The sequence below is a fragment of the Sphaerisporangium perillae genome (assembly GCF_023276435.1).
Taxonomy (GTDB): domain Bacteria; phylum Actinomycetota; class Actinomycetes; order Streptosporangiales; family Streptosporangiaceae; genus Sphaerisporangium; species Sphaerisporangium perillae.
On the sequence record NZ_JALLPO010000018.1, the window covers coordinates 115344 to 172396 of the forward strand.

The 57053-nt window shown below is 71.2% G+C and carries 53 protein-coding genes (1 of these 53 only partly in view); 19 read left to right on the plus strand and 34 right to left on the minus strand.

The window, feature by feature from the left end:
• Positions 1–4: 4 nt before the first annotated feature.
• A complete protein-coding gene (locus tag MYF83_RS19115) occupies positions 5–1066 on the minus strand; it encodes a glycosyltransferase family 2 protein (RefSeq protein WP_504974231.1) in 1062 nt (353 codons plus the stop codon).
• Between the two features lie 88 nt (positions 1067–1154).
• On the opposite strand from MYF83_RS19115, the gene MYF83_RS19120 reads away from it, so the two are divergent.
• The gene (locus MYF83_RS19120; protein WP_248961825.1) at positions 1155–2618 is read left to right on the plus strand and encodes an LCP family protein; all 1464 of its coding nucleotides are present in this window, start codon (positions 1155–1157) and stop codon (positions 2616–2618) included.
• A gap of 70 nt (positions 2619–2688) precedes the next feature.
• On the opposite strand, the gene MYF83_RS19125 is transcribed toward MYF83_RS19120, so the two are convergent.
• Both MYF83_RS19125 and MYF83_RS19130 read right to left on the minus strand, forming a co-directional pair.
• A complete protein-coding gene (locus MYF83_RS19125; RefSeq protein ID WP_248961826.1) occupies positions 2689–3351 on the minus strand; it encodes a hypothetical protein in 663 nt (220 codons plus the stop codon).
• A 221-nt stretch (positions 3352–3572) separates the two neighbouring features.
• A complete protein-coding gene (locus MYF83_RS19130) occupies positions 3573–4403 on the minus strand; it encodes a phosphoribosylaminoimidazolesuccinocarboxamide synthase (protein WP_248961827.1) in 831 nt (276 codons plus the stop codon).
• A gap of 878 nt (positions 4404–5281) precedes the next feature.
• On the opposite strand from MYF83_RS19130, the gene MYF83_RS19135 reads away from it, so the two are divergent.
• On the plus strand, positions 5282–6487 hold the full coding sequence (locus MYF83_RS19135) for a hypothetical protein (protein ID WP_248961828.1): 1206 nt from the start codon (positions 5282–5284) through the stop codon (positions 6485–6487).
• A 28-nt stretch (positions 6488–6515) separates the two neighbouring features.
• Here the strand turns inward: MYF83_RS19135 and MYF83_RS19140 are convergent, their stop codons facing one another.
• The gene (locus MYF83_RS19140; protein ID WP_248961829.1) at positions 6516–7325 is read right to left on the minus strand and encodes a class I SAM-dependent methyltransferase; all 810 of its coding nucleotides are present in this window, start codon (positions 7323–7325) and stop codon (positions 6516–6518) included.
• Between the two features lie 143 nt (positions 7326–7468).
• Here MYF83_RS19140 and MYF83_RS19145 point away from each other — a divergent pair, with 143 nt between their 5' ends.
• Positions 7469–8833, plus strand: a complete 1365-nt coding sequence (locus MYF83_RS19145; protein ID WP_248961830.1) for a glutamine synthetase family protein — start codon at positions 7469–7471, stop codon at positions 8831–8833.
• Between the two features lie 64 nt (positions 8834–8897).
• On the opposite strand, the gene MYF83_RS19150 is transcribed toward MYF83_RS19145, so the two are convergent.
• Both MYF83_RS19150 and MYF83_RS19155 read right to left on the minus strand, forming a co-directional pair.
• Positions 8898–9191: a TetR family transcriptional regulator C-terminal domain-containing protein gene (locus MYF83_RS19150; protein ID WP_248961831.1), complete on the minus strand. Its 294-nt coding sequence runs from the start codon at positions 9189–9191 to the stop codon at positions 8898–8900.
• Positions 9192–9228: 37 nt separating this feature from the next.
• Positions 9229–10377 carry a hypothetical protein gene (locus tag MYF83_RS19155; protein ID WP_248961832.1) on the minus strand — a complete coding sequence of 383 codons (1149 nt, stop codon included), beginning with the start codon at positions 10375–10377 and terminating at the stop codon, positions 9229–9231.
• Positions 10378–10605: 228 nt separating this feature from the next.
• On the opposite strand from MYF83_RS19155, the gene MYF83_RS19160 reads away from it, so the two are divergent.
• From MYF83_RS19160 to MYF83_RS19180, 5 genes are read left to right on the plus strand one after another with little or no spacing between them, the layout of a single operon-like run.
• Positions 10606–10998 (plus strand): GntR family transcriptional regulator, encoded by a 393-nt coding sequence (locus MYF83_RS19160; protein ID WP_248961833.1) that lies wholly within the window; start codon positions 10606–10608, stop codon positions 10996–10998.
• Entirely contained in the window at positions 10995–11885 is an 891-nt protein-coding gene (locus MYF83_RS19165; RefSeq protein ID WP_248961834.1) for an ABC transporter ATP-binding protein, read from the plus strand. Before MYF83_RS19160 ends, MYF83_RS19165 begins: the two co-directional genes overlap by 4 nt.
• Positions 11882–12934, plus strand: a complete 1053-nt coding sequence (locus MYF83_RS19170) for an ABC-2 membrane transporter-related protein (RefSeq protein WP_248961835.1) — start codon at positions 11882–11884, stop codon at positions 12932–12934. Before MYF83_RS19165 ends, MYF83_RS19170 begins: the two co-directional genes overlap by 4 nt.
• Positions 12931–14349: a S41 family peptidase gene (locus MYF83_RS19175; protein WP_248961836.1), complete on the plus strand. Its 1419-nt coding sequence runs from the start codon at positions 12931–12933 to the stop codon at positions 14347–14349. The genes MYF83_RS19170 and MYF83_RS19175 overlap by 4 nt, the downstream gene beginning before the upstream one ends.
• A gap of 12 nt (positions 14350–14361) precedes the next feature.
• Positions 14362–15531, plus strand: a complete 1170-nt coding sequence (locus MYF83_RS19180; protein WP_248961837.1) for an alpha/beta hydrolase family protein — start codon at positions 14362–14364, stop codon at positions 15529–15531.
• 161 nt (positions 15532–15692) lie between these two features.
• Here MYF83_RS19180 and MYF83_RS19185 read toward each other — a convergent pair whose 3' ends face one another.
• Complete coding sequence (locus tag MYF83_RS19185) at positions 15693–16856, minus strand: acyl-CoA dehydrogenase family protein (protein WP_248961838.1); 1164 nt, start codon at positions 16854–16856, stop codon at positions 15693–15695.
• 175 nt (positions 16857–17031) lie between these two features.
• On the opposite strand from MYF83_RS19185, the gene MYF83_RS19190 reads away from it, so the two are divergent.
• On the plus strand, positions 17032–18351 hold the full coding sequence (locus MYF83_RS19190; protein ID WP_248961839.1) for a UDP-glucose dehydrogenase family protein: 1320 nt from the start codon (positions 17032–17034) through the stop codon (positions 18349–18351).
• Positions 18352–18425: 74 nt separating this feature from the next.
• Here the strand turns inward: MYF83_RS19190 and purE are convergent, their stop codons facing one another.
• The 3 genes from purE to MYF83_RS19205 form a co-directional block, all read right to left on the minus strand.
• The gene (purE, locus tag MYF83_RS19195) at positions 18426–18947 is read right to left on the minus strand and encodes a 5-(carboxyamino)imidazole ribonucleotide mutase (RefSeq protein ID WP_248961840.1); all 522 of its coding nucleotides are present in this window, start codon (positions 18945–18947) and stop codon (positions 18426–18428) included.
• Entirely contained in the window at positions 18947–20116 is a 1170-nt protein-coding gene (locus MYF83_RS19200; RefSeq protein WP_308201471.1) for a 5-(carboxyamino)imidazole ribonucleotide synthase, read from the minus strand. The genes purE and MYF83_RS19200 overlap by 1 nt, the downstream gene beginning before the upstream one ends.
• A gap of 89 nt (positions 20117–20205) precedes the next feature.
• Complete coding sequence (locus MYF83_RS19205; protein WP_248961841.1) at positions 20206–21156, minus strand: DUF8094 domain-containing protein; 951 nt, start codon at positions 21154–21156, stop codon at positions 20206–20208.
• 190 nt (positions 21157–21346) lie between these two features.
• On the opposite strand from MYF83_RS19205, the gene MYF83_RS19210 reads away from it, so the two are divergent.
• The gene (locus MYF83_RS19210) at positions 21347–21949 is read left to right on the plus strand and encodes a GtrA family protein (RefSeq protein WP_248961842.1); all 603 of its coding nucleotides are present in this window, start codon (positions 21347–21349) and stop codon (positions 21947–21949) included.
• Between the two features lie 39 nt (positions 21950–21988).
• Here the strand turns inward: MYF83_RS19210 and MYF83_RS19215 are convergent, their stop codons facing one another.
• The 9 genes from MYF83_RS19215 to MYF83_RS19255 form a co-directional block, all read right to left on the minus strand.
• Positions 21989–23260, minus strand: coding sequence for a sensor histidine kinase (locus MYF83_RS19215; RefSeq protein ID WP_248961843.1), 1272 nt, complete (start codon positions 23258–23260; stop codon positions 21989–21991).
• An 11-nt stretch (positions 23261–23271) separates the two neighbouring features.
• A complete protein-coding gene (locus tag MYF83_RS19220) occupies positions 23272–23940 on the minus strand; it encodes a response regulator transcription factor (RefSeq protein WP_030451323.1) in 669 nt (222 codons plus the stop codon).
• A gap of 189 nt (positions 23941–24129) precedes the next feature.
• A complete protein-coding gene (bfr, locus tag MYF83_RS19225) occupies positions 24130–24621 on the minus strand; it encodes a bacterioferritin (protein ID WP_248961844.1) in 492 nt (163 codons plus the stop codon).
• A gap of 16 nt (positions 24622–24637) precedes the next feature.
• Positions 24638–24817 (minus strand): (2Fe-2S)-binding protein, encoded by a 180-nt coding sequence (locus MYF83_RS19230; RefSeq protein ID WP_248961845.1) that lies wholly within the window; start codon positions 24815–24817, stop codon positions 24638–24640.
• A 128-nt stretch (positions 24818–24945) separates the two neighbouring features.
• Positions 24946–25569 carry an MBL fold metallo-hydrolase gene (locus MYF83_RS19235; RefSeq protein WP_248961846.1) on the minus strand — a complete coding sequence of 208 codons (624 nt, stop codon included), beginning with the start codon at positions 25567–25569 and terminating at the stop codon, positions 24946–24948.
• A gap of 49 nt (positions 25570–25618) precedes the next feature.
• Entirely contained in the window at positions 25619–26704 is a 1086-nt protein-coding gene (locus MYF83_RS19240) for an S-(hydroxymethyl)mycothiol dehydrogenase (protein ID WP_248961847.1), read from the minus strand.
• A gap of 86 nt (positions 26705–26790) precedes the next feature.
• Positions 26791–27783, minus strand: a complete 993-nt coding sequence (locus MYF83_RS19245) for an adenylate/guanylate cyclase domain-containing protein (RefSeq protein ID WP_248961848.1) — start codon at positions 27781–27783, stop codon at positions 26791–26793.
• Positions 27784–27812: 29 nt separating this feature from the next.
• On the minus strand, positions 27813–28325 hold the full coding sequence (locus MYF83_RS19250; RefSeq protein ID WP_248961849.1) for a PH domain-containing protein: 513 nt from the start codon (positions 28323–28325) through the stop codon (positions 27813–27815).
• A gap of 89 nt (positions 28326–28414) precedes the next feature.
• Positions 28415–29239, minus strand: a complete 825-nt coding sequence (locus MYF83_RS19255) for a biotin--[acetyl-CoA-carboxylase] ligase (RefSeq protein WP_248961850.1) — start codon at positions 29237–29239, stop codon at positions 28415–28417.
• A gap of 222 nt (positions 29240–29461) precedes the next feature.
• Between MYF83_RS19255 and MYF83_RS19260 the strand changes: the two genes are divergently transcribed.
• Both MYF83_RS19260 and MYF83_RS19265 read left to right on the plus strand, forming a co-directional pair.
• A complete protein-coding gene (locus MYF83_RS19260) occupies positions 29462–31675 on the plus strand; it encodes an FdhF/YdeP family oxidoreductase (RefSeq protein ID WP_248961851.1) in 2214 nt (737 codons plus the stop codon).
• Entirely contained in the window at positions 31672–32649 is a 978-nt protein-coding gene (locus MYF83_RS19265; protein ID WP_248961852.1) for a formate dehydrogenase accessory sulfurtransferase FdhD, read from the plus strand. Before MYF83_RS19260 ends, MYF83_RS19265 begins: the two co-directional genes overlap by 4 nt.
• An 18-nt stretch (positions 32650–32667) precedes the next feature.
• Here the strand turns inward: MYF83_RS19265 and MYF83_RS19270 are convergent, their stop codons facing one another.
• From MYF83_RS19270 to MYF83_RS19280, 3 genes are all read right to left on the minus strand, one after another.
• On the minus strand, positions 32668–35361 hold the full coding sequence (locus tag MYF83_RS19270) for a phosphoenolpyruvate carboxylase (RefSeq protein WP_248961853.1): 2694 nt from the start codon (positions 35359–35361) through the stop codon (positions 32668–32670).
• A gap of 132 nt (positions 35362–35493) precedes the next feature.
• Positions 35494–37050, minus strand: coding sequence for a hypothetical protein (locus MYF83_RS19275; protein ID WP_248961854.1), 1557 nt, complete (start codon positions 37048–37050; stop codon positions 35494–35496).
• 91 nt (positions 37051–37141) lie between these two features.
• Positions 37142–37951, minus strand: coding sequence for an ABC transporter ATP-binding protein (locus tag MYF83_RS19280; RefSeq protein WP_248961855.1), 810 nt, complete (start codon positions 37949–37951; stop codon positions 37142–37144).
• A gap of 75 nt (positions 37952–38026) precedes the next feature.
• On the opposite strand from MYF83_RS19280, the gene MYF83_RS19285 reads away from it, so the two are divergent.
• The 5 genes from MYF83_RS19285 to MYF83_RS19305 all read left to right on the plus strand — a co-directional run bounded on the left by MYF83_RS19285 (position 38027) and on the right by MYF83_RS19305 (position 43432).
• On the plus strand, positions 38027–39625 hold the full coding sequence (locus MYF83_RS19285; protein ID WP_248961856.1) for an acyl-CoA carboxylase subunit beta: 1599 nt from the start codon (positions 38027–38029) through the stop codon (positions 39623–39625).
• Between the two features lie 9 nt (positions 39626–39634).
• A complete protein-coding gene (locus MYF83_RS19290) occupies positions 39635–39838 on the plus strand; it encodes an acyl-CoA carboxylase subunit epsilon (protein ID WP_248961857.1) in 204 nt (67 codons plus the stop codon).
• A gap of 103 nt (positions 39839–39941) precedes the next feature.
• Positions 39942–40889: an NYN domain-containing protein gene (locus MYF83_RS19295; RefSeq protein WP_248961858.1), complete on the plus strand. Its 948-nt coding sequence runs from the start codon at positions 39942–39944 to the stop codon at positions 40887–40889.
• A 267-nt stretch (positions 40890–41156) separates the two neighbouring features.
• Complete coding sequence (locus tag MYF83_RS19300; protein ID WP_248961859.1) at positions 41157–42929, plus strand: DNA-3-methyladenine glycosylase 2 family protein; 1773 nt, start codon at positions 41157–41159, stop codon at positions 42927–42929.
• Positions 42926–43432, plus strand: a complete 507-nt coding sequence (locus tag MYF83_RS19305) for a methylated-DNA--[protein]-cysteine S-methyltransferase (RefSeq protein ID WP_248961860.1) — start codon at positions 42926–42928, stop codon at positions 43430–43432. Before MYF83_RS19300 ends, MYF83_RS19305 begins: the two co-directional genes overlap by 4 nt.
• Before the next feature lie 74 nt (positions 43433–43506).
• Here MYF83_RS19305 and MYF83_RS19310 read toward each other — a convergent pair whose 3' ends face one another.
• The 12 genes from MYF83_RS19310 to cutA all read right to left on the minus strand — a co-directional run bounded on the left by MYF83_RS19310 (position 43507) and on the right by cutA (position 55132).
• Positions 43507–44442 (minus strand): hypothetical protein, encoded by a 936-nt coding sequence (locus MYF83_RS19310; RefSeq protein WP_248961861.1) that lies wholly within the window; start codon positions 44440–44442, stop codon positions 43507–43509.
• Positions 44439–45233 (minus strand): hypothetical protein, encoded by a 795-nt coding sequence (locus MYF83_RS19315; protein ID WP_248961862.1) that lies wholly within the window; start codon positions 45231–45233, stop codon positions 44439–44441. Before MYF83_RS19315 ends, MYF83_RS19310 begins: the two co-directional genes overlap by 4 nt.
• A gap of 195 nt (positions 45234–45428) precedes the next feature.
• Complete coding sequence (locus tag MYF83_RS19320; protein WP_248961863.1) at positions 45429–48545, minus strand: BTAD domain-containing putative transcriptional regulator; 3117 nt, start codon at positions 48543–48545, stop codon at positions 45429–45431.
• Positions 48546–48576: 31 nt separating this feature from the next.
• On the minus strand, positions 48577–49083 hold the full coding sequence (locus tag MYF83_RS19325) for a pilus assembly protein TadG-related protein (protein ID WP_372500194.1): 507 nt from the start codon (positions 49081–49083) through the stop codon (positions 48577–48579).
• The gene (locus tag MYF83_RS19330; protein ID WP_248961865.1) at positions 49080–49445 is read right to left on the minus strand and encodes a TadE family protein; all 366 of its coding nucleotides are present in this window, start codon (positions 49443–49445) and stop codon (positions 49080–49082) included. Before MYF83_RS19330 ends, MYF83_RS19325 begins: the two co-directional genes overlap by 4 nt.
• Positions 49446–49486: 41 nt before the next feature.
• A complete protein-coding gene (locus tag MYF83_RS19335) occupies positions 49487–49732 on the minus strand; it encodes a hypothetical protein (RefSeq protein ID WP_248961866.1) in 246 nt (81 codons plus the stop codon).
• A complete protein-coding gene (locus tag MYF83_RS19340; protein ID WP_248961867.1) occupies positions 49733–50659 on the minus strand; it encodes a type II secretion system F family protein in 927 nt (308 codons plus the stop codon).
• Positions 50652–51563, minus strand: a complete 912-nt coding sequence (locus MYF83_RS19345) for a type II secretion system F family protein (RefSeq protein ID WP_248961882.1) — start codon at positions 51561–51563, stop codon at positions 50652–50654. Before MYF83_RS19345 ends, MYF83_RS19340 begins: the two co-directional genes overlap by 8 nt.
• Positions 51563–52870, minus strand: coding sequence for a TadA family conjugal transfer-associated ATPase (locus MYF83_RS19350; RefSeq protein WP_248961868.1), 1308 nt, complete (start codon positions 52868–52870; stop codon positions 51563–51565). Before MYF83_RS19350 ends, MYF83_RS19345 begins: the two co-directional genes overlap by 1 nt.
• Positions 52871–52910: 40 nt before the next feature.
• On the minus strand, positions 52911–53705 hold the full coding sequence (locus MYF83_RS19355; RefSeq protein WP_248961869.1) for a hypothetical protein: 795 nt from the start codon (positions 53703–53705) through the stop codon (positions 52911–52913).
• A gap of 1 nt (position 53706) precedes the next feature.
• Positions 53707–54408 carry a hypothetical protein gene (locus tag MYF83_RS19360; RefSeq protein WP_248961870.1) on the minus strand — a complete coding sequence of 234 codons (702 nt, stop codon included), beginning with the start codon at positions 54406–54408 and terminating at the stop codon, positions 53707–53709.
• Positions 54409–54778: 370 nt separating this feature from the next.
• Complete coding sequence (cutA, locus tag MYF83_RS19365) at positions 54779–55132, minus strand: divalent-cation tolerance protein CutA (RefSeq protein WP_248961871.1); 354 nt, start codon at positions 55130–55132, stop codon at positions 54779–54781.
• A 405-nt stretch (positions 55133–55537) separates the two neighbouring features.
• On the opposite strand from cutA, the gene MYF83_RS19370 reads away from it, so the two are divergent.
• Positions 55538–56152: a COG4315 family predicted lipoprotein gene (locus MYF83_RS19370; RefSeq protein WP_248961872.1), complete on the plus strand. Its 615-nt coding sequence runs from the start codon at positions 55538–55540 to the stop codon at positions 56150–56152.
• Between the two features lie 104 nt (positions 56153–56256).
• On the plus strand, positions 56257–57053 hold the 5' portion of the coding sequence (locus MYF83_RS19375) for a type VII secretion EssC family protein (RefSeq protein ID WP_248961873.1). 4030 nt of this gene lie beyond the right edge of the window; only the first 797 of its 4827 coding nucleotides appear in the window; its start codon is at positions 56257–56259; its stop codon lies beyond the right edge, outside the window.

Consider the following 57053-nt stretch of genomic DNA (forward strand, 5'->3'; position numbering starts at 1 on the left):
AGGCCTAGAGCCCCGGGCCGCCGGGGCCTGAGGCCGTCCCCCGCGGCGGCTTGCCGAGGCTCGGCGGGCTGGTGAGAAAGCCCCAGCCCCACGAGATGTGCATGGTCGCGTACACCACCGGCAGCCGGAGCAGGGCGCCCGGGGCGAGCCCCCGACCGGTGACCAGCGAGCCGGCGAGGATCGCCGCGATGTACGCGCCGGGGATCAGCAGGCCCGGCCAGTAGAACGGCGACACGACCAGACCGAGCAGCATCGCCACGACCGCGAGCGGCGGGGCCAGGTAGCGGAGGTTGATCGTGCCCTCGTGGGTACGGGCCACGACCCTGCGCCAGCGGCCGTAGTGGAAGTACTGCTTGGCCAGGGCCTTCACGGTGGGCCGCGGCCGGTAGGAGACGCGCATGCGCGGCTGGAACCACACCAGGCCGCCGGTCTCGCGGATGCGGTGATTCATCTCCCAGTCCTGCGCGCGCTGGAAGTGCTCGTCGTAGCCGCCGACCCGCTCCAGCGCCTCCCGCCGGAAGACTCCAAGGTAGACGGTGTCGGCGGGGCCCGGCTCACCTCCGGTATGGAACCGCGCGTTGCCCACGCCGATCTTGGAGGTCATCGCGCACGCCACGGCCTGCTCGAACGGCGTGACGCCCTCGGCGGCCATGATGCCGCCCACGTTGTCCGCGCCGGTGCGTTCGAGCGTCTCGACCGCCACCTGGAGGTAGTCCTCCGGGAGCATGGCGTGCCCGTCGACGCGGGCGATGATCCCGTTGCGGGACGCGGTGATCGCGGCGTTGAGCGCGTTCGGCGTGCGTCCGGTGGGGTTGGGCACGACCGTCACGCGGGGGTCCTCGGCCGCGAGGGCGTCGGCCACCTCCTGCGTGCGGTCATGGGACGGGCCGATGGCGAGGACGACCTCGATCGGACCGTCGTAACGTTGCGCGAGTACCTGCCGCACGGCCTCACGCAGGTGGCGCTCTTCGTTGAGCACCGGCATGACGACCGAGATCGGCGGCCAGACTCGTGTGGTCTGGCTGGTTCGGGGCGAGTCGGGGAACTCCTTCATGGCGGCGCTCACGCTACTGTACGAGCGGGTGGGGACGGCAACCCATCGGGCGGCGCGAGCGTCCTCACCGGTGACCGTTCGAGGCGGAGGGGGCCACCACGTGACCGACGACGACTCTGGTGTCCACGTCGGAGGCGACGCGTACGGCGGCGTCCGGCTGTCCCAGCGCCGCACGAAGCGGGCACGGTCGAGCGCGCGCACCGTCATCGTCACCGGCGCCCTGTCGAGCGCTGTGCTGCTCGGTTCCGGCGTCCTGTGGTTCCTGTCGAGCTACGCCACCAGCCAGATCAAGTCGGTCGAGGCGGGCACGACGGAGTCGGACGCGCGCGGCGCGATGAACATCCTGCTCGTCGGGGTGGACAAGCGGGACGACCTCACGCGGCGGCAGCAGAACCAGCTCCACCTCGGCCGGGAGGTCGGCCAGCGCAGCGACACGATGATGGTGATCCATCTCTCGGAGGACCACTCGAAGATCACGGTGGTCAGCCTGCCCCGCGACAGCTGGGTCGACATCCCGGGCAAGGGCACCCATAAGATCAACTCGGCGTACTCCCTCGGCGGCGCGCCGCTCGCCGTCCGCACCGTGCGCAACGCGACCGGGCTGACGATCAACCACTACATCGAAGTGAACGTGCTGGGGTTCATCAACGTCGTGGACGCCCTCGGCGGCGTCTCGGTGTGCACCCCGGTCGCCATCGACGACCAGCACACGAAGTTCAAGCTCCAGCCCGGCACCTACGAGCTGGACGGGGTGAAGGCGCTGTTCTACGCGCGCACCCGCGCCACCGCCCGTTCGGACCTCGACCGCATCGACCGGCAGCAGCAGGTCATCTCGGCGCTGCTCCAGCGGGCCCTCAGCGGCGGCACCCTCGCCAACCCCGCGAAGCTCACCGGGCTGGTCTCCTCGACCCTCAAGACCCTCACCGTCGACCAGGCCCTGGCCAAGGACCTGCTCGGCCTCGCCGACCAGCTCAAGGACGTGTCCACCGACGACGTGGCCTTCACCACGGTCCCGCTGGCCGACGTGAACTACCAGGCCCCCACGGGCGAGTCGGCGGTGCTGTGGGACAAGGCGGCCGCCCGCGACCTGTTCAGGCGCATCGCGGCCGACGAGCCGCTGGTCAAGCCGGCCACCGCCAAGAGCGCCACCCCGACGCCCTCCGCGACGTCATCGGCCTCCGCGCTCACCGTCGCGCCCTCGCGCATCGCGGTCCGCGTGGTCAACGGCACCGCCATCACCGGCCTCGGCGCGCGGACCAAGACCGACCTGCTGAAGGTGGGGTTCCAGGTGCCGTCTTCCCCTGGCGACACCACGCCCAGGAACCACGTCGAGACCCTCGTCCGCTACCCGGCCGGCCGTGAGGACTCCGCCCGCACCGTCGCCGCCGCCATCCCCGGAGCCGAGCTGCGCCAGGCCGACGTCCCGGGCATCGAGGTCGTCGTGGGCTCCAAGTACAAGGGGACCAAGAAGGTCACCGTCAAGGAGGCCGCCCCCACGGCCACGCCCTCCGCCACCACGACCCCGATCGCCAAGACCGCCACCGAGAACATCTGCAAGAATTGACCCACCGTCCAGCCGCGCCCGCGGCCCGCCCTTCCCCGTCCGCGAGACAGCGCCCGACGGGGTACGGGACTCACGCGAGGGCGGGCCGGTCGGCGCGGTCCACCGGGCCGTGCTGCGCCTCGCCCTGGGCCACCCGCCAGCCCAGCGGGGCCAGCGCGAGCCAGTAGCACACGGCGCCGATGGGGAGCAGATCCAGGTCGACCGCCATCACGGTGGTGCCCACCACGATCAGGACCGGGCTCCAGCCGCCGACCCGTGGCGGCTTGGCCATCGCGAGCAGCACGACCAGGGCGAGCAGGCCGACGTAGAACAGCACCGGCCCCACGGTGTAGAACGCGGGCTTCACCCCGGCGTAGCCCTGCACCTGCTCGAAGAGCCGGCTCATCTCCGGATGGTCCGCCGCGCGCATGCCCACGACGAGATCGATGACGATCTGCCCCACCGAGGCCGCCAGGCCGAGCAGGGCGATCACCGTGCTCCCGGTCGCCGTGAGCTTCAGGCCGGTGGTACGGCCGGTCACCATGCGGCGCAGGCCGAGGACGACGGGGCCGAACAGCAGCAGCCCGATCAGGAAGGCCACGTGGCCGGTGGTCCAGGCGACGCCCGGCCCCCGGACGCCGTCCATCCCGTCGAGCAACCGGAGGATCCCGTAGGCCAGGACGAGAAGCGGCGCGGCGACGAACGACATCCCGATGTAGACGTCACGGGGGGTGGGGAATGACCGAATCGACATGCTCCGATGATGGGCCGCGCCCCCGCCCGCCCCCATCAGGGATGACCCCCGACCCGACCCTGACGCCTCCCCCATCGCACCCCGGCACGGCCCCCCATCGACCCATGACAGAACCCCGCGAATCCGGGATCATGGGGGGATGGCGCCCCTGACACGGGCACTGTATGGGCGCGACGGGGCACGTTGAGGGCCGCGCGGCCACGGCGAGTTGAGGGCTCCGGCTACAAGGACTTGCCGGTGATGCGCTCGTACGCCTCGAGGTAGCGGGCGCGGGTGACGTCGACGACCTCCTGGGGAAGCTCGGGCGCGGGCTCCTTCTTGTCCCACCCGCTGCCGGTGGCCCAGTCGCGGACGTACTGCTTGTCGAAGGCGAACTGCGGGCGGCCCGGCTCCCACTGGTCGGCGGGCCAGAACCGCGATGAGTCGGACGTCAGCACCTCATCGCCCAGCGTCAGAGTGCCGTCGGCCGCCCGGCCGAACTCGAGCTTGGTGTCGGCGATGATGATGCCCCGCTCGGCGGCCAGCTCCGAACCGCGACGGTAGACCTCGAGCGTGAGTCGCCGCAGCTCCTCGGCGGTCTCGGCGCCCTCCTGGGCGGCCACGTCGTCGTAGGTGATGAACTCGTCGTGCGCGCCGAGCTGAGCCTTGGTGGTCGGCGTGAAGACCGGCTCGGGCAGCTTGGAGCCCTCCACGAGCCCGGCCGGCAGCGCCACCCCCGACACCGAGCCGCTCGCCTGGTACTCCTTCAGGCCCAGCCCGGCGAGGTAACCGCGCGCGATGCACTCGACGGGCACCATGTCGAGCTTGCGGCAGCGCACGGCCCGGCCCGCGAACTCCTCGGGGACGTCGGTCGCCGAGATCACGTGGTTGGGAACGACGTCCGCGAGCTGCTCGAACCACCACAGCGACAGCTGCGTCAGGACCTTCCCCTTGTCGGGGATCGGCGTCGGCAGGATCGCGTCGTAGACCGAGATGCGATCGGACGCCACGAGGATGATGTCCCCTCGGTCCTCGTAGACGTCCCGGACCTTCCCGGAGTGGAGAAGCTTCACCCTGCCCCCTGCTGTTCCGCTTGCGACCGGGCACAAGGCTACCGCCGGCCCCCTGGCCGCCCTGCAGGTGGCCGCGCCTTCGCGCCTGCCCGCGTGGACGCCCGAAAAGCCTGGTCACGACGGATGTCGTGCGGCCCGGCCGGTGAACGCGACCGGCCGGCTCCTGTCCGTGCCGCTCGATGGATCGGGCACTGCATACCAGAGATCGACAAATCATCCTAACTACTACCAATGCTCGCTATAAGCACTTATCCCCTTGACCTGGACAGGTCAGGCCCGTAAAGATCGACACCTGTTAGTGGTCGGAAGTGATACCTCGCATTCGTTTCATCTGCTCCATCCCGCCGTACGCAGGTACTGACCGCATGTCGCACGATGTACCCGCTCAGGGAGAATCAGGCAGCGCCATGAACGATCCGAGAGAAACAGGACCGCATAACGAGCCGCTCCCGGGCGGCCCGACCGCACACGGCGCCCAGCCCCCGCACGACGGACAACCTCCGTATGGCGGGCAACCTCCACACGGCGGGCAACCCGCGTACGGCAGCCGGCCTCCGTACGGCCAGCAACCCCCGCACCGCGGGCAACCTCCCTACGGCGGACAACCCGCGTACGGCAGCCGGCCTCCGTACGGCCGGCAACCCCCGCACGGCGGCCAGCCTCCGCACGGCGCACAGCCTCCCTACGGCGCACAGCCTCCGCACCACCAGCAGCCTCCGCGCGGCGGGCAGCCTCCGTACGGTCCGCCGGGGGCTCCCGCCCAGCCGCCCTACGGCGCCACGCCTCCGTGGCAGACCATGCCCGGGCCCCGCGGACCTGTACCGCCCGCGCCCGGAGGCCCGCGGCGGCGGCGCGGGCTCCTCATAGGCGGCGCGATCGTGCTGGCCTGCCTCGTCGTCGCCGGCGGCGTCGGGGTCGGGGTCGTGACCGTCATCTCGAACCGCGCCGCCACCGTGACCACCCCCACACCGGTCGCCAAGCCGACGGGCCCGGACACTGCGGCCAAGCTCCGCGAAGCGGTGTCCAACCTCTCCGGCCTCCCCGCGATCCGCTACAAGGGCACGCTGGGCGGCGCGAGCACCAGCGTGGGTCTCGATGTCACGGTGATGAAGGGGGGAGCGGCTTACGGCAGGTTGACCGTGAAGGGCAGCAAGGTGGACGTGCTGTCCGTGGACGACTTCTCGTCGAAGAAGACGTTCCTGAAGGGCAACCTGGGCTATTGGACCGCCAGAGGCGTCCCGGCGGCCATCGCCAAGAACTACCTCGGCAAGTGGGTCAAGATCCCCGCTGGCAAGACGACCGCCACCGCCTTCGACACCCTCGTCCCGTCCAAGCTGGCACAGATGGTCAACCCGCCCGGGACGACACCGCACGCCGCGCCGGAGCCGGGCAAGCAGGTCAACGGAGTCCCGACACAGGTGCTCCTGCTTCCGATCGGCCGGGTCCACATGACCACCACGCCGCCCTATCGCATCGTCCGCATCGAGCTGCCGAAGACGGGCGGCGACGGCGGTGGGCTGGGCGGCGGCAAGGATCCCGGCATTCCCGGCATCACGGACGTCGCCGGCCAGGGTCGTCCGGCATTTCAGCCGGCGCTTTCCCGGCCGTCCACTGGCCGGCTCGCTGGAGGACACCTCGACCTGACGGCGCTGAGCCCACAAGACGCGCAGGTCTCCGCCGGCAGCCTTAAGGCCAAGATCGGGCAGCTGCGGAGTTCGATCGACTCGCAGGTGAGCATCCAGGTGAAGGGCACCGGAAGCCTCTCACCCTGCGACTCCTCCGCCTGCACCGCCCACGCGCGGCTCGGCAACCGTCTCCTCGGCAAGGATCCCGACCACCGGCTGAAGCCGAAGGTCGCCATCGACGTCACCATCGCCTTCCGCCTGGACGGCTCGCCGATCGGCTCGTGCAAGCGCACGATCGTCATGCGGATGAACAGCGTCGGCGCGGTATCGTGCGGCATCACCTACCACGCCAACCCCGGCCAGAGCCACTCCATGGCCGCACGGATCACCGCCCTGCCCCGCAGCATGACCAAGGCGAGCATCGACGACATGCTGGAAGTCCTGAAAAGGAAGAATTGACGCGCCGGAGCCGTCCGCCGGCGACGTGTCAGGGCACGACCGCGACGGTGATCATGTGGTCGGCGACGCCCAGCAGGGTCGGCTCGTGTTCGGACCGGCGGGCGACGTCCAGCAGCAGCGCCCTGCGCTCCGGATCGTCCAGCCATTCGTCGATGTCGGCGTAGAGGGCGAAGACCCCTTCCAGCGCATGGCGCCGCGCGTCGGGCAGCCCCGCGTCGGCGAACTCGCCGATGATCTCGTCGGAGTCGTGGAAGTACGCGGTGGTGAAGCCCACGCCGTCGTTCTCCCGTAACAGCCCGGTGCGCGCGCACTCGTCCGCGACTTCGCGCACGGCCGGGTCGGTGTAGCGGTCCAGCCGGATCATGTGGTGCACGGCGGCCCATCTGCTGATGGTCGCCGCCGCGACCATCCCGCCCGGGCGAGCGACCCGGCGCGCCTCGGCCAGCGCACGTACCCGGTCACCTCTGGTGGTCAGGTGGTACAGCGGGCCGAGCAGCAGGACGGCGTCCGCCGAGGCGTCCGCGGCCTCCAGCGCCCGCGCGTCGCCGAGACGCGCCACGACCCCGGCCAGCCGCCCGGCCTGCTCGACGTGCGTCGGCACCGGATCGATCAACTCGACGTCGTAGCCGTCGGCCGCGAGCCACTCGGCGTGCACCCCGCTGGCACCGCCCACATCGAGCACGCGGGCCGGCGCGGGTGGCAGGACTCGGCGCAGCACATCCTGCGTGCGCCAGAACTCCAGCCGGTTACGGCCCGAGCGCAGCCGGCCGTCTTCCCTGCCCTGCAAGTAGTGCCCCATGACCTCCGGGGCGATGCGCGAGGACGGTGATCCGCTCATGCCCGCAAGCATGCCCAGGCGAAGGCCGCGGCATCAACGTCTTTATCGGGGCTCCCGGTCGACACGGACGTGCCCGACCATGGCTCCTGTGGCCGGCGGCAGAGCTCCGGCAGGACGACACTGGGGGTGCGGAGGTGAGCGGAATGGATCAGCAGGAGCGCGCACGACGGGCCGGAGCCGCGCGGAAGGCGGCCGAAGACCTCGCCGCCAGAGGCGTGACCGGGGTCGCCGTCACCTGGGTGGACACCAGCGGCGTGACCAGGGTCAAGGCCGTACCGCTCGCGCGCCTGGAGCACGCCGCGGCCTGGGGCATCGGCGCCTCGCCGGTGTTCGACGCCTTCCTGCTGGACGACTCGATCGTCAGCGGCCGCTTCGCCGGTGGGCCCGTCGGCGACCTGCGCCTGTACCCGGACCTCGACCGGCTCGCGGTGCTGACCGCGCTTCCCGGCTGGGCATGGGCGCCCGCGGACAGGTACGACCAGGATGGCGTGCCCCATCCCCTGGACGCCCGATATCTGGCGCGGCGCGAGACCGATCGGCTGGCCGTGGACGGATTGTCGGTCCGGGCGTCGTTCGAGGTGGAGTGGGCCGCCTCCATCGGCGGTGGCGACGAGTTCGTGCCCGCGTGCACCGGCCCCGCCTACGGCATGACACGGCTCAGCGAACGCTCCGGCTACCTGCGTGACGTGGTCGAGGCGCTCACGGCGGCCGGCGTCGCGGTGGAGCAGATCCATCCTGAGTACGCCGCCGGCCAGTACGAGGTCTCGGTCGCGGCCGAGGATCCCGTCGGGGCGGCGGACACCGCCGTCCTGGTCCGCGAGACGATACGCGCGGTCAGCCTGCGTCACGATCTGCGCGCGACGTTCTCCCCCAAAGTGCTGGCCGACGGGGTCGGCAACGGCGCCCACGTCCACCTGAGCCTCTGGCGGGACGGCGTCAACCTGATGGCCGGCGGCGAGGGCCGTTATGGCCTCACCGCCGCCGGAGAGGGATTCGCCGCCGGCATCCTGACCCGGCTGCCGGCCCTGCTCGCGATCGGCGCCCCGTCGGTGGCCAGCTACCTGAGGCTCATCCCGTCCCACTGGGCGGGCGCGTTCGCGTGCTGGGGGCTGGAGAACCGCGAGGCGGCGATGCGGTTCGTCACCGGATCGACCGGCGAGCGACCCCAGGCGGCCAACCTGGAGGTCAAGTGCTTCGACGCGGCGGCCAACCCGTATCTCGCCATGGCGGCACTTATCGCCGCGGGCCGCGCGGGCCTCGCCGATGGCGGCACGCTCCCCCAGTCCGTCGAGGTCGACCCCGCCTCCCTGGGCGGAGATCGCGGCATCGCGCCCCTGCCTTCCTCTCTGGGCGCGGCACTCCAGGCGTTCGAAACGGACGCCGTGCTGAAGGACGCCCTGGGCCAGGCCTTGATCGACACCGTCGCCACCGTCCGCCGCGGCGAAATCGCCCTCTTCGATGGAGCCACCCCCGAGGAAATAGCCGCACGCACCCGCTGGAAGCACTGAACCCGCGGCCTGCGAGGCCGGGCGTTCGCGGAGGTGGTGGGTCACGCGGAGATCAGCGGTGTCTCTACCGGCTGATGGCCCGCAGGACGGAGACGATGATCGCGGCGTGCTTGTCGCGGTCGGCGTGGATGGCGGCACGTTGCGTTCCGGGGGTGAGCACGATGAGTCGCAGGACGCCGCCCATGATGGCGTCGACGATCAGGTCGGGGGAGGTGCCCGGTGGCAGTTCGCCGCGGTCGAGGGCGGCCTGCACGATCCAGCGGCCGCCCCCGACCTCTCCGTACACGGTGAGGGCGGCGGTGAGCACCCGCTCCTCGATGCCCGGGTCCCGGTGGTCGTCCCCGCACCCTAGAGTCAAGTTCCGACTGCGGCAAGGAGTCGGCGCACGCCCGGGTTCACCCGGTGCCGGACCCAGGTCCAGAACCGGCGAACGCAAGGGCTGTGCCCGGTTTGCCCTTCCGACCGGCCGTGCCCCGGATCAGCAGCACCTGCCCGGCGATGAAGGCGACGGCGGCCAGCGAGGTAAGGGTCACGACCGCAGGCATGTACCAGGCCGGCCCGGAGTGCAGGACCTCCGGAACGGGCTCGCCGCTGGCCCCGCTCAGCATGAACGGCGAGGCCGGCGCCGCCGCCACGAGCAGGAGCAGGTACGGAAGCCCCGCCACGCCGTGCGCGACGAGCAGGGGCGCGCTCACCCCGGCCCGCCGCGCGACCGCGGCCAGCACCAGCGTGACCGCCGCGGCGGCGGCGAACAGCACGGCGAAGTTCCACGCCACTTTGGTCGCCTGCTCCATGTAGAACTCGCCCACCCCCGCGTACTGCTCCCCGTCGGGGCCGCGCACGGTTTCCCGCGCCATCCGCTCAGCCTGGCCGATTGCCACGAAGTTCAGCACCGCGACGTTCGCGCCCGCCAGCGGCAGGTGGACCAGGATCGTCCGGGCCGCCCGGGAGACCGGCGCCGGACGCCACCCCGTGGTCGCGGGCCGGGTCAGCAGGAAGACGGTCACCAGGTGCGCCATGGCCGCCGCGCCCAGCACCGCCGCGTGGGCAGGGGTGTACCAGTCCGGCACGGCAAGCTCCAGAAAGTCGCGTGCCTCGGGTGAGCGCGCGACGGAGGCGTCCGCCGGCGGCCCCGTGAGTGCCAGCGCGGTGAGGCCGCCCAGGTACGGCGGGGTGAGCATGCCGGCGAGCAGCAGGCCGGCGGCCTTCCCCCTGCGCGATCCACGCCACAGCAGGGCTGTGACGCAGGTGAACAGCCCCGTGGCGACCAGAAAGAAGTACACCGCAGGCCGGCCGCCGGCCGCGGCGTGCTCGGCGTACCCCGCCAGTTCTGCCCGCACCGCGCCGGTGATCCGCCGGGTGCGCATGGCTGTGACGATGTCCAGGGTCCGCTGGATGCGCGCCGCCGCGGAGGTGGTCGCGGTGCGGTCGAGCAGGCCGACGACCAGCCCGAACACCGCGACCTGCCCCGCGACGGCGATCAGCCACGTCCGCCGGCCGCCCGCCGCGCCTCCTGAGGACATGCCGGGATCAACCGAAGACATGCCCGGACACTCCCAGCACGCCGGTAAGCCGCCCGTAAGCCGCCCGTAAGCGAGAAACACCAGGCTCCCGGCTCCGGCAGCCGAGCGCGGTCACGGGCACAGGCCGGTACCCGCGGGCGATCTCCGGGTCGGTTGCCGCCGCCGTGCGACGGTCTGCCGCAGCGATCCTTATGGCCCTTTAACGCCTAAGAGCCTAAAGTGCTAGCAGCCTAGATAGATGGAGGAACGGTGATCGAGTTCCATCTGGACGGCCGGTCCGGCGTCTCGCCGTACCTGCAGCTGGTCCAGCAGGTGCGGCAGGCGCTGCGGCTCGGTCTGCTGCGTGAGGGGGATCGGCTTCCGACGGTCAAGGAGGTGGTGGCGCGGCTGGCGATCAATCCCAACACGGTGCTCAAGGCCTACCGGGAACTCGAGCACGAGGGGTTGGCGGCCGCCCGGCCGGGGGTCGGGACGTTCGTGACGAAGACGCTGACCGACGCCTCGCTGGCCGCGCACGCCCCGCTGCGCAGGGAGTTGCAGCGCTGGCTGGCCAAGGCCCGCCTGGCCGGCCTCGACGACGAAAGCATCGAGGCCCTCTTCATGACCACCTTTCGGACCACCGCACAGGAGGACATAGCGTGACCTCTGTCCTAGAAGCCCAGGCACTGGGCAGGAAGTACGGCAAGCGCTGGGCGCTGCGCGAGTGCACCATCGACATCCCGGCGGGCCACGTCGTGGGGTTGGTGGGTCCCAACGGAGCCGGCAAGACGACGCTGCTGAAGCTGGCCTGCGGTCAGCTCGAACCGAGTGCGGGCGGCGTCACCGTGCTCGGCGGCCGGCCCGCGGGCACGCCCGCGCAGCTGGCCAGGGTCGGGTTCGTCGCCCAGGACACCCCCGTCTACGCGGGACTGACCGTCGCCGATCACCTGCGATTAGGCGCCCGGCTCAACCCCCGCTGGGACGAGGCCATGGCACGGGAGCGCATCGCGCAGCTCGGCCTCGCCCCCGCCCAACGGGCGGGCAAGCTGTCCGGCGGCCAGCGCGCCCAGCTCGCCCTCACCCTGGGCCTGGCCAAGCGGCCCGAGCTGCTGATCCTGGACGAACCCGTGGCCTCGCTCGACCCGCTGGCCCGCCGCGAGTTCATGCAGCACCTGATGGAGGCCACCGTCGAGCACCAGTTCAGCGTGGTGCTCTCCTCCCACCTGGTCTCAGACCTGGAACGGGTCTGCGACTTCCTGATCGTCCTGGTCGACTCCCGCGTGCAGGTGGCCGGGGAGGTCGACAGGCTGCTGGCCACCCATCACCGGCTCACCGGCCCACGCCGCGACCCCGACCGGCTCCCCGCCGACCAGCACGTGATCTCCGCCAGCCACACCGACCGGCAGAGCACCTACGTGGTCCGTACCGACACGCCGATCCACGACCCCGCCTGGACGGTCACCCAGCTCAGCCTGGAGGACCTGGTCCTGGCCTACATGGACAAGCGCACCGCCGACAACCGGCGCGCCGCCCTGGAGGTGCAGCGATGATCTGGCTGACCTGGCGCCAGCTGCGCGGCTCGGCCGCCATGATGGCCGCCGTACTCGTCATCCTCGCCGTCGCCCTGGCCCTGACCGGCCCCGACCTGGCCTCCGACTACACCGCCGGGATCGCCGCTTGTGCCCAGGACGACACCTGCGGCCGCTTCTACGACCGCTTCTTCGGCGCGTACGATCTGCCGTTCATGGCGGTCAGCCTCGTGGTGCTGCTCCTGCCGGCGTTGGTCGGGCTCTTTTGGGGAGCACCGTTGATCACGCGCGAGCTGGAGGCGGGCACGCACCTGCTGGTGTGGAACCAGAGCATCACCCGCGGCCGCTGGCTGGCGATCAAGCTCGGGCTCACCGGCCTGGTAGCCATGGCCGCCGCCGGCGTGTGCGGCCTCGCGGTGACCTGGTGGTCCGACCCCCTGGACAAGTCGGCCCCGGCGGGCTTGGCCTTGATGAGTCCCCTGGTGTTCAGCGCGCGCGGCATCGCCCCCATGGGATATGCGGCCTTCGCCTTCGTCCTCGGCGTGACCGTGGGCATGCTGGTGCGCCGCACGCTGCCCGCCATGGCCCTCACCCTGGCCGTCTTCGTCGCGATCCAGCTCGCCATGCCGCTGCTGGTCCGTCCCCACCTGATGCCCCCGGTCACCTCGACCTTCGAGCTCAGCGCGGTGAACGTGGACGGCTTCGGCATAAACCGGGACCGAGGCGGATATGTGGAGGTTCGCCTGAGCGATGCTGTTCCCGGCCACGGGGGCGCCTGGGTCCTGTCCAGCAAGCTGGTCGATTCGTCCGGACGTCCGGCCACCAGCCCCGAACCCGGAGTCGGGATCGTCCAGGTCTCGACGACGTCGGGACCCTGCTCACCGGCGGGACAGCAGGGCATGAGCGCGTGCCCGACGGAGGTCAACCGGCTCGGCTACCGGCAGCAGGCGACCTACCAGCCCCTGGAGCGCTTCTGGCCCTTCCAGTGGATCGAGACCGGGATCTACGCCCTGCTCACCCTCGGCCTCACGTGGTTGTCCTTCTGGTGGATCCGCAGGCGCCTGTCATGACCATCATCAGGATCGCGGCCGCCGGGCTCGCCCTCCTCCTGGCGGCGGCCTGCACGGCGCCGGCGCCGCCGCGCGGCGAGGTGAGCACGGCAGCCAGTACGGCCTGCGCGCGGCCCGTACGGCCCCCCGAAGCGGAGACGCCCACCACGATCGACGTCATCGAGCAGGCGTACTTCTGCATCCTCGGCAACTACTACAGCGGCGCCACACTGGACGCCCGCTCGCTCCTGACCGCCGGATTCGTCGCCCTGACCCAGGAGCTCAACCGCGACGGGCGCGACCTGCCGGGGGCCACCATGCCCGCGCTGACCGGTGACCGCAAAGCCGACTGGGCGGCCTTCGAGACCGCCTACCGGAAGATCACCGACCAGGTCCCCGGCCTGCGCGACAAGCTGGCCATCGTCACCCTCGAGGCCATCGTGGCCGGCCTCGGCGACAATCACGCCCGCTGGGCACACGACGTCAAGCGGCCGCTCGACTACTACGACGGCGACGGCTACGGCCTGGGACTTGCGGCGAACGTCAACGGTCCCCAGGCGGACGGCGACCCCGGCGTCACTCTCCCCCCGCTGTTCGTCACCACCGTGCAAGGCGGCGCGGCGCAGGCGGCCGGGCTGCGTCCGGGCGACCTCATCGAATCGATCAACGGATCGGCGCCCTTCATCGACGGCCAGGCCAGCCCCGCGATCAACGCCCTCTACCCCCAGTATCCGGAAGCGCGGCCGGTCCAGTTGCGGCTCCTGCGGCAGAGCACCGGCCGCCGCTGGACCGTGACGCTCAAGCCCGGCCTCTACCCGCGGGATCCGGCCGCCCTGCAAGCGGTGCAGTCGAAGCTGCTGGACGACGACATCGCCTACGTACGGATGACCGGATTCGCCCCCGACTCCGCGAACCGGGTCCTGCGGGCGATCACCAGGCTGCGCACCGGCCGGACGCTGACCGGCGTCATGCTGGACCTGCGCGGCAACGGCGGCGGCAGCCCCACGGAGGCGACCCGGCTGGTGAGCGCGTTCGCTCACGGCAAGGTCACCGCCTACCAGTGCACCGTGGACGGCAAGTGCCAGATTTCACGGACCGACGACACCGTCGAGCTGGTCGGCCTGCCGCTGGTGGTGCTCACGGACGCCGGCTGCGCCTCGGCCTGCGAGCACTTCAGCTCCGCGGTCAAGGACCTGCGCATCGGCCAGTTGGTCGGCACCAGGACCGCCGGGGTCATCTCCGGCCCGGCGCAGGGGTACCTGCTCAGCAACAACACCACGCTGGGCTTCCCCACCAGACACCACCTCGGGCCTAACCGCGAAGTGATCGACCGGATCGGCGTGCCACCCGACCACTACGTGCCCCTGACCCCCAAGGACGCGGCCGCCGGGCACGACCCCGCCCTGGCCAAGGCCCTGGCCTTGCTGCACAAGTGAACGGACCTTTCGATGAGACACCTCCTGGCAGTCGCCGCGGGACTGGCCGTCCTGGCCGCGTCCGCCTGCTCCGCACCCACACCGCCCCGCTCCGCCGTCCCCTCGGCCACGCCCACCGGCCCCGCCACCCTGCCCGCGCCCACCGGCGACCATCCGGTCGGCGCCACCGCCCTGTATCTGAAGGACACCTCTCGCCCCGACCCGTGGGTGCCCGAAGCGAAGGCCAGGGAACTCATGGTCACCCTGTGGTACCCGACACAGACGCGTGAGGGGCAGCGTGCCCAATACATGACGTCGAAGGAGTCGGAACTCACCCTGAAGGGCAAGAGGGTGACCGGCGTGCCGTATGACGTGCTGAACAAGACGCGCACCAACGCCTTCACCGACGCGAAACCAGCAGGGCGCAAGGGCAGCCTGCCCCTGGTGGTGCTCTCTCCCGGGTTCACCACGCCCCGGAGCACGCTCACGGCCCTGGCCGAGGAACTGGCCAGCAGAGGGTACGTGGTGGCCGGCATCGACCATACGTATGAGAACTACGCGACGACCTTCCCCGGCGGGCGGGTCGCCGAATGCGTCGCGTGCGACAGCGACTCGGACTCCGGCTTCGGCACAAAGGTGGTCGGGGTCCGGGCGGCCGATGTCTCCTTCGTGCTCGACCAGCTGACCGGGTCGAGCGCGAAGTGGGAGGGCTCCTCCCTGATCGACCCATCCAAGATCGCGATGGCCGGCCAGTCGATCGGAGGAGCCGCCACCCTGGCGGCCATGCTGAAGGACTCCCGGGTACGCGCCGGGATCAACATGGACGGCACCACCTACGCCCGGATCCCGAAGAGCGGGCTGTCGCGGCCGTTTCTGTTCATGGGCGCGGCAGGCCACCCGCCCGGAGGCAGCGACAATTCGTGGGACCGCGACTGGAAACTCATGACCGGGTGGAAGCGCTGGCTCGTACTGCCCGGCGCGGATCATCAGTCCTTCACTGATCTGCCGCTCCTGTCGGGTGCTCTCGGCCTCGACTTACGGGTCGATCTGTCCGCGGCCCGGTCCGTAGAGATCACCCGCACGTACGTCCGAGCCTTCTTCGACCTGCACCTGCATACCGGGCGCCAACCCCTGCTGGACGAACCGTCGCCACGCTACCCCGAGGTCAAGCTCTGCACCCCGGCCGGAAAGACCTGCGAGTAAGGCTCGCTCGCGCTCGTAAGGCGATAGACGACCGCCTGTTCCGTCCACGCGCGGCGTCCCACGGAACAGGGACGGAACAAGCGCTCCCCTAAGATCTTCCATTAACACCGCGAACCCGGTCCGAAAGCTTCGTCCGGACCGGGTTCGTGCTGTTCGGTGGCCTACTTCAGGAGCTGGCGGGCCATGACCATGCGCTGGATCTGGTTGGTGCCCTCGTAGATTTGGGTGATCTTGGCGTCGCGCATCATGCGCTCGACCGGGTAGTCGCGGGTGTAGCCGTAGCCGCCGAGGAGCTGGACGGCGTCGGTGGTGATGTCCATGGCGGCGTCGGAGGCGGCGCACTTGGCGGCGCTGGAGAAGAAGGTCAGGTCGGCGACCCGCTCGCCGTGCATGGCGAGCTCGGACTTGGCGGCCGCGGCGTAGGTGAGCTGCCGGGCGGCCTCCAGCTTCATCGCCATGTCGGCGATCATGAACTGGAGCCCCTGGAACTCGGCGATGGGCTTGCCGAACTGCTTGCGCTCCTTGACGTAGCCGATGGCGTAGTCGAGCGCGCCCTGCGCGATGCCGAGCGCCTGCGCGGCGATGGTGATGCGGGTGTGGTCGAGCGTGGCGAGGGCGGTCTTGAAGCCGGTGCCCTCCTCGCCGATCATGCGGTCCGCGGGGATGCGGACGTTCTCGAAGATCACCTGGCGGGTGGGCGAGCCCTTGATGCCGAGCTTCCTCTCCTTGGCGCCGAAGGAGACCCCCTCGTCGGCCTTCTCGACGACGAACGCGGAGATGCCGCGGGCTCCGGCCTCCGGGTCGGTCACCGCCATGACCGTGTAGAACTCGGAGACGCCGGCGTTGGTGATCCACATCTTGGTGCCGTTGAGCACGTAGTGGTCGCCGTCCTTGACGGCCCGGGTCTTCATCGCCGCCGCGTCGGAGCCGGCTTCGGGCTCGGACAGGGCGTAGGAGAACATGCCCTCCCCGCGCGCGACGGGCGCCAGGTAGCGCTGCTTGAGCTCCTCGGAGGCGGACAGCAGCAGCGGCACGGTGCCGAGCTTGTTGACGGCGGGGATCAGGGAGGAGGAGGCGCAGGCCCGCGCGACCTCCTCGATGACGATCACGGCCGCGAGCGCGTCCGCGCCGGCCCCGCCATACTGCTCGGGGATGTGCACGGCGTGCAGTTCGGAGGCCACGAGGGCCTTGTAGGCGTCCCACGGGAACTCGCCGGTCTCATCGACGGTGGCGGCGTGCGGGGCGATCTTCTCGTCGGCAAGGGCCCTGACCGTCTCGCGCAGCATCAGGTGCTCTTCGGCGGGCGCGTAGAGAGGGAAGCTCATGGACAAATACTAGGACGTCCAACAATACGGTCGGCGACGCAGGGGTATAGGAAGGACACCGCTCCGGCGAAATGTCCGCTTTGTACTGTTGCTGGAGACGGGGGGACCGGTAACATGCCTCGGCAACGTAACAGTAAAGATTGGGTCGACAGTCGTATATGGAAGGAGCACGCTCGTGTCCTATCGCCTGACGGTCCTGGGGACCGGATACTTGGGTGCCACGCACGCGGCGTGCATGGCCGCACTGGGCTTCGAGGTGATCGGCCTTGATGTCGACCCGGTGAAGGTGGCGCGACTGCAAGCGGGAGAGCTTCCCATCCACGAGCCTGGCCTGGAGGAGCTGCTCCAGCAGGGGCTCGCGTCCGGCCGGCTCCGCTTCACCACCTCCTACCAGGAGGCCGCCGAGTTCGGCGACGTGCACTTCATCTGCGTGGGCACGCCCCAGAAGAAGGGCGAGTACGCGGCGGACATCTCCTACCTCGACGCGGTGGTCGAGTCCCTCGCCCCGCACCTCACCCGTGAGTGCCTGGTCATCGGCAAGTCCACCGTGCCGGTCGGCACCGCGCAACGGCTCGCCGACAAGCTCGCGCGCCTGTCGCCGGCCGGAGACCTGGTGGAGCTCGCCTGGAACCCCGAGTTCCTGCGTGAGGGCTTCGCCGTGCGCGACACCATGCACCCCGACCGCATCGTCCTCGGCGTCGTCTCCGAGAAGCCGGAGAAGGTGATGCGCGAGGTGTACGAGTCGATGCTGGCGGAGGGCACGCCTCTGATCATCACCGACTATCCGACCGCGGAGCTGGTCAAGGTCGCGGCCAACGCCTTCCTCGCCACCAAGATCTCGTTCATCAACGCGATGGCCGAGGTATGCGAGGCGGCGCACGCCGACGTCAAGGACCTCTCGCTGGCGTTGTCGTTCGACGAGCGCATCGGCGGCCGGTTTCTCAACCCCGGCCTCGGCTTCGGCGGAGGCTGCCTGCCCAAGGACATCAGGGCGTTCATGGCCCGCGCGGGCGAGCTGGGCGCCGACCAGGCGCTCACGTTCCTGCGCGAGGTGGACGCCATCAACATGCGCCGCCGGGCCCGCATGGTCGACCTGGCCCGCGAGCTGGCGGGCGGCTCGTTCCGCGGCTGCACGGTCGGGGTGCTCGGGGCGGCGTTCAAGCCGAACTCCGACGACATCCGCGACTCGCCGGCGCTGGACGTGGCCGTGAACATCCGCGAGCAGGGCGGGAAGGTCACGGTGTACGACCCGGTGGCGCTGGACAACGCGCGCATGGCCCACCCGGCGCTCGGATACGGCCGATCGGCGCTGGAGGCGGCCAAGGGAGCGCACGTCGTGCTGCTGCTGACCGAGTGGCAGGAGTTCATCGACCTCGACCCGGAGAAGCTGGGCGAGGTCGTGGCCGCCCGCAAGATCGTGGACGGCCGCAACGCCCTGGACGCCGAGACCTGGCGCGCCGCCGGCTGGCATTACCGCGCCCTGGGCCGCCCCTGACGGCACGGCGGGCCCGCAGCCCCTGGGCCACTACGCGAAACCCCCCTTGGCCGGCGTCGGAGCGCCTTGGGGGGCTACAGGCCGCCGGACCCCAGGGTCTCGGCCTCGGCGCGGAGCCGTTCTCCCTTGGCGTGCGCCTGGTCCCGGAGGGACGACTGGAACTCGGTCATCTTCCCCCGCAGCCCCTCGTCCGACGCGGCGAGTACGCGCACGGCGAGCAGCCCGGCGTTGCGGGCGCCACCGATCGCGACCGTGGCCACCGGCACCCCGGCGGGCATCTGCACGATGGACAGCAAGGAGTCCATGCCGTCGAGGTACTTCAGCGGCACCGGCACGCCGATGACCGGCAGCGGCGTCACGGCCGCGAGCATGCCGGGCAGGTGGGCGGCTCCTCCCGCCCCTGCGATGATCACTTTCAGCCCTCGCTCCGCCGCCCGCTCCCCGTAGGAGATCATCTCCTGGGGCATGCGGTGGGCGGAGACCACGTCCGCCTCGAACGGGACGCCGAACTCGCCGAGCGCCTCGGCGGCGAGCCGCATCACCGGCCAGTCGGAGTCGCTGCCCATCACGATGCCGACCACGGCAGCGCCGGCCATCAGACGTACTCCCCCGTGGCCAGGTGGACGGCGGCATGCCGGGCGCGGGCGCGCACCTCGTCCAGGTCGGTGCCGAACGCGGTGACGTGCCCGATCTTGCGGCCGGGCCGCACCTCCTTACCGTAGAAGTGGACCTTCACCCCCGGGTCGTGCGCCATCACGTGCTCGTACCGTGCGAAGACGTCGGGGTCGGCGCCGCCGAGCACGTTGACCATCACCACGACGGGCGCCACCGGAGTGGGCGAGCCGAGGGGAAGGTCGAGCACGGCCCGGAGGTGCTGCTCGAACTGCGACGTGCGGGCGCCCTCGATGGTCCAGTGGCCGCTGTTGTGCGGGCGCATCGCCAGCTCGTTCACCATGACCTTCCCCCCGGGAAGCTGGAACATCTCCACGGCGAGCAGGCCGGTCACGCCCAGCTCGTTGGCGATCTTGAGCGCGATGTGCTGGGCCTGGGCGGCCTCCTCGGGGTCCAGCCCGGGCGCCGGCGCGATCACCTCGACGCAGACGCCGTCCTGCTGGACGGTCTCCACGACGGGGTAGCTGACGCCCTGCCCGTGCGGCGACCGCGCCACCAGCACGGCCAGCTCACGCTCGAAGGGCACGAACGCCTCGGCCATCACCTCGGTGCCGCCGGCGAGAACCTCCGCGACCTCCTCCACCGAGGAGCAGACCCACACGCCGCGGCCGTCATAGCCGCCGCGCACGGCCTTGAGCACCACGGGCCACCCGTGCTCCTTGCCGAAGCCCTCCAGGTCGTCCGCGGATGAGACGCGCGCCCAGGCGGGGCAGGGGGCGCCGATCGCGGTGAGACGCTCGCGCATCGCGGCCTTGTCCTGGGCGTACACCAGCGCCTCGGCTCCCGGGCGCACGGCGAGCCCGCCGGCGGCGAGCGCCTGGACATGGCCGGTCGGCACGTGCTCGTGGTCGAAGGTGATCGCGTCGCAGCCCTCGGCGAACTCGCGCAGCACGTCGAGGTCGCGGTAGTCGCCGAGCCGCGTGTCGGCGATCACCCGCGCGGCGCTCTCGTCGAAGGAGTTCGCGAGGACGCGCAGCTCGACGCCGAGCGCGATGGCGGCCTGCTGGGTCATCCGGGCAAGCTGGCCCGCGCCCACCATGCCGACGACGGGCCCGATGGGAGGTGTTCCCCTCCTGGTCACAACACTGGTCACAAGCCCAAACCCTACCTATGGCGGCCAGGTGACCGTGATGTCCCCCGGTCCGGGCCGCGGCGGCGGACGGTGGCGCCGGCCGTGCCCGGTCAGGGGGTGATGTCGGCGAGGCCCCTGGACATGGCCACGGTGGTCAGCTTCCCGTCGGGGGCGACCTTGGTGGCCAGCAGGACCACCTCGGTGACGTGGATGGTGGCGGGGCTCGCCTTGCCGGTGAAGACCCGTACGGCGTCGGCGCCGAACAGCGGGTGGGCGAGCTTGCGGGAGTGCGCCTTCTGGGTGTACATGATCTTGATCGCGTGGAAGACGAGCGCGCCACCGCCGCCCACCCCAAGGGCCCTGGTCTCCCCCGGGATCAGCTGGAAGTCGTAGCTGAGCCGGTCGGGACGCACGGTGGAGGGCTTCTTCACCAGCTCGGAGAGCAGGTTCCGCATCGGGTCGCCCGAGGCGAACCGCACCCCGCTGAGCCCGGCGCGATCGGAGAGGAAGGCCAGATGCTTCTGCGGGACGAGCCTGGCGCGCAGCCCGTCCTCGGGGTCGTCGGTGGGGACGGCGCGGGTCGTCTCGTCGGCGTTGAGGACCGGCGCGTCCCCGACGAGCTGGATGGGGCCGTTCGCCAGCCGCCAGCGGTCGTCCTCGTAGGCGAAGACGAAGTAGGACGGCTGGGGCTTGCGCGCCAGCGCGACGAACCACGGGTGTTCCTCGGGGCGGTCGGGCAGGAAGTATTCGACATCGCCGTAGTCGACGCGCGCGGGAACTGGACGGCCGTTCCGGGTCGCCTCGCAGGCACGGCCGCCCAGTTCGCTCGCGGCGGAGGTGGTCAGGAACAGGATCTTGTCGCAGTCGCGCTTCTTCCAGGCGTCGGCCAGTTCCTCGAGCACGCCGAAAGCGGTGGTCGCCTCGCCTTGTCCCAAGGTACGGGCGGCGGGTGCGGTGTCGGTCGTGGGGCCCGCCGCCGTGGCCGGACTGCCGCCGCTCTCCGCGCCACAGCCGGTCAGCAGAGCGACACCGATTCCCAGAGCGACCAGTCGGCGCAGCACGCTAGGAGCCACCTCTCCATGGCACACCTTTGCGATCTGCGGCGCAGCCTAGCGCACCTTCTCCGTTACTAGCAGTGAAAATCCGGATATTTCAGCAAATGGGTTTTATGGGGACCTGTTGCGACAAGACGCGAGGCCACCCCCCGCACCGGTAACCTGATGGGGCTCCGGAACCGCAGGAAGGACCGTTGTGCAGTTCATCCGTCGTCTGTATGACCAGTTCTCCGCGCTTCTCCGAGAGCTCGCCAAGTTCGGGACGGTCGGCGCCGCCGCCTTCGTCGTCGACTTCGGCGGGACCAACCTCATGCGGTACGGAGCGCACCTCGGGCCGCTGACCTCCAAGGTCATCGCCACGGTGGTCGCCGCCACCCTCGCCTACCTGGCCAACCGCTTCTGGACCTGGCGGCACCGCGAGCAGACCGGCCTCGCCCGCGAGTATTTCCTGTTCTTCGTGCTCAACGGCATCGGCCTGCTGATCTCGCTGCTCATCATCGGCTTCGTCGAATACACGCTCGAAATGCGCGACCCGCTGAGCTACAACACCTCGCTCATCATCGGCACCGCCCTCGGCACGCTGTTCCGATTCTGGTCGTACAAGAAATGGGTGTTCCTGCCGCCGGAGCTGCCCGCGGTCGACCCGCACACCGGGCTTCCCGAAGCCGGTCCCGCGACCGGCGGGAGCGCGCCCCACGGCGGCACGCACGGCATGCCCCACCCGCAGCTGCCGCCGGACACCCCCGGCGCGCAGGCCAGCGCCGCCGACCGGGCACCGGGCGTCACTCCGGCCCGCTGACCGCACACCCCGCCCGCGACCTCACACGGGCGCGCGACCTCAAGCGGGTCCGCTGACCACGCGGTGGCGGGCGGTCTCGGCGGCCGGTCGCAGGAAGAGCGCGAACACGGCAGGGCGCGGCCGCACGAGCTCCAGGCGGCCACCGTCGGAGGCGGTGAGCGCGCGGGCCAGCGTCAGCCCGAGCCCCGTCCCCCCGGCGCCGCTCACATTACGGTCGAACACGCGGGCGCGCAGATGCTCCGGGATGCCGGGCCCCTGATCGGCCACCTCGATCACGATGGACTTGTCCGAGCTGCCCGTCGTGATCGTCACCGGGCCGTCCCCGTGCTCCAGCGAGTTCTCCAGCAGCGTCGACACGACCTGGCTCAGGCCGCCCTTGCTGACCATGGCGCGCAGGTCGCGGTCGCCGGCCAGGTGGAGCGTCCGCCTGGCCCGGCGGAAGGCCGGCTCCCACTCGGTGACCTGCTGGCGTAGCACCTCGTCGACGGAGATGGCCTCCGCCTGCGAATGGCGCTGCCGTCTGGCGGCGGCGAGCAGCTCGTCGATGACGGCGGTGAGCCGCTCGGCCTGGACGATCGCGGCCTCTCCCTCCTCGCGCACGATGGCGGGCTGGTCGGCGGCGGCCACGATCTCCTCCAGCCGCATGGTGAGCCCGGTGAGGGGCGTGCGGAGCTGGTGGGAGGCGTCGGTGGCGAACTCCCGCTCCCGGCTCAGCAAATCGGCGATGCGCGTCGCGCTGCGGTCGAGCACCTCGGCCACCCGGTCGAGCTCGGGTATGCCGTAGCGATGCCTGCTCGGCCGGGCGTCACCTGATCCCAGCCGCTCCGCGATCCTCGCGAGGTCCAGGAGCGGCAGGGTGAGCCGGCGTGACTGCACGACGGCTAGCGACACGGCGACCGCCAGCGCCAGCCCGGCGAGAGCCACGATGAGCATGAGCCATCCCCGGACGTTGCGCTCGACCTGGGCTCGGTCGCGCGTTATCCGGACATAGACCCCACTTTCCGAGTGGGTCTCCTCCGTCATCTGCCGGTCGGGCGGCGGCTCCGTGCCGACGATGACCGTCGGGCTGTTGCGGATGAAGATCTGGACATACCTGCTGGGGTACTGCCGCTGCAATTCGTCGGGATCGATGGGTCGATCCTCGATGCGGGCATACTCGACCTGACTGAGCAGCAGCGTGGCCTGAGCCCGGAGCTGCTGGACCGCCTCGTCATTGATGAGGCGGGTGACCACCAGACCGAGCGGAACCCCCAGAAGCAAGACCGCGATGGCCGCGACCACCAGGGTCGAGGAGAGCAACCTACGGCGCATCTAGCTATGGGCTATTCGCGCTCGAATCGGAAGCCGACCCCACGGACCGTGGTGATGTAGCGCGGCTTTGCGGCGTCGTCCCCCAGCTTGCGTCGCAGCCACGAGATGTGCATGTCGAGAGTCTTGGTCGAACCCCACCAGTTGGTGTCCCACACCTCCCGCATGATCTGCTCGCGCGTGACGACCTTGCCGGCGTCGCGGACGAGCACGCGAAGTAGGTCGAACTCCTTGGTGGTGAGATGCAGCTCCTTGTCCCCCATCCAGGCACGGCGCGAGTCCGCGTCGATGCGCACGCCCTGGACCACTGGGGTCTCGGACGTGCCGCGACGCAGAAGCGCGCGTACCCGGGCGAGTAGTTCCGCGAGGCGGAACGGCTTGGTCACGTAGTCATCGGCACCGGCGTCGAGCCCGACCACGGTGTCGACCTCGTCGACACGTGCGGTCAGGATGAGCACGGGCGTGCCGTGCCCTTCGGCGCGGATGCGGCGGGCGACCTCCAGGCCGTCCATTTCAGGCAGGCCCAGGTCGAGCACGATGAGGTCGACGCCCCCGGACAGAGCCCTTTCCAGGGCCTGCGGGCCATCAGGGCTCACCTCCACCTGATAGCCCTCTCGGCGCAGTGCGCGCGCCAGGGGCTCGGAGATCGAGGTGTCATCCTCGGCGAGAAGTACGCAGGTCATAAAGCGATCGTAGGACCTTAGGCGATCGTTTCCCGGGTACAGCGCGCGGTTTGACTCGTCGTTGACCCACCAATTGACCTGGGCAAAGACTCAGAAACTCGGGCGAGCCCACCCGCATTGCCTCCTACCCCAAGCGCCCCATCCCTACCCGCGCCATCTTCTCGGGATGACGCGGAGCGGAGCGCCGGGCTACGACTCGGCGTCGGACCCGGAGGTGTCCACGAAGCGCTGGAGGTAGAGCGCCTCCCCGAGGGCCTCGAGCAGCTGCAGCTCGGTCTCGAGGTAGTCGATGTGGTGTTCCTCGTCTTCGAGGATGTTCTCGAAGATGCGGGCGGAGGTGACGTCGCCCCGCTCGCGCATGAGCTGGATGCCGGGACGCAGGCGCCGCACGACCTCGATCTCCAGCTGAAGGTCGGACTCCAGCTGCTCCTTCACGGTCTGCCCGATGTGCAGCGTGCCGAGCTTCTGGTAGTTCGGAAGACCCTCGAGGAACAGGATGCGGTCGGTGAGCACCTCGGCGTGTCGCATCTCGTCGATCGACTCGGCTCTGGTGGTGGCCGCGAGCTTGCCGTACCCCCAGTGCTCCTGCATCTTGGCGTGCAGGAAGTACTGGTTGATCGCGGTGAGCTCCGACGTCAACTGCTCATTGAGCAGAGCGATGATCTCTCTGTCCCCCTGCATGGGCAGCCCCCTTGATCTATGCGGTCACGACGAGTTCGTCTGATCTCTTCAGGATCGCACAGATCTTCCGGACGCATGTCGCGCAGTCCCGGCCGGCGCCCGTGGCATCACGGATCTGGCGCGCGCTCGTGGCGCCGGCGGCGATGCAGTCGTGTACCTCGCTCTCGGTCACGGCCTGGCAGACGCATACGTACATGGCAGGAGAGGCCTTTCACGGGGGAAGCAAGGTAAGGCATACCTAAGATAGCCCACCAAGGTGAGGCGTGCCTATGTGAGCTAGGCAACACCCGTGGAATGTTTCCCTTGCCATGCCGCTGACCTGCGTCAATGCCCTCGGGTGATCCACTCCTGCAGGTCCGGCGCCTCGGCGCCGATGCTCGTCGAATCGCCGTGGCCGGTGTGCACGACCGTTCCGGACGGCAGGACCAGCAGCCGGTCCCTGATGGAGTCGATGATCGTGTCGAACGACGAGTACGAGCGCCCGGTGGCCCCCGGCCCGCCCGAGAACAGCGTGTCCCCCGTGAACACGACCCCGAGCTCCGGCGCGTACAGGCTGACGGCTCCCGGAGCGTGGCCGGGCGTGTGCAGCACGTGCAGCGTCCCGCCCGCCACCTTGATCACGTCGCCGTCGTGGAGCGGCTCGTACCGCCGCTCCGTGCCGTACACCATCTCCCACAGCGCGTCGTCGGCCGGATGCAGCAGGATCGGGGCGCCGGTCGCGTCGGCCAGCGCCCCCGCCGCGTTGATGTGGTCGTTGTGCGCGTGGGTGCAGACGATCGCCTTCAGCCGCCGGTCGCCGACCGCCTGCCGGATGGCCTCCGCGTCATGCGCGGCGTCGATCACGACCACCTCGTGGTCGTCCCCCACCAGCCACACGTTGTTGTCGACGTTCCAGGTGCCGCCGTCCAGCGTGAACGTCCCCGATGTGACGATCTTCCCGATGGTCATCGCGCTCCATCCCCCCGCATGGTCTCCCCCGTCGAGTGCCGCGTCCAGGTCACAGGACCACCACCGACCGCAGCACCTCGCCACGGTGCATCTTGGCGAAGGCCTCCTCGACCTGGTCCAGCTCGATCGTCTCGGAGACGAACCCGTCGAGGTTCAGCCGGCCCTGGAGGTAGAGGTCGATCAGCATGGGGAAGTCGCGGCTCGGCAGGCAGTCGCCGTACCAGGAGGACTTCAGCGCCCCGCCGCGGCCGAAGACGTCCAGCAGCGGCAGCTCGAGCGTCATGTCCGGTGTCGGCACGCCCACCAGCACGACCGTGCCCGCCAGGTCGCGCGCGTAGAAGGCCTGCTTGTAGGTCTCCGGCCGGCCGACGGCCTCGATCACGACGTCGGCTCCGTGGCCGCCGGTGAGCTCGCGGATCGCCTCCACGGGGTCGGCGGTCCTGGAGTTCACGATGTGCGTCGCGCCGAACTGGCCGGCCAGGTCGAGCTTGCGGTCGTCCACGTCCACCGCGATGATCTTCGAGGCGCCCGCGAGGGAGGACCCCAGGATCGCGGCGTTGCCGACCCCGCCGCACCCGATGACGGCGACGGAGTCACCTCGGGAGACTCCGCCGGTGTTGATCGCGGCTCCGAGACCGGCCATCACCCCGCAGCCGAGCAGACCGGCCACGGCGGGACGGGCGTCGGGGTCCACCTTGGTGCACTGCCCGGCGGCCACCAGCGTCTTCTCGGCGAACGCCCCGATGCCCAGGGCGGGGGAGAGCGGCGTGCCGTCGGCGAGGGTCATCTTCTGCGTGGCGTTGTGCGTGGCGAAGCAGTACCACGGGCGGCCCCGCAGGCAGGCCCGGCAGTTGCCGCAGACGGCACGCCAGTTGAGGATCACGTAGTCACCTGGGGCGACGCCCGTGACGCCGGGGCCCACCGCCTCGACGACGCCGGCGGCCTCGTGGCCCAGCAGGAAGGGGAACTCGTCGTTGATCCCGCCCTCGCGGTAGTGCAGGTCGGTGTGGCAGACCCCGCAGGCCTGCACGTTGACGACGGCCTCGCCCGGCCCGGGGTCGGGAACGATGACGGTCTGCACCGTCACGGCCTCGCCCTTGCCTCCCGCGATCACACCCTGGACTTCGTACGGCATGGTGCGTCCCTCCCTTTATGGACCTGCATCAACGTATATATCGACACGTTGATGGCGTTGACAATGATGACGCTTCCTCCCCGCCGTCAGGAACGGCGGAGCAGATGAGGCTGGATGAGGCCGAGCCCGCGGGCCGGTCTCCGGCGGATGCGCTGGATCACCAGGCCAGGGCTCCCCTCCACCGCCTCCGCGACGCCGGGGTCCACGAGCACCGTGCAGGGCCGGGCGATCGCGGTGAGCCGGGCGGCGAGGTTCACCGTCGTACCGAAGACGTCGCCCATGGTCGGCAGCACCGGACCGTACGACAGCCCCACGCGCACCTCCCTGCCCTCCTCGCGGAGCACGTCCACCAGGTCGAGCGCGATGCGCGCCGCCTGCTCGGCCGTGGGAGCGGTGAACAGCACCTCGTCCCCGAGGGTCTTGACCAGGCGGGCGCCGTGGCCGGCGATGACGTCGGAGGCCTTGGACTCGAAGGTCTCGACCAGCTCGGCGAGGCCCTGCTCGTCCAGCTCGCGCGACACCTGGGTGAAGGACACCAGGTCGGCGAACCCGACGGCCAGGGTCAGGCGCCCCGGCACCGTCTCGGCGTTCAGGTCGGCCATCGCGAGCAGGCGGGTGCCGGCCGCGGCGAGCTGGGCACGCCAGACATGGACCAGCAGGGCCTCGAAGTCGGGCAGGAGCCGCCGGGTCGTCTCCATGACGCCCGCCATCTCCTCGTCGCCCGGCGGCTCGTCCCGATCGAGCATCGCGCCGATGATGATCTCGGACTGCCACTGCGCGAGCCTGGCCGTGGTCTGGCCGAGCGCGCGGGCCATCCGTACGACCGTCTCCTCGTCGATCAGCTCGCCATCCAGCAGGCCGGCCACGCGGCGCAGCGCCCGAACGTCGGCGTCGGTGAAGGCTCGCGTGTCGTCGGCGGGCGTGGCGAACCCCAGGGCCCGCCAGATGCGCTGGGACAGCTGCGGGGAGACCCCGGCCAGCCTCGCCACATCCCCCCGGGTGTGGCGAGGCGCCGAGCCGACGAACAGCCGCTCGATCTGCTCGGCCGTGGGACGGCCCACGGTCTCGCTCTCACGCACCTTCAGGAGGTTACGCCACCTTCGGGGCATCACCGGCCGTCGATGTCCCCGTCGGCCGCGTCCTCCACCAGCCGGAACAGCTCCGACCGGACCGTCTGGATCTTGGGGATGTCCCTCAGGTTGATCTCGCCCTTGTCCGAGGCCGACTCGACCACGAGCGTCCCGCAGCCCAGCATCCGCTCGACGAAGGTCTGGTCGGAGCTCACGCTGTTGACCTTGGCCAGCGGGATGTCGTCGTCGGACTTGCTCAGGATGCCGGTGCTGATGTTGAACCGGTGGGTCGTCAGCGTGTACGAGGTGGTCTTCCACCGCAGGTACGGGATGAACGACCAGAGTGCCAGCGCGACCACCGAGACGACCGCCACCGCTATCCACGCGATCTGGGCGTACTCGTAGTCCGTGGGGATGAGGATGAACGCCGCGCTCGACGCGGCGATGACAAGGAGCAGCGCGATGAAAGGCAGGACAAGGCGCTTCCAGTGCGGATGGAACGAGTGCACGACCCGCTCCCCCACCGTCAGATGATGTTCAGGGAGACCCATGGGGCAAATCGTGGCACGCCGATCTCCCCCACGTCTGCCCTGTCAGGTCACGAGATGACCTGCACAAGGTCGCCGGTGCACCAGGCCGGCTAGCCGACGGCCGGACGCACGTGGACGACGTCCCCCACGCTCAAGGAATGGTCGACGCCGCCGGAGCGGACCAGCAGGTGGCCCGAGCCGTCCACGCCCGTGGCGACCCCTTCGAGCACGCGCTCACCGGGGAGCTCGACCCGGACCTCGTTGCCGATGGTGGCGCTCATCGCCCTGTACGCCGCCCGCAGCCCGCAGGCGTCGGCGTCCCCTTCGGCCGCCACCCAGTCGCGGTAGTGCGTCTCGATCTCCCGGAGCACGGCCCGCATCAGCGGATCGCGGTCGGTGCACTCGGCGTCCTCGATGGCGAGGGAGGTGGCGGTGCCGACCGGCAGTTCCTCGGGGCGCACCGACACGTTGAGCCCCATGCCGACGATGACGGCGCCCTCCACGCGCTCGGCCAGGACGCCGGCGAGCTTGCGCTCCCCGACGAGCAGATCGTTCGGCCACTTCAGCCGGACGTCCACGCCCGCGACGCGCCGCACGGCCGACGCGGCGGCCAGCGCCACCAGCAGCGTCACCCAGCCCTGCCTGGCCGGGGGGACGGCGGGCCGCAGCAGCAGGGAGAAGGTCAGGCCGGACCGCGAAGGCGCCGTCCACACGCGTCCGAGACGCCCGCGCCCCGCGAGCTGCAGCTCGGCGATGAGCACGGCGCCCTCATGCGCGCCTTCGCGCGCGGCCTGCGCCAGATCGGCGTTCGTGGACCCGGTGCGGTCGACGACCGACAGCCGGGACCACAGTACGCCCGGGCGGACGACGGCCTTGGTCAGCGCCGCCTGCGACAGAGGCGGCCGGTCGAGATCGTTGTACGGCGAGTCAAGCACCGGTCCATCCTCCTCCCTCGCGCGGGGTGGCGCGGCCCGGTTAGCGGGATGAGCAGCCAACACTCGGTAACACGGCCATCATTTCGGCTTGGAACGACGGCCCGCCGGGCCCGCGCCACCTGCCCGGCGCGTCCTCCGGTTAGTCAAATCGGGGTGAAGGGTGATGCTATGAGTAAGCCGCGCGAATGACCGGCAGCGGGACAAGGAACAGGTGAACGTCCGGTGAGCAAGCGTCTGGACCCTCGGAACTGGGCGAGCTGGAAGCCCTTCGGCATCGGCGAGCGCAAGCCCAACAACTACTTGGAGCTGTGGAAGGCGTTCCGGTCGGTCAAGGGGAACCGGCGCTACGCCTGGCGCATCCTGACCCAGGGCACCTGTGACGGCTGTGCCCTCGGCACCCAGGGCATGCGCGACTGGACGATGGACGAGATCCATCTGTGCAACATCCGGCTGCGCCTGCTCAAGCTGAACACGATGCCGGCGCTGGACCCCTCGGCGTTGTCCGACGTGTCGGGCCTGGCGGGGATGAGGAGCGCGGAGCTGCGCGACCTCGGCCGCCTGCCCTACCCCATGCTGCGGCGCCGGGGAGAGCCGGGCTTCACCCGCGTCGGCTGGGACGAGGCGCTCGACCTGGCCGCCTCCCACCTGGACGGCACGCGGTTCGGCGCCTACCTCACCAGCCGGGGCGTCCCGAACGAGAACTACTTCGCGGCGCAGAAGGCCGTGCGGGCGCTCGGCACCAACTCGATCGACAACGCGGCCCGCATCTGCCACTCGCCCTCGACGGTCGCGCTGAAACAGACCATCGGCGCCGCCGCGACCACCTGCTCCTACACCGACTGGATCGGCTCGGACCTGATCGTCTTCATCGGCTCCAACCCGTCCAACAACCAGCCGGTCGCCATGAAGTACCTGTACCACGCCAAGAAGGCGGGCACCCAGGTCGCGATGGTCAACTCCTACCGCGAGCCCGGCATGCAGAACTACTGGGTGCCCTCCAACGCCGAGTCGGCGCTGTTCGGCACGAAGATCACCGATCACTTCTTCGGGGTGAACGTCGGCGGCGACATCGGCTTCCTCAACGGCGTCCTCAAGCATCTCGTCGAGAACGACTGGCTGGACAAGACGTTCATCGACCAGCACACCGCGGACTTCGAGGACGCGCGGCGGGCCGTGGCCGAGCAGTCGTGGGAGTCGCTGGAGGCGCTCAGCGGCGCAACGCGGGAGCAGATGTACGAGCTGGCCAAGCTGCTCGGCGAGGCGAAGTCGGCGGTGCTCGTCTGGTCGATGGGCATCACCCAGCACTCCTACGGCGAGGAGAACGTCCGCTCGATCGTGAACCTCGCTCTGGCCAGGGGCTTCGTCGGACGGGACCACTGCGGGCTCATGCCGATCCGCGGGCACAGCGGGGTGCAGGGCGGCGCCGAGATGGGCGCCTACGCCACCGGCCTGCCCGGCGGCCTGCCGGTCACCCCGGAGAACGCCGCGCGGTTCGGCGAGAAGTGGGGCTTCGAGGTGCCGGCCACGCCCGGGCTCACCGCGACCGACATGATCGACGCGGCGCACGCGGGCGAGCTGGACGTCCTGATCTCCTCGGGCGGCAACTTCCTTGAGGTGCTCCCCGATCCGGCCTACTGCCGCGAGGCGCTGTCCCGGCTCTCGCTGCGGGTCCACATCGACATCGTGCCCTCCAGCCAGATGCTCGTCGAGTCCGAGGGCGACGTCCTGCTGCTCCCGGCGCAGACCCGGTATGAGATGGAGGGCGGCGTGACCGAGACCTCGACCGAGCGCCGCGTCATCTTCTCCCCCGAGGTCGAGGGGCCGCGGGTCGGCGAGGCGTGGCCGGAGTGGAAGATCTTCACCGAGCTCGCCGCACGCGCGCGGCCCGAGCTCGCCGGTAAGATCCGCTATCCGGGCGGCACGCCGCAGATCCGGCGGGAGATCGAGGACGCCGTGCCGTTCTACAGCGGGATCGCCGGGCTGGCGAGGTTCGGCGACAACGTGCAGTACGGCGGGCGGCATCTGTGCCCCGGCGGGCGGTTCCCCACCGCCGACGGCCTCGGCCGCTTCTCGCCCGTCGCGCTCCCCGAGCTGCGGCGTCCCGACGGATCGTTCATGGTCGCCACGCGGCGCGGCAAGCAGTTCAACAGCATGGTCCACGAGCGGCGCGACGGCTTCAACGGCGCCACCCGCGAGGCCGTGCTGATCAGCCCGTACGACGCCGACCGGCTCGGACTGCCCGACGGGGCCGAGATCGAGCTGAAGGGGGCGGCGGGCAGCTTCACCGGGCGCGTGCTGCGCGCGCCGCTCACCCCCGGCAACCTGCAGATCCACTGGCCGGAGGGCAACGTGCTCCTGGACGCCGCCCGCCGGTCCCCGGACGCCCGCATCCCGGACTACAACGCCGTCGTCACCCTGCGGAAGATCGCCCCATGACCACCGTCGGCCGGGACGACCGCGCCATGGACACCGCCGGGCGCGTGCGTCCGGGGCCGACGACGAGGGCGCGGGTGCGCGAGGTGTCCGGCGCCGCAGTACGCGACCGGCGGGACGACCTGGCGACCGAGGAGCCGCTGGAGATCCGCATCACGGCGGGCGGCGACACCCGGACCCTGGCGATCACCATGCGGACGCCGGGCGCCGACTTCGAGCTCGCGGCCGGGTTCCTGTCCGGCGAGGGCATCGTGAGCCCCGGCGACATCGCCTCGATCGCGTACTGCACCGACGAGGACCTGCCGCCCGAGGCCCGCTACAACACGGTCACCGTGCGCCTGCACGGCCGGATCCTGCCCGACCTGCCCACCATGCACCGACATTTCCTGACATCGAGCGCCTGCGGCGTCTGCGGCACCGCCAGCCTCGACACCCTCCGGGCCCGCCACGCCTCGCTGGGCGCCTCCGGTCCGGCTCACTTGGGTTCCCCGGACTCCGCAGGCCGCGCCGGAACGGACCCGGCGACGGCCTCGCCGCCCCCGGGTCTCCCGCCGGTGCCCGCCGAGGTCCTGTACGAGCTGCCGCAGCGGCTCCGGCAGGCCCAGGGGATCTTCGGCAAGACCGGCGGCCTGCACGCCGCCGGCCTGTTCACCGCCGACGGATCGCTGATCGCCCTCCGCGAGGATGTCGGACGGCACAACGCCGTGGACAAGCTGGTCGGCTGGGCCCTGATGTCCGGACGGCTGCCACTCGGCGCGAACCTCCTGCTCGTCAGCGGCAGGACCAGCTACGAGATCATGCAGAAGGCCATGGCCGCGGGCCTGCCCATGGTCTGCGGCGTGTCCGCGCCCTCCTCGCTGGCCGTGGACCTGGCCAGAGAGTTCGGCATGACCCTCGTCGGCTTCCTCCGAGCCGAACGCTTCAACATCTACTCCGCCCCGGAGCGCGTCACCCTTCCGGCCGCGCCGGAAGGGTGACCGCACCGCTCCGCGGGATCAGCCGGTGTTCTGGAGGCCTGCGGCCACGCCGTTGACGCTGAGGAGGAGGAGGGTCTCCAGGCGTTCGCGCTCGTCGTCCGAGAGGGCGTCTTCGGCGCGGAGGGCCGACAGGGCACGTAGCTGCAGGTGGGACAGGGCGTCGACGTAAGGATCGCGGAGCTGGACCGCGCGGGACAGGACGCGCCTGCTCTCCAGGAGCCGGCTGTGCCCGGTCACGGCGAGCACCAGCTTGCGGGTCAGGTCGTACTCGCCGAGCACCTGGTCGGTGAAGTCCTGCCGCCCGCCGAGCGTCAGATAGCGGGCCGCGATCTGCCGGTCGGTCTTCGCCAGGGACATCTCGGCGTTGTCCAGGAGCGAGGCGAACAGCGGCCACTCGCGGTAGGCCCGGCGCAGCTCCTCGATGCCAGGCCCGGGCTCGTCCCCCGTCGTGTCGTCGTCGCGGGTGGCGGCGAGCAGGCCGCTGCCGAGGCCGTACCAGCCGGGCAGGTTGACGCGGGTCTGCGCCCAGGCGAACACCCAGGGGATCGCGCGCAGGTCGTCCAGCGACCTGGGGGCCCCGAGGCCGCGCCGGGCCGGGCGGGAGCCGAGGCGCAGCGAGCCGATCTCCTCCAACGGGCTGACCAGGCCGAACCACTCGGGGAACCCGGGCGCCTCGGCCAGCGAACGGTACGCGCGCTCGGAGGCGGCGGCGACCCGCTCGGCCAGAAGGCGGTAGCGGGCGGCGGCGTCGGCGGTGCGGGCCTCGACCGAAGGGGTGGAGGCGAGCAGCACGGCGTTGGTCACCTGCTCGATGTGCCGCAGGGCGATCGCCGGGTGGCCGTACCTGGCGAAGATCACCTCACCCTGCTCGGTGACCTTGAACCGGCCGGCGACCGAGCCGGGGGCCTGGGCGAGGACCGCCCGGTTGGCGGGGCCGCCGCCACGTCCGAGGGCGCCGCCCCGGCCGTGGAACAGCGTCAGCCGGACGTCGTTGGCCAGCGCCCACCTGGCCAGCTCAGCCTGCGCGTCGTACAGCTTGAGCGTGGCGGCGGCCGGGCCGAGCTCCTTGGCCGAGTCGGAGTACCCGAGCATGACCTCAAGGCGGCGCCCGTTGGCGTCGAGGCGCTTCTGGACGGCGGGCAGGCGCAGCATCCCGGAGAGCACGTCGGCCGAGTTGGCGAGGTCCTCGCCGGACTCGAAGAGCGGCACGACGTCGAGCACGGGCGCGCGGTCGCCCAGCGCGTGCTCGGCCAGCTCGTAGACGGCGGCGATGTCGTCCGCCGAGCGGGTGAAGGACACGACGTACCGCGAGCAGGCCTCGACCCCGAACCGCTCCTGGATCCAGGCGATCATCCGGATGGTGGCCAGCACCTCCTCGGTGCGCTCCGACGGCGTGCCGGCCTTGATCTCCTCCAGAGCCTGGGCGTGCACCTGGGAGTGCTGGCGGACCTCCAACTCGGCGAGGTGGAACCCGAAGGTCTCGACCTGCCAGATGAGGTGCTGGATCTCGCCGTACGCCTGGCGCGTCGCCCCGGTCGACAGCAGGGAGGCCTGGCAGATGCGCAGGTCTCTGAGCAGCTCGTCGGGCGAGCGGTAGGCCAGGTCGAGGTCGCGGCGGCGGGTGGCGGCGATCCGGGCGGCCACGAACAGCAGCCACTGGCGGTGCGGTTCCCTCGGCGAGCGCTTGGCGAGATCGGCGACCAGCTCGGGGTGGTCGTCGGTCGCGGCGGCGAGCGCGTCGCGCAGCTCCTTGCCGGGCGGGCTGTACTGGGCGGAGACGGTGAGGGTGCGGCCGATGCGGGTCGCGGCGTTCTCCAGCGCGGTCAGCACGTGCTCGGCCTGGATGAGCACGGCCTCCCGGGTCACCCGGGCGGTCACGTTGGGGTTGCCGTCGCGGTCGCCGCCGATCCAGCTCCCGTAGCGGATGAAGGCCTTCGCCAGCGGCTCGCGCCTGCCGGTGCCCTCGGCGAGCGCGGCGTCCAGGGAGCGGTAGATGCGCGGGACGGTGCGGAACAGGGTCTCGTCGAACGCCGACATCGCCGTGCGGACCTCGTCGAGCGGGTCGAGCTTGGTGTGCCGGAGCTGGGCGGTGCGCCACAGCAGGTCGATCTCCTCGAGGATGCGGCGGTGCGCCTCCTCCCGCTCGTTGGCGCCCCGGTCGGGCGCGTTGTACTCGGCGAGCTGGACGCTGACGCGCTGGATCGCGGTGACGATCGCGCGCCGACGGGCCTCGGTGGGATGCGCGGTCAGGACCGGCCGGAACTCCAGCCCGGCGATCAGCCGCGCGAGCTCGTCGCCGCCGAGGTCGTTCTTGAGCTCGCGCACGGCCTGCGCGAGCGACTCCGGGAGCTCGCCCTCACCGGTGTCCCTGGATCTCAGGATGCGGATCCTGTAGTGCTCCTCCGCCAGGTTGACCAAGTGGAAGTAGCACGTGAACGCCCGGGCGATCTGCACGCTCCTGTCGATGGGCCACTGCGCGACCATCGCGGCCACCTCGTCGACGGACATCTCACGCCGGCGGGCGGCGATCACCGCTTTGCGCAGCCGTTCGACGTCGGCCAGGAGGTCGGGCCCGCCGTCCTCGGCGATGACCCGGCCCAGCAGCTCACCCAGCATGCGCACGTCGGCGCGCAGTTCGTCGGGCATCTCGGAGACGGCGCTGTGCCGTTCGACAGGAGAACGTCCTGCCTGCTGTGATGCGATGGCGGCCATACCACGAAGCGTATCCAGTCCGTCCCGGCGACCGAGTACCGGTCTCATCCATTGGACTAGACCATTGGCGGCGAGCCGGTGAACCGTCGCGGACGCCGGGGTGAACGACGTCCGGGACAGATGGTCAGAAGTTCAGGAGGGACGGGATACAGCAGTGAGGAGGTCGGGGAGGCGGGCGTAGCCGATCATGGCGGCCAGCCGCCGGCCCGCGAAGGCCACCGCCAGGCCGTACGGCACGGCCAGCAAGGCGACCCAGGTAAGTCCCAGGAACACCGGCAGCACCACTGGGACGGCGAGCAGGCTCGTGCCCAGCATCGCGCCGAACGACCCGGCGAACGCCACCCCGCCTTGCCCCGGAGCCGCGCTGGTGAAGGCGTTGATCCGTTCGGGATAGGTGTAGGGCAGCACCACGCTGGTCACCGCCCCCACGCCCAGGGCGATCTGCAGCAGGCCCGCGGAGGTGAGCAGAGCGGGGAGCACCCAGGGCGGATACCCGGCGAACAGCGCGGCGGCGATCGACAGCACGGCGAGCAGCGGGACCGCGACCAGCGAGACGGCCAGGTGCCGCCCCGCGAAGTCGGTGCGCAGGTCGCGCTGGGAGGAGTACACGATCGCGTTCATCCACAGGGCACGGCCGTCGATGCCGAAGGCGTTGGACGCCTGGAGCCCGATCATGAGCGCGCCGATGCACGCGGGGGCGACGGCCAGCGCCGCCCCTTCCAGGCCGTTCGGGCCGCCGCTCAGGGAGAACATCAAGATCCCGGCGAAGCCGACCGCCGCCATCCAGCCCATGCGCCCGCGCGGCTCGCGGCGGACGTACTTCAGCTCCTTGGCGACGACGGCGCCGAGCGGACCGGCGGGAAGCAACCCGTCGAAGCGGCTGCGGCGCACCGAGCCGACCTGCGTCGAGGAGTCGGCCCGCACCATCGCCCTGCGAAGCACCGCGATCCACACGTCGCCGAGGGCGAGCACCACCACGCCTACGACGGCGATCTCGGCCAGCCCGGCGAGCGCGCCGTCGGCGATGGCGTGCGCGGCCATGGCCGGCGGCCCCCACCGCACGATCGAGGCGAGGCCGGAGAGGAACACGCGCGGGTCGCCGCCGACGCCCTGGTTCAGCAGCAGGTTCGGCACCTGGGTCAGCAGGATGACGAACACGACGCCCACGGCCAGCAGGTCACGGCCGCGCCGGGTGCGCAGCACCCCCGAAAGCGCCGTCGTGACGACCCGCGAGGCCACCAGGCAGAACGCGAGCTGCAGCACCGCCGCCACCAGGCCGACCAGCACGCCGGTCAGGCTGCGCGACAGCCCGACCACGGCGCCGAGGAGCACCAACAGCGAGGCCAGCGGCCACGGCCCGGTGACCGACGCGGCGAACATCCCGGTGGCCATCTGGCGTGCGGTCAGCGGGAACAGCGCCAGCCTCGCGGGGTCGAGCGTCTCGTCGACGCCGAACACGAGCAGCGGGCCGATCACCCAGATCAGCGTGAGGAGGGTGAACAGCACCATGCCGGCGTCCAGCGCCACATCGGGAGGCGCGAGCCGCAGCAGGCTCATCAGGGCGAAGCCGCCACACGCGGCCAGCGCCGCCGCGATCAACGTGAAGACGAAGCCGACCTGCCGCATGACGTCGCCGCGCAGGTTGCCGGCGATCAGCCGCAGCTTCAGCCGGACGAAGAGCCAGGCCATGACGGCCCCTCCCCGCTGAGGACCAGGAACAGGGCGGCGTCCGGAGAGATCACGTGACGGCGGCGCCCGGCCAAGCCGGGGTCCGGAGAGATCAGGCGCGGGCGGAGCCGAGCCATGACAGGCCCTCCTCGCCGTTGCCTCGGGCGCCGACCAGGTCGAGCAGTGCCTCGTTGAGGGTGTGGTCGCCGCGCACCTCACTGAGCGGGCCCTGGGCGACGATGTGGCCGAGGTTCATGACCGACACCCAGTCGCAGAGCCGCTCGACCAGTTCCATGACGTGGCTGGAGAAGACCACGGTCGAGCCGGAGGAGGTGTAGCGCTGGAGGACCTCGACGAGGGTGTTGGCGCTGATCGGGTCGACGCCCTCGAAGGGCTCGTCAAGGAAGAGGACCTCGGGGTTGTGCAGCAGGGCGGCGGCCAGGCCGATCTTCTTGCGCATGCCGGTGGAGTAGTCGACGACCAGCTTGTCGGCCGAGCCGGTGAGGTCCATGACCTTCAGCAGCTCCTCGGCGCGCTGTGCGACCTCGTCCTTCGGTATGCCGCGGAGCTGGCCGTTGTAGGTGAGCAGTTCGCGGCCGGAGAGCCGTTCGAAGAGCCGCAGCCCCTCGGGGAGCACACCGACATGGGCCTTGACCGCGACGGGGTCACGCCACACGTCGACCCCGTTGACCTCGACCGAGCCCGCGTCGGGCAGCAGCAGGCCGGTGATCATGCTGAGCGTGGTGGTCTTGCCCGCGCCGTTCGGCCCGACGAGGCCGGCGAAGCTGCCACGCGGCACCACGAGATCGACTCCCGCCACCGCCACCTGCTGCCCGAACCGCTTGTACAGCTTGTGGGTCCGGACCGCTTCGGCGGAGCCCGCTATCACGGGCGAGCCGCCCCCGGCGGCGAAACTGGTCATGCCGTTCACTCTAACCGGGGGCGCTACTCCACCTCCGGATGACCGCGGATGTGAGCGGCGGGCTAACCTACGGGCATGAGTGCTGACCCGGTTCCACACCTCGACGGCATCGACCCGCACACCACCGCGGGAAAGATCGCTGACCTGGAGCGACGCCGCGAAGAGGCGTCCCACGCCGGGTCCGCGCGCGCGGTGGAGAAGCAACACTCCAGGGGCAAGATGACCGCGCGCGAGCGGCTGGTCGCCTTCCTCGACGAGGGGTCCTTCGTGGAGTTCGACGAGCTGGCCCGCCACAGGTCGACCAGCTTCGGCATGGCGGACGAGCGGCCGTACGGCGACGGGGTCGTGACGGGGTACGGCACTGTGGCGGGCCGTCCGGTGGCGGTCTTCGCGCAGGACTTCACGGTCTTCGGCGGCTCGCTCGGCGAGGTCTTCGGCGAGAAGATCGTCAAGGTCATGGACCACGCCCTGAAGACGGGCTGCCCGGTCGTCGGCATCAACGACTCCGGAGGCGCCCGCATCCAGGAAGGCGTCGTCTCGCTCGGCCTCTACGCCGAGATCTTCAAGCGCAACGTGCACGCCTCCGGGGTGATCCCGCAGATCTCCCTCATCATGGGGCCGTGCGCCGGGGGCGCGGTGTACTCTCCCGCGCTGACCGACTTCGTGCTCATGGTGCGCGAGAAGTCCCACATGTTCATCACCGGGCCGGACGTCATCAAGACGGTGACCGGCGAGGAGGTGACGTTCGAGGAGCTCGGGGGCGCGCACACCCACAACTCCAGGTCCGGGGTGGCCCATTACGAGGCGGCCGACGAGAACGACTGCCTGGAGTTCGCCAAGGCGCTGCTGTCCTACCTGCCGTCCAACAACATGGACGAGGTGCCGGCGTTCGACTCCCCGGCCGAGCCGACCGTCACCGACGCCGACCGCGAGCTCGACGTGCTGATCCCCGACTCGGCGAACCAGCCGTACGACATGCATCGGGTGATCGAGCACGTGCTCGACGACGGCGAGTTCCTGGAGATCCACGCGGAGTTCGCGCCGAACATCGTCGTCGGGTTCGGGCGGGTCGAGGGCAGTTCGGTAGGCGTGGTGGCCAACCAGCCGATGAGCTTCGCGGGGACGCTGGACATCGCCGCCTCGGAAAAGGCCGCGCGATTCGTCCGCACTTGTGATGCTTTTAATATCCCTGTCCTGACTTTTGTGGACGTGCCGGGGTTCCTGCCGGGTACGGATCAGGAATGGAACGGGATCATCCGGCGCGGCGCCAAGCTCCTGTACGCCTACGCGGAGGCGACCGTGCCGCTGGTGACGGTGATCACGCGCAAGGCGTACGGCGGCGCGTACGACGTCATGGGCTCCAAGCACCTCGGCGCCGACATCAACCTGGCGTGGCCGACGGCCCAGATCGCGGTGATGGGCGCTCAGGGCGCGGTCAACATCCTCTACCGGCGGGAGCTGGCCACGGCCGAGGACCCCGAGACGGAGCGGGCGCGCCTGATCAGCGACTACGAGGACACGCTGGCCAATCCGTACCTGGCGGCCGAGCGCGGATACGTCGACGCGGTGATCAGGCCTTCCGACACCCGGATCCAGATCGTCAGGGCGCTTCGCGCGCTCCGCAACAAGCGCCAGACCCTGCCGCCGAAGAAGCACGGCAACATCCCCCTGTAGGAGCCGTCCATGGATCAGCCCTATCTGAGGATCATTCACGGCGACGCCACTTCCGAGGAGGTCGCCGCGCTGGTCATCGCCATCGCGACAAGAGCCTCAAAACCTGCTCAACCCGCGCGAAGCCGCGAAACGTGGCGTAACCCAGCACATCAGATGAGAAGGGTGTTCCCTACGGGGCCAGGAGCGTGGCGGGCAAGCTCACGGCCTCATTAGATCTTTCGAAGTGGGTGTCAAGCGCGCTAAGAGTTGGGACTATCTAGAAATGGGGGAATATAGTCAGCCGATCATCAACTAGGACCGAGGCCTGGAGGAGAGCATGGCAATCCCGGACCTCACACCGCATCCCGTGGCGGCGAAATACGCCGTCCTCGTGGACGTCGGCTATCTCTACGCGGCGGCGGGCGAGGTCATCCTGGGGGCCAAGGAGCGCAAGGAATATCGCGTCGCCGCCGACGAGCTCATCCAAGCCCTCAAGAAGCACGCGATGGAGCGCATCCCCGGCGAGCTGCTGAGGGTCTACTGGTACGACGCCGCCCGCGACCGCGTTCCCACGGTCGACCAGCGCGTGATCGCGCAGCTTCCCTGGGTCAAGGTGCGCCTCGGCAACCTCAACGCCCGGGGGCAGCAGAAAGGCGTCGACGCGCAGATCCGCAGCGACCTCGAGGCCCTCGCCCGCCACCACGCCGTGAGCGACACCGTGCTGATCGCCGGCGACGAGGACATGGTGCCCGCCGTCGAGGCCGCCCAGACGTTCGGGGTGCGCATCCACCTGTGGGGGGTCGAGCCGCCCTACGGCACCAACCAGGCCGAACGCCTGGTCTGGGAGTCCGACACCGTCGAAGAGCTGGGCGCCGACTTCCTGCGGCCCTACTTCAGCCGCGCCGCCCAGGTCGTGCCCGCCGCCGCGCCGTCGCCGCCCTCGCCCGCCCAGGTGTTCGCCGGGCGCACCGCGATCAGCGCCAAACCCGCGGTCAAGCACCCCGGCCAGGTCACCAAGCTCGGGCCGAGCCGGCCGAGGGTCGAAGAGGTCGGCGAGCACGTCGCGCAGAAGTGGATCCTCACCCGCGGCCGCGACAACATCCGCGACCTGCTCCCCGGCCCGCTGCTGCCGACCGTCATCGACACCGAACTGCTCATCGAGGCGGAAAAGGAGCTCGGCCACTCGCTGCGCCCCTACCCCGAGGCCCGAGTATGGCTACGCGACGGCTTCTGGGCCCGCGTCTACCGCGAATTCGACCTAGGCGTAGGCATCTCCACCAAGTAACCCCCCGCAGCCCCCGCTCCCCCCAGCCGCCGCTGCCCCCAGCGCGCCCGCCCTCCTTCGGCCGGCGTCCCACTCCCTCCCCGGCCGATACGGTCCTCGGGATTCGGCGCCGCGACGACGGGAACGGGGTACGGCGGGACCGGCGCCGCCGTACGGTGGGCTACCTGGTGGCTTGCGGAAGACCCATGAGCCACCCCTCCGGCCCGGCCACAGCCGGGTCCGATTCCCGCCAGTCGTGGGCTGCCAGCAGCGCATAACGTCGTACATGTGACCCCACACCAGACCCTCGACTTCGACTCCTGTTACCGGGCGGCGAGCGCCCGCGACACGAGGTTCGACGGGCGGTTCTACACAGCCGTCACCTCGACCGGGATCTACTGCCGCCCCATCTGCCCGGCGCGCACCCCCGCACGACGTAACGTCCGCTTCTACCGGCACGCCGCGGCGGCCGAGGCCGCGGGCTTTCGCCCGTGCCGCCGCTGCCGGCCGGAGCTCAGCCCTGGAGACCCCGGCTGGGACGTCCCCGCCGACCTCGTCGGGCGCGCCCTGCGCCTGATCGACGACGGGGTGGCCGACGAGTACGGCGTCGCCGGGCTGGCGAACCGGCTGCACGTCACCGAACGCCACCTGCTGCGCCTGTTCACCGCCCAGCTCGGCGCCGGTCCGCTGGCGGTGGCGAGGACCCGGCGGCTCCTGCTCGCCAAGCAGCTGCTGACCGAGACCTCGCTGCCGATCACCGACGTCGCGTTCGCGTCCGGGTTCGGCAGCGTCCGCCAGTTCAACGCCACCATGAAGGAGGCGTATGGCTTCGCCCCCAGCGACCTGCGCACCTCCTCGGGACCGCTCGCCCGGGTCGCCGCTCGGCCCGGCAGCACGTCCCCGACTGGTACGGAAGCACCTGCTACCGCTCGGACGGCGACCGGTACTCGACCCGGCACGGCCACCGCTGGTGCGCGGGCCGAGGCGGCACCCGCCCCTGGCATGCCGGCGGCGCTCACGCTACGGCTGACCCACCGCACTCCCTATGACGCCGAGACCCTGCTCGCCTTCCTCTCCGCCCGGGCGATCCCAGGGGTGGAGGAGTCGGGTCCGGCGGGCTACCGGCGCGCCGTCCCCGGCGGGGTGATCACGCTGGCTCCGGCGGACGGGCACGTCAAGCTGTCGGTGACCTTGGACGACACCCGCCACCTGGCCAGGATCGTCTCCCGGTGCCGCCGGCTGCTCGACCTGGACGCCGACCCGGGCGCCATCGCCGACGTCCTCGGCGCGACCACGCTCCGGCCGCTCGTCGAGCGCAGGCCGGGACTGCGCGTGCCGGGCGCCTTCGACGGCTTCGAGCTGGCCGTGCGCGCCGTGGTCGGCCAGCAGGTCTCCGTGGCGGGAGCCAGAACGCTGCTCGGCCGCATCGCCGCCCGCGCCGGCACCTTCGCCAAACCCTGCGACATCCCCGGCACCCCCGCTGCCGCCCAGCCGTCCGTCCTCGCGGCTGCCGGCATCTCCGCCGGCACCCCCGCAGCTCCTGCGGAAGCCCGTACGGACTCTCCGGCCGGCGCGCACCCGGCCCCTCCGGTGGGTGCCGGTGCTGACGGCCCATACCTGCTGTTCCCGAATGCCGAACGGCTGGCGGAGGCCGATCTTTCCGGGCTCGGGCTCACAGGCCGGCGGATCGCGACGCTGAAGGCCGTCGCCGAGAAGGTGGCCGACGGCGAGCTGGACCTCGACGGCGGCGCGGATCCGGCCGAGACGGCCGCGCGGCTGATGGCGATCCCGGGCATCGGCCCCTGGACGACCGGCTACATCGTGATGCGCGCGCTGCGCGACCCCGACGCGTGGCCCGCCGGGGACCTCGGCCTGCGACGGGCCATGAAGGCGCTCGGCATCGCCGAAGACGACGTCGAGCGGTGGCGCCCCTGGCGGGCCTACGCCGCCCTGCACCTGTGGAGCTCGGAAGGACGCCGGTTAGCCCAGGTAGAGCCCGAAACGACCTCGTCCCCGGGACCACTGACTTCCGGGGCCACCACACTGAAGGAGACCCGATGACCTCGACCATCGACGCTCAGGTGCTGCCGACTCCGGCCGGGCCGCTGTCGCTGCTCGTCCACGACGGCGTGCTCGTCGCCGCCGGCTTCACCGCAGACCCCGGCCAGATGTTCGCCCGCCTGCCGGCGCCGCTCAGGGCGCTCCCCCTCCAGACCGTCGGGGACCTCGGCAAGCCCGCCCAGGCCGTGCGCGACTACCTGGACGGCGACCTGTTCGCCCTCGACACCGTGGAGGTGGACCAGCCGGGTACGCCGACCAGGCAGCGGCTGCTCACGGCGCTGCGCGCGGTGCCGGCGGGTACGACGGTGCGCTACGCGGAACTGGCCGAGCGTGCCGGGCTGCCCAGGACGGCGGCTCGGGCGGCGGGGTCGGCATGCGCCCAGAACCTCATCGCCCCGTTCGTCCCCTGCCACCGGGTGCTCCCCTCCACGGGCGGCTTCGGCGGCTACTACTACGGCACCACGGTCAAGGAGTGGCTGCTCCGGCACGAGAACTCCCTCTGAGCCCATGGCCGGCCGGGCTCTGGCAGCCCGGCTCGGCCGCCGGAGCACGGCCCGGCCCCAAAGACCCGGCTCGGTCAGGAGTCGCCGGAGTCCTTCCGGACGGTGCTCTGGACCTCGCCGACCGGGATGTCCCTGGTGACGGTGGCCTGGACCGGCTGGAAGGCGAAGCCCACTCCGGCACCCGTCACCGGCCACACGGTGGTCACGGACATGACGTACACCTTGCGCGGCTGGTCGATCGAGGCGCGCAGGTAGACCACCCCGCAGCTGAATGTGCCGCCCTTCGCGTACGGGTGGCCCGTCGCGCCGCAGTCCTCCTTGACCTCCGCCCGGCCGGCGGGCGCGCCCGACTTGATCTCGACCCTGTCGAGGGTGGCGGTGACGGTGGCGGACATGACGCCGGGGATCTCGGCGGTCACCGAACGGCTGGTCTCCCCGATGCCGGTCAGCCAGACCCAGGTCGGCAGGTTCACGTAGCTCTTGACGTCCGGGCTGAGCTCGATCTTCGGCTCGGGCACGGTCAGCGCGGCCCGGGCGAGCTGGTAGAGCTCCTGCAACGTGATCCCGCCGGGCGGGGTGGTGCCCGCCGGCACCCAGACGGCTCCCTCGAGCCCCGTCCAGCAGGAGAGCCCGTCGGGGTCGGCCGCGTTGTACGCGGGCGTCCACCAGCGGCCGTCCTTGCCGACCTTGTCCTTGTACTGCTTGAGGAACCGCTCGTAGTCCTCTTCGGTGCCGTTCGGGTGGGTGTGGAACCAGAAGTCCCTGACGTTCTCCTGCCGGTCGAGCATGGCATCGGCGTTGTCACCGGGCTCGTACCAGCAGGGACGCTGGACGCGGTAGCCGTCGCTCTTGGCGCCGAGGCCGTTGCCGCTGAGCACGATCTTGGAGTTGCGCAGCACCACACCGCTGGTGCGGTCGTTCTGGAAGCCGTCCCCGATCGGGCCTCCCGGGTCCCCGGCCGGCGCGGTGACCAGCGAGGCGGCCAGGACGAACGGCATCAGTGATCTCATCGGCGGCACTCCTTCGCACGCTGATGGGGGTAGGAGGCGTGCATGTAGGTCCTGACCCGCCACATCCCGTCGTCGCCCTTGCGCACGGCGGCGACCTGGAGGTACACCGAGGCGGGCTGCCTGGTCCAGGCGGGCTGGGTGGCGATGGGGCGGGCGCTGTCGGCGTCGGTCACCCGCACGCCCGACTCGTCGACGCAGGCGTCGACCTCCGCGCCGCGCCCGCTGACCGACGGCACCTGGATGGCGTACACCTTCGCGGTCCCGCCGGCCGATTCGCGCCGGTCCACGAAGCCGCGCACCCAGGTGTAGGCGTCGCGGCTCGCCTGATCTTCGACACCGGAGAGGTAGGCCTCGTCCTCACCCTGGGTGACGACCGCCTTCCATGATCCGACGTAGCCGTCGGTGAACGCCTTGACCATGGCCTGCTGCGCGGCGTCGAGGCCGGCGGGCCACTCGATCGACACGGTCATTCCCGGCGTGAGCTCGACGGTCTGCACCCAGGGCGTCGACAGTGCGCCCGGAGCGTTCGCCGAGCCGGGCGTGGCCCCGGGGCCGGTCGTCGTGGCGACGGAGGGGCCGGTGGTCGCCGTGCCGGCGGGATCGGTGGCCGTGGTGTCCCCGGCCGGGGTGAACGGGCGCTCCGCGCCGGCGTCCGCGCAGCCGCTGCCGAGCAGGCAGGTTCCGCCCACGGCGACGGCGGCAAGGGCGGCCCGCATCCGCATGCCGCCGACGCTAGCCACCCGCCGCGCGACCAGACCACCGTTATGCCCGTATCGGCATGACTCCGTCACCACCGCCACCTCTCTCCGCCGCTTCTCTCATGTCTCCCGTCGTCTTCCGCCATCCTCGGCCCGCCGCCACGGTTCTCCCGCCCGCCGTCACGCTTCTGCGGCCCGCCCGTCACGCTTCTGCGGCCCGCCCGTCACGCTTCTGCGGCCTGCCCGTCATGCTCCTCGGCTTCGGTGTCAGGCTCCTCGGCTTCCCTGTCATGCCGACGGCATCGAATGCAGTCGCCAGGTGGGCAGGAGCTCGTCGATCAGCGCCTCGGTCTCGGGGGCCATCCCTCCGCCGTAGGGATGGGAGGACGCGCGGCGGTGCAGCCCGTCGACGACCGCGCGCAGCTTGAGCGGGTCCCCGGTGGCGTGCGCGGCCCTGAGCAGGTCGCGCCAGAGCCCCTCGTCGTCGGCGGCCAGCAGCAGGCCCGCCCGTATCGCGGCCACGGCGGCGTCGGCGTCGCCGTGGGCCAGCCGCACCTCGCACAGCCGGTGCGCGGCGTCCGCCACGCTGGCCGTCACCTCGTACTCCAGCTCGTCGGCCGCCAGCCAGGCGTACCGCCCGCGCGGCCTGCCGTTGAGCAACGGGCCCCGGACCAGCCCCAGAGCCTTGTCCAGCAGTACGGCCCGGGCGCTCGGGTCGTTGTGGGAGCGGCGGACGAGCTCGCGGAACAGCTGCCAGTCGGACCGCACCTCGGGACCGAGCCGGAGCCGGCCGGTGTCGTCGGCCCGGAGGTTGGGCCGGCCCTCGCTGTCGGTGCCCAGCCAGTCGGCCACCCGGGCGATCGTCGCGTCGCGCACGACGGCCTGCACCCCGCGCGGCCACAGGATGCCGCCGAGCACGACGGGATGCACCCCGGCCGGGTGGGTGGCCAGGTAGACGATCAGCTCGCAGGCCAGCTCGGCCCTGCCCTCCTCCAGCGGCGGGACCGGCCCGATCTCGATCGGGCCGAGGATCCGCACGTTGATCGAAGGGGTCGTGGTGAACTCCCGCGGTTCCCCTTCCTCGCGGACCGGCTCGCCTTCGCGGCGCTCGGCGGTGCGGAACAGCTCGATGACCGCGTCATAGTGCCGCCGTGGCAGCAGCTGAGCCGCGACCGCGACGCCGAGGGCGCCGACCTTCGCGTCGCCGTCCTCGGTGATCTCCCAGGTCCACGTGGCGTGCGGGACGTCGCCCGCGATGACGTACCCGGCGGCCATGCGGGTGCCGGCGCGGCCGAGCCGTGCCAGCCGGACCGCCTCCTCGGGGTCCGGCGCGATCGCCGACAGCAGGAAGTGCGGCGGCCAGACGGGGTCGGCGGCGCGGCCGTGGACGCGGCCGGTCAGCACCTGCGCACCGGTCGCGGCCGTCTCCTCCGCCCTGGCCTCCAGCTCCGGCAGCGCCTCCGCCAGGCTGCCGACGACCCGGACGCGGTGCGGGGCGATCGTCGCCAGGTCGGCGCCGAAGCCGACCAGCGTGATGCGCATCTCGTCGGACCAGCGGTTGGTCGCCAGCTCGACGGCGAGCGCGGACAGGGCGTCGCGCACGCGGTGCCCGGTGATGGCGATCACACCGTGCGCCGCCTCCAGGTCGATCAGCACCCGGCCCGATTCGGTGACCCCGAGCGAGACCAGGCCGGGGTATGGCGCGGGCACGTCCGCCACGGCGTGTTCGTCGATGCCCCGGCCTTCGTGGGCGAGCAGCCGCCACGTGCGGCCGCCGTCGTGCGACTCCCAGGGCTCGGGCGCGTCATGCTCCGGCGGGTGGATCCACAGGTCGAGCCCCCGGGCGGACAGGTGGACGGCGTAGATGGTCGGCGGTACGCGGCCCTGCTCGGCCAGGAGCTTGCCGAGCACGCGCAGACCGTTGTCCAGCATGCGACTGCCGGGCGCGTCCGACCCGAGGCGCAGCGCGACCTCGGCACCGGCGGCGTCCCCCCTCGGCCGGGGAATGCGGTGCCCGAAGGCGCGGTACCACAGTTGCTCGCGCCGGCGGCGTCCGAGCACCGCGAGCAGGCCGGCCGCGGCGAGCGACCCGCCCGCGAGGTATTCGAGCAGGTCGAGCCCGCCGCCGTGGTCCTGCCTCTCAGGCCTGTCACCCCGGTCGGCCGCGTCGACCCGGGCGGGGCTCTGCGGCCTTCCTGCCTGGACGGACTCCACCGCGCCGGTCTCACCCGGCGGCGAGACGGCGGTCTTGGGGATCTTGGCGGAGACGGCGGGCACCTTGGGCGGGGGAGGCAGGTGGTAGGTGCGCTCGGGCATCGCGGGCGGCGGCAGGAGGATCCCGGTGCTCCCGCGCTTCCCCGCGTCCCCGCGCTTCGCCGTCTCGCCCTGCTTCGCGGTGTCGCCCTGCTTCGCGGTGTCGCCCTGCTTCGCGGTGTCGCCCTGCTTCGCGGTGTCGCCGTGCTCTGCCGTTCCGTCGGTGGCCCGGTCGCCACGCGTGTTCTCGGCGGCCTTGGCGGCCTGGTCCCCCGCGTCCTGCTCCGCCTTGCCCGTGGCGGGGAGGAACTCGGTGCGGCCGTCCAGCTCGGCGGGCTTGCCCGGATGCTTGGCGAGGGTGGTCTCCCGGCGCTCGTCGGCGGAGACGACGTGGACGTTCCTGGCGTCGTCCGGCATGTCGAGGACCCAGCCGGGCCTGATCAGGTCGGCCATCTGCAGGCGGGTGCCGTCAGGCTGCGGCTTGTGCTGGTTGAGCCGGTAGATCTCCGGATAGCGCCGCCCGTCCCCCAGGCACTTCTCGGCGATCTCCCAGAGGCTCTCGTGGTGGCGCCCGTGCGGCGGCTGGACCACGTAGACCTTCTTGACCTCGCGCACCGCCTCCAGCGAGGAGTGCTCCTCGGGGATCGGGGCGGTCAGGGCCGCGGCCACCACGGAGGGCCGGGCCGGCGGCGGGCCGGAGCCGATGCCGGCGATCGGGATCGCGACGGCGGACACGGTGAACAGCATCAGCGCGGTGGAGACGAGCCGGTTGGCCAGCGCCTGCGGGCCGCCGGACAGCGGGACGCGCGCCGGCATGCCGACCCTGCGGATCCCGGAGTACACCTCCACGACCACGCAGATGACCAGCTGGAACCAGGTGAGCCAGACCAGCAGGACGAGGATGGCGACGGCCGTGGTCGTGCTGACCTGCCGGGTCAGCAGGTCGCCGTTGAGCAGTTCCTCCGGCAGCGGAGGGCCGGCGAGGCGGAGGAGGGCATAGGGGACGCCGCCCATGAGCGCGGCCAGGGCGATCAGCGCGGCCAGGCCGGCGATCACGTCGCCGACCGTGCGCCGCGGCCGGATGCGCTGGACCGGCGCCGCCGGGGTCAGCCGGGACGGCGGGCGCGTTGGGGGCCTGCGTGACGCGGTCATCCCTCTCCCTCCTTCGTCTCCGTCGTCCCGGTCACGGCTGCTGGTCGCCGGGATCGGGGCCGGCGGTGGCGCTGCCGGACATGTCCGAGCCGGCGAAGCCGAGCGCCGCGAGGAACAAGGCGTCCCAGCGGGCGCTCACCGCGACGGTCACCTCGGCCTGCCCGGCACCGGTCCGGCACCGGGTGAGCTTGATCTTCGCGTCGTCGTGGGCGTCGACGATCTCCTGGGCCCTGCCGCAGACCGCCCGCTCGTCGCCGAGCAGGCGGACCTGGCCGGTGGCCCGGAGGTTCTCGACGTCTATCTGGTCGGCGGCGGCCCGTGCCGCCTGCTCGGCGACGTCGGACGCCCGCAGCCGTGCGTTGATCGCCGCGCCGCCGTCCACCAGCAGGCCGGCCAGCAGGAAGACCACGACCGAAAAGATCACCACAAATACCGACATCGAGCCCCGGTCCGCCCGGAGCCGTGGCACCCGGCCCTTCCGGACATCGTCGTGGAGAGGGGTGGTGTGACTTCCCCGAGCACCCCGGGGCCGCGTCATTCGACCCTCCGGAACTGCTCCAGCGGCACCACCGAGTCGCCCTTCATCCGCTTGGCCGCCCCGAACCCGAGAAAGTCCAGGTTGAGCTCGCAGGTCACGGTCGCCCGGACGCTACCGCCCTCTCGCCAGTCACTGCCGGAAAGGGTGACCACCGGCCGGCACTCGCCGTCGAGCGCGGAGCCGGCGGCGTCGCGCGCGGCACGCTCGGCCGTGCTCCGCGTGCGCTGGACGGAAGCGGCGCGCGCGGCGTCCCTCGCCGCCCCGTTGACCTCGCCCTGCGCCTCGACGACGCGGCCCGCGCCGACGAGGAACATCAGGAAGAGCAGGAAGACCGGCGCCAGCATCACCGTCTCGACCGCCATCGACCCCCGGTCGCGCCCACGTCCGCGTGTGGGGCGCCCGGTCACGGCTTTCCGCCGGTACCGCCGGTACCGCCACCTCCACCGCCGAAGTTGCTCTGGATCTCGGCCTGCTTCTGGGTGACCAGGGTCTTGATCAGCGTGGCCAGGCCGAGGGCCACGCCGGCGATGATGGCGGTGATGATCACCCATTCGACGGCGGAGGCGCCGCGCGAGGGGGCGGTCCTGGCACGGTCGATCCGCACGTGCAGCACGGCGACCAGATAGGTGAACCACGGTGGTGTGAACATCTAGGACCCCAACATCTTCATCGCTGCCGGAAAACTGAGAAAGATCACGAATCCCGCGCAGAGCAGGAGCTGGGCGACCAGCATGGACTGTGAGCGCTCGCCCGCCTGGCCCTCGACCTCGGCGAGCTCGCGCCGCCGCATGGTCGCCGCGCGGGCGGTGAGCGAGGCGCGGACCTTGGCGCCGTCGTCGGCGACCAGCCCCAGCGCCGCCGACAAATCGCGCAGCTCGTCGACGTTGATCTCGTCGCCGAGCCGGCCGAGCGCCTGCCAGGGGGTGATGCCGATGATCCTGGCGTTGGCCAGGGCTTCGCGGATGCGGGCCATCGCCCAGTTGGACGCGTTGGCGCCGTCGCCGACCGACACGGCCATCAGCAGCGCCTCCGGCACTCCCCTGCCGCCCGCCAGGTTCATCGCGACCAGGTCGAGGAAGGCGCCGACGGCGTGCCGGAAATCGCGGCGGCGCACCGCGGCGTCCCTGCGGATCTGCAGGTCGGGGAGGAAGAAGAACACCAGAGCCACGAGCAGCGCCGCCCACAGCGGCACCTGGAGCGGGACACCCCACTCCATCAGCACCAGCCAGGCGGCCAGGATGGGGAACGCCAGCAGCCCCGACACCGCGAGCAGCACCTTGGTGGCGAGATAGCCCTCGAAGGACCTGCCGAGCAGCGCGAGGTCGGCGCGGGTGGAGCGGACCTCCCAGCCACGCGAGGCGTAGAACTGGGCGAGCCGTACACCGACCTCGCGGCGGAAGGCGCTGACCTCCTCGTCGGGGCTGATGAGCCGGAGCCGGTGCGCGTCGTCGCCCTCGCGGACCGAGTCGAGCGCGAGGAGGCGGGCCACCAGCCCCGGCCTCGGCGGGAACAGGGCCCGGATCAGCAGGAACAGCCCCAGGCCGAACACCGCTCCCGCGAGCACGTTCTCAACCATGGGCGGCACCCCCGGCCACCAGCTCGCGATCGAGGGGGGCGCCCGAGGCCGGCCCGAGGAGGCGGGCGGGTTTGTCGAACCGCGCGAGCCGCCGCATCCACGCGAACCCCGCGCCGAACAGCCCCGCGACGACGACCAGCACGGCCTGGCCCAGGAGGGAGTCGTACTCCTCGACGTAGGAGGGATTGAAGACGACCAGCGCCGCCGCGAAGGCGATGGCAGTGCCGACCACGATCTGCACGCTGCGGCGCGTCGCCCGGCGCTCGGCCTCGACCCGCCGGCGCATGTCGAGCTCCTCGCGCGCCGATACCGCGAGCGCGCCGAGCACCTCGCGCAGGCCCGGGCCGCGCAGCTTGGCGTTCAGGATGAGGGCGGCGATCACCAGGTCGGCGGACGGGTCGTCGAGCTCGTCGGCGAACAGCCGCAGCGCGTCGGGCAGCGGCATCCGGGTGTGCAGGCGGTCGACCATGGCGCGCAGGTGGGGGCGGAGCGTCGGCGCCGCCGCCCTGATGGAGGACGGGATGGCCTGTTCCAGGCCCGCCGCGCCCGCGATGGTGTCCCTCAGCGACTCGGTCCAGGCCGCGAGCCCCTCGAGCCGGGTCATGGCCGCCCGCTCCTCCGCGGCCCCGCCGGTCAGCCCGCGCCAGGCCAGGACGAGCAGGACGGCGCCCGCCGCCATGACCGGCCAGCCGGTGATCACCAGCACCATGCCGCCGGTGATGGTCGCGATGGCCGAACGGGTGGACAGCCGGCGCACCAGCTCGCGGCGCCGCGCCCCACGGTCGGGCGTGGCAGGCCCGGGACGCAGACCGTACAGGGCCAGCCCGAACAGGAACAGGCCGCCGCCTATCGCCGCGCCGGCGAGGATCGCCAGCGGATCGAACAGCCCGGCCGGCAACGGCATCACGACCACGCTCCCATCGTCGGGTCGTAGCCGTGGTAGGCCAGGTCGTTGACGCACGCGATGGGGGCGTGCGGCACGGCGTACCCGTCGGGGCCGGGGGCGAAGACCTCCGAGGACAGGACGCGCCCGTCGACCCCGGCGACCTCGCGGACGCTGGCGACATAGCGCCGCAGCCGCCCGCCCTGGTGGTAGTCGTTGCGCTTCTCGATGAAGATCACGAAGTCGATGGCGCCCGCGATCAGCATGTGCGTCGCCTCGATCGGCAGGCGTTCCTCGGCCTGCAGCGCGTAGGTGGCGATGCGGTTGAAGACCTCCATCGAGGAGTTGGCGTGGATGGTCGACAGCGAACCGTCGTTGCCCTGCGTCATGGCGTTGAGCATCGTGACGATCTCGTCGCCCAGCACCTCGCCGACGATGACCCGGCTGGGGTTCATGCGAAGCGACCGCCGCACCAGCTCGGCCATCGTGATCTCGCCCTGTCCCTCCGAGTTCGGCAGGCGGTGCTCGAAGGCCACGACGTTGGGATGCAGCTCGGGGAACTGGTCGAGCCCGAGCTCCAGCGCCCGCTCCACCGTGATCAGGCGCTCGTGCGGCGGGATCTCGTTGGCCAGGGCGCGGAGCAGGGTCGTCTTGCCGGCGTTCGTCGAGCCGGCGATCATGATGTTCTTCCTGGCCGCGACGGCCGCCGACAGGAACCGGCCCAGCTCGGGGGTGAGCGTGCCGTTCCCGACCAGATCGCTGAGGAAGACCTTGCCGAGGCGCGCCCGGCGGATCGACACGGCGGGACGCACCGTGACGTCCATGACGGCCGAGAGCCGCGAGCCGTCGGGCAGGCGCAGGTCGAGCTGCGGGTTGGCGGTGTCGAAGGCACGGCTGGACAGCCCGCTGTAGGCGGCGAGGATCTGGATGAGCTCGATCAGCTCCTCGTCGGACTCGGCCACCGGGTCGTGGACGACCTCCCGGCCGTCGGCGTACCCCACGAACACGCGGTCGCAGCCGTTGACGTCGATGTTCTCGACCTCGGAGTCGTCGAGCAGCGGCTGGAGCCGGCCCACCCCGAACAGCGCGGCGTGGATGCCCGCCGCCAGGGCCTCCTCCTCCTCGGCCGTCGGAGGGGTGCGCCCGGAACCGATCTCGTTGCGGGCGTGCTCCTCCAGCACCTGGGAGATCAGCGCCCGCGCGAACTGGCGCTCGTCCTCCCCGGACATGGGCACCAGCCCGCTGGCCTGGTCGAGCCTGCGCTGGTGAGCCAGCCGGTCACCGACCTCCTGGCGGAACCGCTTCACCAGCGTGTGGTCAATGCTCATGGCTCGCTCCGCTCGCTGCCGTCCGGGCGTGATCGAACGCTCATCTGGCTCGCTCCCCCGATCTCGGGCGGGGGACGTCCGTCACCGGCTCGGCGGCACGGGCGGGCGCCACCCGGGCGGCGAGGCGGCCGGCGAGCTCTCGGGCCGTGCGGATCAGCAGGGAGCGGTCCAGGCGGCCACCCCACTGGCCCCTGAGCAGTTCGGCGCCCTTCGGGTCGTACGCCAGGCCCGCCACGAAGGCGACCTCCCTGCTGGTCGCGGCGACGATGCGGCGCACCTCGTCGATCGAGGCGCGGTAGGACCGGGGGTCGGCGATGACCACCACGCCGACCTGCCCGCCGATGAGCATGAGCCGTTCGCGCAGGTGGGCGACGTGGTCGAGGCTCGGCCGGGTGAACAGCAGCGTCACCTCGGCCTCCGCGACGAGGTCGCTCATCTGCGGATGGGCGCCGAGCCGGCCGCAGTCGGCCAGGACGTCGGCGCCCGGCAGCGCGGCGAGCGCCCGGCCGAGGGGACCCCACAGCCACGTCAGCCCGGCGGCCTGCTCGCCGTTGGTCAGTCCGGTCAGCACGTCGAGGCCGCCGACGAGCTTCTGGGTGTGCTCGTGGACCTGTTCGGGGCGCAGCCCGCGGCGGGCGGTCGCGCCGAGGCTCAGCAGGCCCCGGGACGGGTTGAGCACGCCGCCGTCCACGCTCGGAAGGCGGTAGACCAGGTCGCCGCCGGAGGGGTCGCATTCGGCCAGGAGCACCGGCCGCGGCCAGACCGCCCCGAGCGCCGTCGCGGCTGTGGTCACGCCGGGCGCCCCCTTGTCGGCGGCGAGCGCGATGAGGGCCACGTCAGCCGGCTCCGGCGAGCTTGCCCAGGGCGATCTCACCGCTCGAGGAGTACATGGCGATCGTCGGGGACACCGTCGCGTCCACGACGATGGAGACCAGGCCCGAGTTGCTCCGGTCGCTGTCGCCCACGCTCTCGACCAGGGCGCTCGGTGCGAGCACCTTGCCCTGCGCGGTGCCGCGGCCGGAGCCGGGAACGTACAGGACCTGGACGTGGTCACCCCTCTGGAGGCCCAGCGGCACCTGGCCGGCCTTGAGCGCGAGGCCGAGAGTGACCTTGCCGGGGCCGACCTGCTCGCTGTCTCTGCTGACCATCTGCTCGGTGAGCAGGGTGCCGGGCAGGAGCGTGACCCTGGCGAACGTCGTGGCGACCTCCTGGCGGTGGGCCCAGGCGACGTAGCCGACGCCGGTGTCGGCGATCTGGACCTCTTCCATCGCCTCGGGGACGATCGGCTGGCCAGGGCCGATCTGCTGGGTGATCTGGATGGCGGACACCCGGTCACCGCTGCGCAGAACCAGCAACGTGGTGGCGAGCGCACCGCCGAGGACCAGGAGCAGGGCCAGCGCGGCGAGAGCGGGTTTTCGCTCGCGCGGCGGCACGGGGAGCTTGCGGGAGGCCGGTCCGGACAGCGCGCCCGGCGACCCCGGGCGCTCCGCGTTCGCGGACGCGCGGTCGTCGCGGTCGGATTTCTCGCTGATCCTCATGGGTGGGGGGCTCCCGAATCAGGGACCGGGCCGGCACCCTCACCATGCGCTGATATCGATCAGCATGGGGGGCCGATCGAGATGAACCGCATGACCACGGTGCGGGACGGCATGGTCACGGATATGTAGGACGGGGGTCGCTGGGTTTATCTTCCGGAATTCTCATGCCATTGTGTGCAGCTTGCACCAAGCTCAGGGACAGAAACCGGACCCATGCTTATCCACTATGGATCGGCTGTCAACGGGATGGTCAAGGATCGCAATGGTCCCGCGACGCCGTCGGCAATGATATTTCCGTTGATATTCCCCTTTGTATCGGCAGTATCGTCGGATCACACTTACCACTCTGGTTTCCCTGCGAACCGGCATCCTAACCGCCGTCGCCGCGGGCATCCCCTTCAGGGCCGGGCCGGGTCTCCTCGTCGATCCAGTGCAGGTAGGCATCGAGGCCGCCCTCGACCGGCAGGCAGATGATCTCCGGGGTCTCATACGGATGCGCCTGCCGGAGGTGCTCGGCCAGCTCGCCCGACCGCTCCCGGGTGGTCTTCATGAGCAACAGGAACTCCTCGGCCGTCTCAACCCGCCCTTTCCACCGGTAGGTGCTGGTGATCGGGCCGACGATCTGGGCGCAGGCGGCGAGCCGCGCGGAGACGGCCGACCGGGCCAGCTCCGCGGCCGTGGCGTGGTCGTCCACCGCGACCTGGACCTGGACGTACTGCGGCATGAAGCCCCCTTCGGGTTCACCGGCCCGGCTCTCGCCGCCGGATGTACACAGCTTTATCCACAACTTCAGCCGTTATCCCCCGGCGCACACCCACCCGAATCGTAGCGATATATCCGGTTTAAGGCTGGAAATCACGCCACAAGGTCACGAACTTATCCACAGGCCGGGCGGTTATCCACAGCGGAGCCCACATCCCCTGTGGACAACCCGCCCCCGGCACCGGAGCGCCGACCTAACCACCCGGTGCGGCGTTCTTTTCGTATCGGTCTTTTAACATCAAACCGGACGAAACGAGCATGGACGTACTGAAACCCGCATTAGCGGGAAGGATACCTACGTCTCCCCTCGACACTTGCACAGTCCGGCCCGGATACATGGGGCCGGAGCTCTCGAGAAGGAGGGGTTATGAAGAGAATCCTGGCGTCCAGCGTCGGGCTTGCCACGACCGCCCTGCTGGTAAGCGCATGCGGCGGAGCCGGCGAACCCGCGACGAGCTACAGCAGGGCGGCGGCGAACGCCACCGAGTCCCCGTCGATGGAAACCTCTCCCTACCCCGAGATGTCGCCGACGGCGACCAGCACGGCGACGAGCACCAGCACATCCTCCCCCGGAGCCTCACCGTCGGGGACCGGGTCCATGAGCCCCATGCCCACGCCCCAGAACGCGATGGTCAAGCTCGCGGAGTCCAAGTACGGCAAGATCCTCGTCGGCGAGAACGGCCACACGCTCTACATGTTCGACAAGGACAAGGACGACACCCCAAGCTGCTACGACGCCTGCGCGGTCGCCTGGCCGCCGCTCCTCACGCTGAGCAAGCCCAAGGCGGGACCGGGAGTGATGGAGAATCTTCTCGGCACCGCGACCCGCAAGCAGGGCGAGAAGCAGGTCACCTACAACAAGCACCCGCTCTACTACTACAGCGGCGACAAGAACCCAGGCGAGTACAACGGCCAGGGCAAGAGCGAGTCGGGCGGCAAGTGGTACGTCGTCGGCCCTGACGGCAAGAAAGTGGAGAAGTAGGAAGACGGGCACCCGCAGGTCTGGTTGACGTAAACCTCCGGACCGGACGAACTCCCGTCGCTACGTTGAAGCGCGGGAGAGCCGGACCCCGGAGGAGACGTCGGATGCGGATCATGCTTACCGTGGTCTCAGAGCACGGCCACCGTGACGTCGTCGTCGACGGTGACGAGGAGACCACGGTCGCGGGGCTCGCCGCCGCGCTGGCCGGACCGCCCCGAGAGCGCCGCGGCAACGTCGTGCGCCTTTCGCGCGCCCGCGCCCCGTACGGCCTCGGCGGGCAGGCGCGCCCGCGCGGCCAGGAGGCCCCGTCACTGTGGGTGGACGGCAGGCGGCTGGACCCGGACGCGTCCATCGCGGCCGCGCTGCGGGACGGCGACCTGGTGACGCTCGACCAGCGCGCCGCGGGGTCGACGGTCCTCGCCGAGCCGGGCGGCGTCATCGAGATCAGGGTCACCGGAGGACCCGCCGCCGGATCGGTCCACCGGCTGGGGCTCGGAGTCCACGTCATCGGCTCCGACCCCTCCTGTGCGGTCTCCGTCGACGACCACCACCTGCCCGCGGAGGCGGCGGAGGTGCGCGTCACCCCGGATGAGGTGCTCGTGAGATCCGTGTCGTCCCCCGGCAGGGCGGCCGCGAAGCCGTCGAGAAGGGCCCGGCGGGCCGCCCGGCGGCGGGCCCGGGGCAGGGCGCAAGGCAAGGCGCAGGGCAGGGCCTCCCTCGCCGGCGTGGCGAGCGGTGAGGTCATCGCCGCGCTGACGCGCGGAGCTGCGCACACCGTCCCCCAGCTCGCGGGCGAGCCGGTGAGCACCCCTCGGCCATGGCGCGAGGGAGCACCTCTCACCTGCGGGAACTCCGTCCTCGTCCTGCGGGCCACCGAACCGCCGGACGCCCACCTCGACGC

Coding starts and splice junctions, on each gene's coding strand:
- bfr (WP_248961844.1), bottom strand. CDS start 24,621: ATGCAGGGGGACAGAGAGATCATCGCTCTGCTCAATGAGCAGTTGACG.
- MYF83_RS19295 (WP_248961858.1), top strand. CDS start 39,942: ATGGCAATCCCGGACCTCACACCGCATCCCGTGGCGGCGAAATACGCC.
- MYF83_RS19305 (WP_248961860.1), top strand. CDS start 42,926: ATGACCTCGACCATCGACGCTCAGGTGCTGCCGACTCCGGCCGGGCCG.
- MYF83_RS19270 (WP_248961853.1), bottom strand. CDS start 35,361: ATGGCCGCCATCGCATCACAGCAGGCAGGACGTTCTCCTGTCGAACGG.
- MYF83_RS19345 (WP_248961882.1), bottom strand. CDS start 51,563: ATGCCGTTGCCGGCCGGGCTGTTCGATCCGCTGGCGATCCTCGCCGGC.
- MYF83_RS19320 (WP_248961863.1), bottom strand. CDS start 48,545: ATGACCGCGTCACGCAGGCCCCCAACGCGCCCGCCGTCCCGGCTGACC.
- MYF83_RS19335 (WP_248961866.1), bottom strand. CDS start 49,732: ATGTTCACACCACCGTGGTTCACCTATCTGGTCGCCGTGCTGCACGTG.
- MYF83_RS19325 (WP_372500194.1), bottom strand. CDS start 49,083: ATGACGCGGCCCCGGGGTGCTCGGGGAAGTCACACCACCCCTCTCCAC.
- MYF83_RS19240 (WP_248961847.1), bottom strand. CDS start 26,704: ATGCCGTACGAAGTCCAGGGTGTGATCGCGGGAGGCAAGGGCGAGGCC.
- cutA (WP_248961871.1), bottom strand. CDS start 55,132: ATGCCGCAGTACGTCCAGGTCCAGGTCGCGGTGGACGACCACGCCACG.
- MYF83_RS19310 (WP_248961861.1), bottom strand. CDS start 44,442: ATGAGATCACTGATGCCGTTCGTCCTGGCCGCCTCGCTGGTCACCGCG.
- MYF83_RS19290 (WP_248961857.1), top strand. CDS start 39,635: ATGGATCAGCCCTATCTGAGGATCATTCACGGCGACGCCACTTCCGAG.
- MYF83_RS19340 (WP_248961867.1), bottom strand. CDS start 50,659: ATGGTTGAGAACGTGCTCGCGGGAGCGGTGTTCGGCCTGGGGCTGTTC.
- MYF83_RS19175 (WP_248961836.1), top strand. CDS start 12,931: ATGACCATCATCAGGATCGCGGCCGCCGGGCTCGCCCTCCTCCTGGCG.
- MYF83_RS19330 (WP_248961865.1), bottom strand. CDS start 49,445: ATGGCGGTCGAGACGGTGATGCTGGCGCCGGTCTTCCTGCTCTTCCTG.
- MYF83_RS19275 (WP_248961854.1), bottom strand. CDS start 37,050: ATGGCCTGGCTCTTCGTCCGGCTGAAGCTGCGGCTGATCGCCGGCAAC.
- MYF83_RS19350 (WP_248961868.1), bottom strand. CDS start 52,870: ATGAGCATTGACCACACGCTGGTGAAGCGGTTCCGCCAGGAGGTCGGT.
- MYF83_RS19140 (WP_248961829.1), bottom strand. CDS start 7,325: ATGAGCGGATCACCGTCCTCGCGCATCGCCCCGGAGGTCATGGGGCAC.
- MYF83_RS19250 (WP_248961849.1), bottom strand. CDS start 28,325: ATGGGTCTCCCTGAACATCATCTGACGGTGGGGGAGCGGGTCGTGCAC.
- MYF83_RS19185 (WP_248961838.1), bottom strand. CDS start 16,856: ATGAGCTTCCCTCTCTACGCGCCCGCCGAAGAGCACCTGATGCTGCGC.
- MYF83_RS19265 (WP_248961852.1), top strand. CDS start 31,672: ATGACCACCGTCGGCCGGGACGACCGCGCCATGGACACCGCCGGGCGC.
- MYF83_RS19230 (WP_248961845.1), bottom strand. CDS start 24,817: ATGTACGTATGCGTCTGCCAGGCCGTGACCGAGAGCGAGGTACACGAC.
- MYF83_RS19370 (WP_248961872.1), top strand. CDS start 55,538: ATGAAGAGAATCCTGGCGTCCAGCGTCGGGCTTGCCACGACCGCCCTG.
- MYF83_RS19170 (WP_248961835.1), top strand. CDS start 11,882: ATGATCTGGCTGACCTGGCGCCAGCTGCGCGGCTCGGCCGCCATGATG.
- MYF83_RS19180 (WP_248961837.1), top strand. CDS start 14,362: ATGAGACACCTCCTGGCAGTCGCCGCGGGACTGGCCGTCCTGGCCGCG.
- purE (WP_248961840.1), bottom strand. CDS start 18,947: ATGGCCGGCGCTGCCGTGGTCGGCATCGTGATGGGCAGCGACTCCGAC.
- MYF83_RS19360 (WP_248961870.1), bottom strand. CDS start 54,408: ATGAGGATCAGCGAGAAATCCGACCGCGACGACCGCGCGTCCGCGAAC.
- MYF83_RS19285 (WP_248961856.1), top strand. CDS start 38,027: ATGAGTGCTGACCCGGTTCCACACCTCGACGGCATCGACCCGCACACC.
- MYF83_RS19280 (WP_248961855.1), bottom strand. CDS start 37,951: ATGACCAGTTTCGCCGCCGGGGGCGGCTCGCCCGTGATAGCGGGCTCC.
- MYF83_RS19235 (WP_248961846.1), bottom strand. CDS start 25,569: ATGACCATCGGGAAGATCGTCACATCGGGGACGTTCACGCTGGACGGC.
- MYF83_RS19155 (WP_248961832.1), bottom strand. CDS start 10,377: ATGTCTTCGGTTGATCCCGGCATGTCCTCAGGAGGCGCGGCGGGCGGC.
- MYF83_RS19125 (WP_248961826.1), bottom strand. CDS start 3,351: ATGTCGATTCGGTCATTCCCCACCCCCCGTGACGTCTACATCGGGATG.
- MYF83_RS19145 (WP_248961830.1), top strand. CDS start 7,469: ATGGATCAGCAGGAGCGCGCACGACGGGCCGGAGCCGCGCGGAAGGCG.
- MYF83_RS19215 (WP_248961843.1), bottom strand. CDS start 23,260: ATGCGCCGTAGGTTGCTCTCCTCGACCCTGGTGGTCGCGGCCATCGCG.
- MYF83_RS19220 (WP_030451323.1), bottom strand. CDS start 23,940: ATGACCTGCGTACTTCTCGCCGAGGATGACACCTCGATCTCCGAGCCC.